51 protein-coding genes, 1 tRNA gene, 1 pseudogene and 1 riboswitch (2 of these 54 only partly in view) are annotated in these 56,963 nt (G+C 59.2%); of the genes and pseudogenes, 26 read left to right on the forward strand and 27 right to left on the reverse strand.

Going from position 1 to position 56,963, the window contains the following annotated elements:
• The 4 genes in view from GOW09_RS15115 to cbiE are tightly spaced (each overlapping or abutting the next) and all read right to left on the reverse strand, a layout consistent with a single transcriptional unit that may run on beyond the window.
• Window positions 1-266, reverse strand: the start of a protein-coding gene (locus GOW09_RS15115) for a cobyrinate a,c-diamide synthase (protein ID WP_171119448.1). The gene continues 1,057 nt to the left of window position 1, outside the view; 266 of the gene's 1,323 nt are visible here — the first part of the coding sequence; the start codon lies at window positions 264-266; its stop codon lies off the left edge, out of view.
• Complete coding sequence (gene cobM, locus GOW09_RS15120) at window positions 253-1,047, reverse strand: precorrin-4 C(11)-methyltransferase (RefSeq protein ID WP_171119449.1); 795 nt, start codon at window positions 1,045-1,047, stop codon at window positions 253-255. The genes GOW09_RS15115 and cobM overlap by 14 nt, the downstream gene beginning before the upstream one ends.
• Window positions 1,044-1,424 carry a cobalamin biosynthesis protein gene (locus GOW09_RS15125; RefSeq protein ID WP_171119615.1) on the reverse strand — a complete coding sequence of 127 codons (381 nt, stop codon included), beginning with the start codon at window positions 1,422-1,424 and terminating at the stop codon, window positions 1,044-1,046. Before GOW09_RS15125 ends, cobM begins: the two co-directional genes overlap by 4 nt.
• The gene (gene cbiE, locus GOW09_RS15130) at window positions 1,421-2,620 is read right to left on the reverse strand and encodes a precorrin-6y C5,15-methyltransferase (decarboxylating) subunit CbiE (RefSeq protein WP_171119450.1); all 1,200 of its coding nucleotides are present in this window, start codon (window positions 2,618-2,620) and stop codon (window positions 1,421-1,423) included. The genes GOW09_RS15125 and cbiE overlap by 4 nt, the downstream gene beginning before the upstream one ends.
• On the opposite strand from cbiE, the gene GOW09_RS15135 reads away from it, so the two are divergent.
• Window positions 2,619-3,350, forward strand: a complete 732-nt coding sequence (locus GOW09_RS15135) for a cobalt-precorrin-6A reductase (RefSeq protein WP_171119451.1) — start codon at window positions 2,619-2,621, stop codon at window positions 3,348-3,350. The genes cbiE and GOW09_RS15135 overlap by 2 nt on opposite strands.
• Here the strand turns inward: GOW09_RS15135 and cobJ are convergent.
• The 9 genes from cobJ to GOW09_RS15180 all read right to left on the reverse strand — a co-directional run bounded on the left by cobJ (window position 3,341) and on the right by GOW09_RS15180 (window position 14,392).
• Complete coding sequence (gene cobJ, locus GOW09_RS15140) at window positions 3,341-4,105, reverse strand: precorrin-3B C(17)-methyltransferase (protein ID WP_171119452.1); 765 nt, start codon at window positions 4,103-4,105, stop codon at window positions 3,341-3,343. The two genes, GOW09_RS15135 and cobJ, sit on opposite strands and share 10 nt — an antisense overlap.
• Window positions 4,102-4,830, reverse strand: a complete 729-nt coding sequence (locus GOW09_RS15145; protein ID WP_171119453.1) for a precorrin-2 C(20)-methyltransferase — start codon at window positions 4,828-4,830, stop codon at window positions 4,102-4,104. The genes cobJ and GOW09_RS15145 overlap by 4 nt, the downstream gene beginning before the upstream one ends.
• Window positions 4,827-5,456 (reverse strand): precorrin-8X methylmutase, encoded by a 630-nt coding sequence (locus GOW09_RS15150; protein WP_152457460.1) that lies wholly within the window; start codon window positions 5,454-5,456, stop codon window positions 4,827-4,829. Before GOW09_RS15150 ends, GOW09_RS15145 begins: the two co-directional genes overlap by 4 nt.
• Window positions 5,456-6,577: a cobalamin biosynthesis protein CobG gene (locus GOW09_RS15155; protein WP_171119454.1), complete on the reverse strand. Its 1,122-nt coding sequence runs from the start codon at window positions 6,575-6,577 to the stop codon at window positions 5,456-5,458. The genes GOW09_RS15150 and GOW09_RS15155 overlap by 1 nt, the downstream gene beginning before the upstream one ends.
• Entirely contained in the window at window positions 6,574-9,867 is a 3,294-nt protein-coding gene (cobN, locus tag GOW09_RS15160) for a cobaltochelatase subunit CobN (RefSeq protein WP_171119455.1), read from the reverse strand. Before cobN ends, GOW09_RS15155 begins: the two co-directional genes overlap by 4 nt.
• Before the next feature lie 5 nt (window positions 9,868-9,872).
• The gene (gene cobW / locus GOW09_RS15165) at window positions 9,873-10,928 is read right to left on the reverse strand and encodes a cobalamin biosynthesis protein CobW (protein ID WP_171119456.1); all 1,056 of its coding nucleotides are present in this window, start codon (window positions 10,926-10,928) and stop codon (window positions 9,873-9,875) included.
• Window position 10,929: 1 nt separating this feature from the next.
• Window positions 10,930-11,301 carry a DUF1636 domain-containing protein gene (locus GOW09_RS15170; RefSeq protein ID WP_171119457.1) on the reverse strand — a complete coding sequence of 124 codons (372 nt, stop codon included), beginning with the start codon at window positions 11,299-11,301 and terminating at the stop codon, window positions 10,930-10,932.
• 91 nt (window positions 11,302-11,392) lie between these two features.
• Window positions 11,393-11,600: riboswitch (cobalamin riboswitch) on the reverse strand.
• Between the two features lie 233 nt (window positions 11,601-11,833).
• The gene (locus GOW09_RS15175) at window positions 11,834-13,690 is read right to left on the reverse strand and encodes an SLC13 family permease (protein ID WP_171119616.1); all 1,857 of its coding nucleotides are present in this window, start codon (window positions 13,688-13,690) and stop codon (window positions 11,834-11,836) included.
• Window positions 13,691-14,318: 628 nt separating this feature from the next.
• Window positions 14,319-14,392, reverse strand: a tRNA-Cys gene (locus GOW09_RS15180).
• Window positions 14,393-14,617: 225 nt separating this feature from the next.
• Here GOW09_RS15180 and GOW09_RS15185 point away from each other — a divergent pair.
• From GOW09_RS15185 to GOW09_RS15195, 3 genes are all read left to right on the forward strand, one after another.
• Window positions 14,618-15,271 carry a protein-L-isoaspartate O-methyltransferase gene (locus tag GOW09_RS15185; RefSeq protein ID WP_171119458.1) on the forward strand — a complete coding sequence of 218 codons (654 nt, stop codon included), beginning with the start codon at window positions 14,618-14,620 and terminating at the stop codon, window positions 15,269-15,271.
• Between the two features lie 94 nt (window positions 15,272-15,365).
• Window positions 15,366-16,784 (forward strand): TolC family outer membrane protein, encoded by a 1,419-nt coding sequence (locus GOW09_RS15190; RefSeq protein WP_152457466.1) that lies wholly within the window; start codon window positions 15,366-15,368, stop codon window positions 16,782-16,784.
• A 73-nt stretch (window positions 16,785-16,857) separates the two neighbouring features.
• Window positions 16,858-17,631: a hypothetical protein gene (locus GOW09_RS15195; RefSeq protein WP_171119459.1), complete on the forward strand. Its 774-nt coding sequence runs from the start codon at window positions 16,858-16,860 to the stop codon at window positions 17,629-17,631.
• A gap of 3 nt (window positions 17,632-17,634) precedes the next feature.
• Here the strand turns inward: GOW09_RS15195 and GOW09_RS15200 are convergent, their stop codons facing one another.
• Complete coding sequence (locus GOW09_RS15200) at window positions 17,635-19,092, reverse strand: cobyric acid synthase (protein WP_171119460.1); 1,458 nt, start codon at window positions 19,090-19,092, stop codon at window positions 17,635-17,637.
• Window positions 19,093-19,154: 62 nt separating this feature from the next.
• Here GOW09_RS15200 and GOW09_RS15205 point away from each other — a divergent pair, with 62 nt between their 5' ends.
• Window positions 19,155-19,724: a cobalamin biosynthesis protein CobQ gene (locus tag GOW09_RS15205; protein WP_171119461.1), complete on the forward strand. Its 570-nt coding sequence runs from the start codon at window positions 19,155-19,157 to the stop codon at window positions 19,722-19,724.
• Between the two features lie 87 nt (window positions 19,725-19,811).
• On the opposite strand, the gene GOW09_RS15210 is transcribed toward GOW09_RS15205, so the two are convergent.
• Window positions 19,812-20,132 carry a DUF6280 family protein gene (locus tag GOW09_RS15210; protein WP_037310273.1) on the reverse strand — a complete coding sequence of 107 codons (321 nt, stop codon included), beginning with the start codon at window positions 20,130-20,132 and terminating at the stop codon, window positions 19,812-19,814.
• Window positions 20,133-20,350: 218 nt separating this feature from the next.
• Between GOW09_RS15210 and efp the strand changes: the two genes are divergently transcribed.
• Entirely contained in the window at window positions 20,351-20,914 is a 564-nt protein-coding gene (efp, locus tag GOW09_RS15215) for an elongation factor P (protein ID WP_152457470.1), read from the forward strand.
• 54 nt (window positions 20,915-20,968) lie between these two features.
• Here efp and GOW09_RS15220 read toward each other — a convergent pair whose 3' ends face one another.
• Both GOW09_RS15220 and GOW09_RS15225 read right to left on the reverse strand, forming a co-directional pair.
• Window positions 20,969-21,910 carry an ABC transporter transmembrane domain-containing protein gene (locus tag GOW09_RS15220; RefSeq protein ID WP_171119462.1) on the reverse strand — a complete coding sequence of 314 codons (942 nt, stop codon included), beginning with the start codon at window positions 21,908-21,910 and terminating at the stop codon, window positions 20,969-20,971.
• A 113-nt stretch (window positions 21,911-22,023) separates the two neighbouring features.
• On the reverse strand, window positions 22,024-22,761 hold the full coding sequence (locus tag GOW09_RS15225; RefSeq protein WP_171119463.1) for a folate-binding protein YgfZ: 738 nt from the start codon (window positions 22,759-22,761) through the stop codon (window positions 22,024-22,026).
• A 73-nt stretch (window positions 22,762-22,834) separates the two neighbouring features.
• Between GOW09_RS15225 and GOW09_RS15230 the strand changes: the two genes are divergently transcribed.
• Window positions 22,835-23,509: a TIGR04283 family arsenosugar biosynthesis glycosyltransferase gene (locus tag GOW09_RS15230; protein WP_171119464.1), complete on the forward strand. Its 675-nt coding sequence runs from the start codon at window positions 22,835-22,837 to the stop codon at window positions 23,507-23,509.
• A gap of 7 nt (window positions 23,510-23,516) precedes the next feature.
• On the opposite strand, the pseudogene GOW09_RS15235 reads toward GOW09_RS15230, so the two are convergent.
• A pseudogene (locus GOW09_RS15235) lies at window positions 23,517-24,272 on the reverse strand (hypothetical protein); the annotation flags it as partial.
• 103 nt (window positions 24,273-24,375) lie between these two features.
• Between GOW09_RS15235 and GOW09_RS15240 the strand changes: the two are divergent.
• Window positions 24,376-25,146: an alpha/beta hydrolase gene (locus GOW09_RS15240; protein ID WP_171119465.1), complete on the forward strand. Its 771-nt coding sequence runs from the start codon at window positions 24,376-24,378 to the stop codon at window positions 25,144-25,146.
• A gap of 98 nt (window positions 25,147-25,244) precedes the next feature.
• Window positions 25,245-26,084 carry a DMT family transporter gene (locus tag GOW09_RS15245; RefSeq protein ID WP_171119466.1) on the forward strand — a complete coding sequence of 280 codons (840 nt, stop codon included), beginning with the start codon at window positions 25,245-25,247 and terminating at the stop codon, window positions 26,082-26,084.
• A 39-nt stretch (window positions 26,085-26,123) separates the two neighbouring features.
• Here GOW09_RS15245 and GOW09_RS15250 read toward each other — a convergent pair whose 3' ends face one another.
• Window positions 26,124-26,471: a hypothetical protein gene (locus tag GOW09_RS15250; RefSeq protein WP_171363114.1), complete on the reverse strand. Its 348-nt coding sequence runs from the start codon at window positions 26,469-26,471 to the stop codon at window positions 26,124-26,126.
• Window positions 26,472-26,615: 144 nt separating this feature from the next.
• On the opposite strand from GOW09_RS15250, the gene GOW09_RS15255 reads away from it, so the two are divergent.
• Entirely contained in the window at window positions 26,616-27,227 is a 612-nt protein-coding gene (locus GOW09_RS15255; RefSeq protein ID WP_171119467.1) for a hypothetical protein, read from the forward strand.
• A gap of 83 nt (window positions 27,228-27,310) precedes the next feature.
• Here the strand turns inward: GOW09_RS15255 and GOW09_RS15260 are convergent, their stop codons facing one another.
• The 3 genes from GOW09_RS15260 to parE all read right to left on the reverse strand — a co-directional run bounded on the left by GOW09_RS15260 (window position 27,311) and on the right by parE (window position 31,380).
• Window positions 27,311-28,279, reverse strand: coding sequence for a UDP-glucuronic acid decarboxylase family protein (locus tag GOW09_RS15260; protein ID WP_171119468.1), 969 nt, complete (start codon window positions 28,277-28,279; stop codon window positions 27,311-27,313).
• A gap of 325 nt (window positions 28,280-28,604) precedes the next feature.
• A complete protein-coding gene (locus tag GOW09_RS15265; protein ID WP_171119469.1) occupies window positions 28,605-29,429 on the reverse strand; it encodes a hypothetical protein in 825 nt (274 codons plus the stop codon).
• Window positions 29,422-31,380 (reverse strand): DNA topoisomerase IV subunit B, encoded by a 1,959-nt coding sequence (parE, locus tag GOW09_RS15270; protein WP_171119470.1) that lies wholly within the window; start codon window positions 31,378-31,380, stop codon window positions 29,422-29,424. The genes GOW09_RS15265 and parE overlap by 8 nt, the downstream gene beginning before the upstream one ends.
• Window positions 31,381-31,733: 353 nt before the next feature.
• Here parE and GOW09_RS15275 point away from each other — a divergent pair, with 353 nt between their 5' ends.
• Window positions 31,734-32,477, forward strand: a complete 744-nt coding sequence (locus tag GOW09_RS15275) for a hypothetical protein (protein WP_217360282.1) — start codon at window positions 31,734-31,736, stop codon at window positions 32,475-32,477.
• A gap of 48 nt (window positions 32,478-32,525) precedes the next feature.
• On the forward strand, window positions 32,526-36,755 hold the full coding sequence (locus GOW09_RS15280; RefSeq protein WP_171119472.1) for a PKD domain-containing protein: 4,230 nt from the start codon (window positions 32,526-32,528) through the stop codon (window positions 36,753-36,755).
• 25 nt (window positions 36,756-36,780) lie between these two features.
• On the opposite strand, the gene GOW09_RS15285 is transcribed toward GOW09_RS15280, so the two are convergent.
• Window positions 36,781-37,233, reverse strand: coding sequence for a hypothetical protein (locus tag GOW09_RS15285; protein ID WP_171119473.1), 453 nt, complete (start codon window positions 37,231-37,233; stop codon window positions 36,781-36,783).
• Between GOW09_RS15285 and GOW09_RS15290 the strand changes: the two genes are divergently transcribed.
• Genes GOW09_RS15290 through GOW09_RS15305 form a run of 4 tightly spaced genes read left to right on the forward strand, consistent with a single transcriptional unit; the run spans window position 37,225 to window position 41,846 of the window.
• Window positions 37,225-38,169: a S8 family serine peptidase gene (locus GOW09_RS15290; protein ID WP_171119474.1), complete on the forward strand. Its 945-nt coding sequence runs from the start codon at window positions 37,225-37,227 to the stop codon at window positions 38,167-38,169. The genes GOW09_RS15285 and GOW09_RS15290 overlap by 9 nt on opposite strands.
• Before the next feature lie 30 nt (window positions 38,170-38,199).
• Window positions 38,200-38,655, forward strand: coding sequence for a hypothetical protein (locus tag GOW09_RS15295; protein WP_152457484.1), 456 nt, complete (start codon window positions 38,200-38,202; stop codon window positions 38,653-38,655).
• Window positions 38,648-39,622, forward strand: a complete 975-nt coding sequence (locus tag GOW09_RS15300) for a polyprenyl synthetase family protein (protein ID WP_171119475.1) — start codon at window positions 38,648-38,650, stop codon at window positions 39,620-39,622. The genes GOW09_RS15295 and GOW09_RS15300 overlap by 8 nt, the downstream gene beginning before the upstream one ends.
• Window position 39,623: 1 nt before the next feature.
• On the forward strand, window positions 39,624-41,846 hold the full coding sequence (locus tag GOW09_RS15305; RefSeq protein WP_171119476.1) for a geranylgeranyl reductase family protein: 2,223 nt from the start codon (window positions 39,624-39,626) through the stop codon (window positions 41,844-41,846).
• Between the two features lie 168 nt (window positions 41,847-42,014).
• On the opposite strand, the gene GOW09_RS15310 is transcribed toward GOW09_RS15305, so the two are convergent.
• From GOW09_RS15310 to GOW09_RS15320, 3 genes are all read right to left on the reverse strand, one after another.
• The gene (locus GOW09_RS15310) at window positions 42,015-46,304 is read right to left on the reverse strand and encodes a thiopeptide-type bacteriocin biosynthesis protein (protein ID WP_171119477.1); all 4,290 of its coding nucleotides are present in this window, start codon (window positions 46,302-46,304) and stop codon (window positions 42,015-42,017) included.
• Between the two features lie 39 nt (window positions 46,305-46,343).
• Entirely contained in the window at window positions 46,344-46,736 is a 393-nt protein-coding gene (locus tag GOW09_RS15315; protein ID WP_171119478.1) for a hypothetical protein, read from the reverse strand.
• Window positions 46,737-46,990: 254 nt separating this feature from the next.
• The gene (locus GOW09_RS15320) at window positions 46,991-47,662 is read right to left on the reverse strand and encodes a GntR family transcriptional regulator (protein WP_152457489.1); all 672 of its coding nucleotides are present in this window, start codon (window positions 47,660-47,662) and stop codon (window positions 46,991-46,993) included.
• A gap of 128 nt (window positions 47,663-47,790) precedes the next feature.
• Here GOW09_RS15320 and GOW09_RS15325 point away from each other — a divergent pair, with 128 nt between their 5' ends.
• The 5 genes from GOW09_RS15325 (at window position 47,791) to GOW09_RS15345 (ending at window position 51,984) form a co-directional block, all read left to right on the forward strand.
• Window positions 47,791-48,735: a glutamine amidotransferase gene (locus tag GOW09_RS15325; RefSeq protein ID WP_171119479.1), complete on the forward strand. Its 945-nt coding sequence runs from the start codon at window positions 47,791-47,793 to the stop codon at window positions 48,733-48,735.
• Window positions 48,732-49,445, forward strand: a complete 714-nt coding sequence (locus GOW09_RS15330) for a glutamate synthase (protein ID WP_171119480.1) — start codon at window positions 48,732-48,734, stop codon at window positions 49,443-49,445. The genes GOW09_RS15325 and GOW09_RS15330 overlap by 4 nt, the downstream gene beginning before the upstream one ends.
• Complete coding sequence (locus GOW09_RS15335) at window positions 49,430-50,854, forward strand: FMN-binding glutamate synthase family protein (RefSeq protein WP_171119481.1); 1,425 nt, start codon at window positions 49,430-49,432, stop codon at window positions 50,852-50,854. Before GOW09_RS15330 ends, GOW09_RS15335 begins: the two co-directional genes overlap by 16 nt.
• Window positions 50,851-51,546 (forward strand): type 1 glutamine amidotransferase, encoded by a 696-nt coding sequence (locus GOW09_RS15340; protein ID WP_171119482.1) that lies wholly within the window; start codon window positions 50,851-50,853, stop codon window positions 51,544-51,546. The genes GOW09_RS15335 and GOW09_RS15340 overlap by 4 nt, the downstream gene beginning before the upstream one ends.
• A gap of 87 nt (window positions 51,547-51,633) precedes the next feature.
• Window positions 51,634-51,984 carry a DUF1127 domain-containing protein gene (locus tag GOW09_RS15345; RefSeq protein WP_171119483.1) on the forward strand — a complete coding sequence of 117 codons (351 nt, stop codon included), beginning with the start codon at window positions 51,634-51,636 and terminating at the stop codon, window positions 51,982-51,984.
• Here the strand turns inward: GOW09_RS15345 and GOW09_RS15350 are convergent.
• Entirely contained in the window at window positions 51,981-53,120 is a 1,140-nt protein-coding gene (locus tag GOW09_RS15350) for an FAD-dependent oxidoreductase (protein WP_171119484.1), read from the reverse strand. The genes GOW09_RS15345 and GOW09_RS15350 overlap by 4 nt on opposite strands.
• Before the next feature lie 91 nt (window positions 53,121-53,211).
• Here GOW09_RS15350 and GOW09_RS15355 point away from each other — a divergent pair, with 91 nt between their 5' ends.
• The 5 genes in view from GOW09_RS15355 to GOW09_RS15375 are tightly spaced (at most 40 nt apart) and all read left to right on the forward strand, a layout consistent with a single transcriptional unit that may run on beyond the window.
• Window positions 53,212-54,504, forward strand: a complete 1,293-nt coding sequence (locus GOW09_RS15355; RefSeq protein WP_171119485.1) for a glutamine synthetase family protein — start codon at window positions 53,212-53,214, stop codon at window positions 54,502-54,504.
• Window positions 54,504-54,770 (forward strand): EutN/CcmL family microcompartment protein, encoded by a 267-nt coding sequence (locus GOW09_RS15360; RefSeq protein WP_171119486.1) that lies wholly within the window; start codon window positions 54,504-54,506, stop codon window positions 54,768-54,770. Before GOW09_RS15355 ends, GOW09_RS15360 begins: the two co-directional genes overlap by 1 nt.
• 40 nt (window positions 54,771-54,810) lie before the next feature.
• Window positions 54,811-55,119 carry a BMC domain-containing protein gene (locus GOW09_RS15365; protein ID WP_117869464.1) on the forward strand — a complete coding sequence of 103 codons (309 nt, stop codon included), beginning with the start codon at window positions 54,811-54,813 and terminating at the stop codon, window positions 55,117-55,119.
• Window positions 55,120-55,141: 22 nt separating this feature from the next.
• The gene (locus tag GOW09_RS15370) at window positions 55,142-56,326 is read left to right on the forward strand and encodes a hypothetical protein (RefSeq protein WP_171119487.1); all 1,185 of its coding nucleotides are present in this window, start codon (window positions 55,142-55,144) and stop codon (window positions 56,324-56,326) included.
• Window positions 56,326-56,963, forward strand: partial view of an aldehyde dehydrogenase family protein gene (locus GOW09_RS15375; protein WP_171119488.1) — the 5' end (the start) only. It continues 742 nt past the right edge of the window; 638 of the gene's 1,380 nt are visible here — the first part of the coding sequence; its start codon is at window positions 56,326-56,328; the stop codon falls past the right edge of the window. Before GOW09_RS15370 ends, GOW09_RS15375 begins: the two co-directional genes overlap by 1 nt.

Raw genomic sequence — 56,963 nt, forward strand, 5'->3', positions numbered from 1 at the left:
GCTACCACGATGTTAGCGCCTTCGGCCTGAGCTGAGATCGCGTTCAACAAAGGATCGCCCATTGCCCAACTGTCAAGATTGAACGAAGCCCGCCCAGCCGCGGCTCGGTGGAAGGCAGGGTCAATATAATCCGGTCCGCTCTTGAACGGTTGAACGGTCAGGCCATCCTCGGCCAACGCGCGCAACAGGCCCAGCATGACCGTTGTCTTGCCCGTGCCCGAAGACGGGGCGGAAATCAGAAGGCCCGGAGGGTTAATCATCACCATGGCTCCAGCTTGACCAGGGGCTCTCGGCGCTTTGCGGGCGATAGCGGCGGTCGTAATCTTTCGAATACAGGCAGCTTTCGTCGAAACCTTCGCCCGCCAGTGCCGGACCGACCATGATCAACGCAGTCCGCGAGATGCTGTCATCCAGCGCCTCTTTGAGCGTTCCCAGCGTCGCGCGGATGATCCGTTCATCCGGCCAGCTTGCGCGATAGACCACGGCGACCGGACAATCGGACCCATAGGCCGGGGTCAGATCGGCAATGACATTGTCCAGATTGCCGATGGACAGATGAATGGCAAGTGTCGCCCCTGTGCGTGCGAAATTCTCCAACGTCTCGCCTTCGGGCATGGAAGATGCACGGCCCGGCGTCCGGGTCAGAACCACGGATTGCGCCAGCCCGGGCAGAGTAAGCTCGGTTCCCAAAGCCGCCGCAGCCGCCGCAAAGGACGGAACGCCTGGGGTTACGCTGACCGGGATGCCCATTTCCTTGAGGCGGCGGATCTGTTCCCCCATCGCCGACCAGACCGACAGGTCGCCCGAATGCAGACGGGCCACATCCTGGCCGGCCTGATGTGCGGCCTCGATCTCGGCCATGATCTGATCCAGATCCATTGGCGCGGTGTTCACGATCCTTGCGCCTTCGGGGCAGTGGCCAAGAATTTCTTCCGGAACCAGGGAACCCGCATAAAGGCAAACGGGGCAGGATGCGATGATGTCGCGCCCGCGCAGCGTCAGCAGGTCGGCGGCGCCCGGTCCGGCGCCGATGAAATGAACGGTCATGTCTGTCCTCCGATGGCTATGGCGCAGGTCGCCAGCCGGTCGTCTGAAATCTGTCTGGGTGAAAGCAGCCGCGCACCCGGGCCAAAATGCTTTCCGGCGGCCGCCAATGCGGATGCTTCGGCCACGCTTCCGGTGCCATAGGTTGCGCGGCTGCGGTTCGAGCAGGTGAGTGTACGTTGACCGGCCAGATCGGCGGCGGCAACGAAATGCAGGGGAAGCGACAGTTCTTCGGCAAAGGTCGTCAGGGCCGAATGACCTTCCTTGTCAGCAACGGTTGCCAGGGCGGCGACATCGTGGTTTGCGGCCGCCGTGTCAAATGCGGCGCGCAAGCTGGCAACCGTGGCAGCGGACGAGAATCCCAAACCGGCAACGATCATAGCGTCACGCTCCATTGCACGACCGGATAGGCGGATTTCCAGCCGCGGCGCGGTCCAAGCGGCGCCGACTGAGCGAGTTCGATCCGCAGAAGCTCTCCGCCCAGTCTCTCATGCCACTGGGCCAATGTGGCCTCGCTTTCCAAAGTCACGGCATTGGCAACCAGGCGGGTTCCGGAAGACAGGTTCTGGTGCAGCCAGTGCAGCAGGTCTGGATCAAGCCCCCCTCCGATGAACACCACGTCGGGCAGTTCCAACCCACCCAGTGCAGCGGGCGCGGTGCCATGGATGACATTCAACCGATCCTGACCCAATGCATCGGCATTCCGACGAATGCGCTCAGCCCTGTCAGCACGGGGTTCAATACTGGTTGCGGTCAGGGTCGGATCGCACATCAGCCATTCGATGCTGATCGAACCGGTGCCCCCTCCGATATCCCACAAGTGTTCGCCCCGTTGCGGAGCAAGCGCCGAGAGTGTCAGCGCGCGGATCGGACGTTTGGTGATCTGACCGTCCGTCTCGAAGATGTGGTCCGGTTTGCCAGACGCCTTGGAAAGGGCAGGTCCTGCACCGGAAACCTCCAGACCGACGCAGACCGGATGGTCGAACGTGCCCAACAGCGCCTCGGTCAGCGTGACTGTTCTGGTGTTTTCGCGCGGGCCACCTAGGGCCTGCATCACATGCAGGGCCGAGTCGGCAAAGCCTGTCTCGGTCAGATACCGTGCCAGTTCCGCCACGGACTTTCCGTCACGCAGCAACAGGATCGCGTGCGCTCCCGGCGCCAGATGAGGACGCAAACGGGTCAGCGGCGCGGCGTGCAGGCCGAAGGTCAATGTGCTTTCCAAAGGCCAGCCGAGCCGGGCAGCGGCCAGCGAGAAGGTGGATTGGCCGGGCAGGGCGGTCCATTCACCGGCATCGAAATTGCGCGCAATGACCGAACCCGCGCCAAACCAGAACGGATCGCCCGAGGCCAGAACAACCGTCTGCCGGCCACGCAATCCCTTCAGGATCGGCAGCCCTTCCGAGAACGGCACGGGCCATTCGACACGTTCCGCCCCTGTTTCGGGCAGCAACGACAGGTGGCGCGGCGGCCCCATGATCACTTCGGCCCGGTCCAGCACTTGACGGCTGGTTGACGACAGGCCATCAAACCCATCTTCGCCCAGTCCCAGAACGGTCAGCCACGGAGATTCAGACATGACAACCCTCCTGATCCTTGGCGGCACGACCGAGGCCAACGCGCTGGCCAAAGCTGTTTCGCAACAAGGGATTGCTGCTGTGTATTCCTACGCCGGACGGGTGGAAAACCCGCGTCCGCGCCCCTTGCCGGTAAGGGTTGGCGGTTTCGGCGGTCCGGAAGGTTTGGCCGCCTATATCCATGAGAACGCCATCACCCATGTCGTGGACGCGACCCATCCATTTGCGGCCCGGATGAGCCGGAACGCGATCGAGGCATGCACCGCGACGCGGACGCCATTGGCCGCGTTGACCCGCGCGGCCTGGGTGTCGCAGCCCGGCGATGTCTGGCGTCACGTGCCCGACATCGCTGCCGCCGTCGACGCATTGTCCGGTGATGCTCAGCGTGTTTTCCTTGCCGTAGGCCGCATGCATCTTGAAGATTTTTCGACCCGACCTCAACACAGTTATCTGCTGCGCCTTGTGGATGAGCCCGACACTTTGCCCTTGCCGAATGCAGAGGTGGTCGTCTCCCGAGGGCCGTTTACCGAAGCCGACGACCGGGCGTTGATGCAGCGCCATGGTACGCAGCTGGTCGTGTCCAAGAACGCCGGCGGCACGGGCGCGCGCGCCAAGCTGGACGCGGCGCGGGCGCTGGGCCTTCCCGTGCTGATGATCGACCGCCCGGTTCTGCCGAAGCGGACCGAGTTTTCGCAGGTCGCACAGGTTCTGGACTGGCTGTCTCATCCCTGATCCTCATCAGGGGTGAAGCGAGGGGTGTAAACGATGGGTGCGCCATCGCGCTCGATGACGCGCGTTCGGGATGACCCCACGATCACCACGGTCTGCATATCCGCCATGTCGGGCGTGGCTTCGGCCAGTGTCGAAATACGCATCTCTTCATCGGCCCGCGATACGGCGCGGGCGAACAGGATCAGACGTTCAGGCTCACATTCTTCACGCAGGATTTTCAGCGTTTTTACAAAGCCTTCCGGGCGGGACTTCGAGCGCGGATTGTAAAAGGCCATCGAGAAATCCGCCTGTGCGGCAAGGCGCAAGCGTTTTTCGATCAATGACCATGGTTTGAGGTTGTCGCTGAGGTTGATGGCGCAGAAATCATGCCCCATCGGCGCGCCTGCTCGCGCAGATGCGGCCAGCATCGCGGTGATACCCGGCAGTACATCGATCTGAAGATCGCGCCATTCAGAAGGGCCGTTTTCCAGTGCTTCGAAAACGGCCGCCGCCATGGCAAACACGCCGGGATCGCCCGAGGATACAACGACCACCCGTTTGCCATCGGCAGCCATTTGCAGCGCATGTTGCGAGCGGTCGATTTCGACCCGGTTGTCACTGGCATGCAGTGTAAGGCCGGGGCGTTCGGCAATACGCGCCACATATGGGATGTAGCCCACAACATCGGTGGCTTCGGCCAGCGCGGCTGTTACTTCTGGTGTAACAAGCGCCTCGTCACCCGGCCCCAGACCGGCAATCTTGACCCAGCCGCTCATGGTCGCCGTCCCTGACCGTGCACGACGATGATCGAGAAATACGGGGTGATCTTCTCGCAGGCTTCGGACAGCTTTGTCACGGTCTGGTTCGGCATCTGCGCATATTCCACGATCCACGCCCGGTCATACAGGCCAGCGGTCTTCAGAGCGCGCTTCACCTTGTCGATGTTGCGTCCGATTTTCATCACGACCAACGCATCGGTCAGAGCCATGCGTTCCGCCAGCGTGTCTTCGGGCAGGGTGCCAACCAGCACGGTCAGCACATCATCACCCCAGGTGATCGGGTCTCCGGTCGCGGTCCAGGCTCCGGACATGCCGGTAATGGCGGGTACAACTTCAACCGGCGCGTCTTGGCGCAGTCGGCTGTAAAGGTGCATGAACGAGCCATAGAAGAAGGGATCGCCCTCGCACAGAACAACCACGTCCTCACCCCGTTCTGACAGGGCCTTGAGATGCCTTGTGCAGTCTTCGTAGAATGCTGCCAGCAATTCGTTGTAACGCGGGTCTGTCACCGGGATCTCGGTGGTTACGGGATATTCCATGGGAAACTCGACCGCGCCATCGGGAATCATCCCGTTGACGATCTTGCGGGCCTGACCACTGCGACCGGGTTTGCGGAAATACGCCACATGCTTTGCATTGCGCAGGAGGCGATCAGCCCGGACGCTCATCAAATCCGGATCGCCGGGGCCAAGGCCCACACCGTATATGGTGCCCATCTTCATTCTGCCCGGCTTGCGATGGCGTTGATGGCCGCCACCGTGATGGCGCTGCCGCCCAGACGACCTTTGACGATGCAGGACGGCACCGGTTGCGCCTGCCACAGCGCATCCTTGGATTCCACCGCGCCGACGAAGCCAACCGGGCAGCCGATGATCGCGGCAGGGCGCGGGCAATCCGGGTCTTCCAGCATGTTCAGCAAATGGAACAGTGCGGTGGGCGCATTGCCTATGGCGACCAGCGCGCCCTCCAGATGCGGCCGCCACAGCTCCAGCGCAGCGGCGGAACGGGTGTTGCTCATCTCGGCAGCCAGCGGGCGTACGCGTTCATCGTGCAGGGTACAGATCACCTGGTTGTCGGCGGGCAGGCGGAAACGGGTGACACCTTCGCTGACCATGCGCGCATCACACAGGATCGGTGCGCCATTTTCCAAAGCAGTGCGGGCCGTCTGCACGAAGCCTGGCGAGAAATGCACGAACTCTTCCAGCCCGACCATGCCCGCGGCGTGGATCATGCGAACGGCAACCTGCTCTTCATCGGCATCAAAACGGGCCAGATCAGCCTCGGACCGGATGGTGGCAAAGCTTTCCTTGTAGATCGCCGCGCCATCGGTTTCGTATGTATAGGGCATCAGGTGAAGTCCATAGTCATGAGTGTTTCCGGGTCGAGCCCGCGTTGGCTGGGCTCATCCCCTGCGCGGCCCTGTTTGACAAGATCAAATCGTCCGTTTGCGCCCACCAATGTGATGTCGGCAGGACCCATGCGAGCGCATCCCTTGCTGCAGCCTGAAACATGCAGGCGTCCGGACACCCGCGAAGCCAACGCCCGGGCGATGTCGCGCGTCTCGGCCTGCGCCTGCGGGCAGAACGGCGCGCCGGGGCAGGCGTCGGTGGTCATCAACGGATCGGTTCCATCTTCGACAAAGGCCGGGGCAGGTATCGCCGCCCCGCCTTCCAGCAGGATCAGCCGCCACGGGGTGACGCGCAGGGCGCAAGCGCCGCTGTCCTCGATCAGGTCATACAGCTTGCGCGCAGGCAGCGACCCAAAAGCCGCGCCGTACAGGGCACCCAGTTCACAGCGGCCCGGTTGAAGCTTTGCGCCAACAGAACCGGGCGCACATCCCTTCCATTCCTGCGGCAGGGCGTCGATGACATGCGCCATGCGGCGTGTCTCGGGTGTGTAGGTTTCGGCAAACCACATTGCCAGCGCGATCACGTGGTCAATGGCGTCGGTCTCGGTCACGCTCCGCCCGGTTTCGCAGCCATCGGCGCGCAGGATCAGGCCGCCTGCACCGGTTTCCAGACGAATATCAGCCGAATCCGACGCCAGCAGACGTTCGCGGCCCGTGTCGATTGCAAAGCCGAACTTTGCCGGCAGGGCCGGCAGCTCCACAAGCCGATCAATCAGTTCATGGGTCAGTCGAGCAGTCAAATCGCCCGCCTGATAGAGCGGCGTAACCAGAATATTGCGGCGTATTTCGATACCGGGTTCCGCATCCAGCAGGTTCAGCGCGGCAAGCTCTTTGAGCAGAGGCTGATGGTCTTCCTCTTCCACGCCCCGCAATTGCAGATTGGCGCGATTGGTCAAATCGATCGAGCCGTTGCCAAAGCGGTCCGCCAGATCGCACAGTCCCAGTGCCTGATCGGCCTCCAGACGCGCCAGCCGGGGCCTGACCCTGACGACCAGACCGTCACCGGACATCATCGGACGATGGGCGCCCGGGCACCAGCCCTGAACAATTGGTGCACTCATCTCAATCCCTCCAGATCAGCCCGGATAGAGTTCCGGCGCGTGTTCCAAAGCCCGGCCTCAAGCAGCGCGCGGAACCGGTCCTGCATGGCCTGGCGCGCCTTGGGATTGGCCTCTTGCAGGAACGCGTCGACCTCTTCGTTGCCCAGAGTGGCATCGTGGTAGAGGTCAAAAAGATGTGGTGCGACCGTGCCAGACAGATGCGCGAAAGAAGCCATATGATCCAGCGTTGCCGCGATTTCAGCCGCCCCCCGGAAACCATGGCGTTGCATCCCGGCGATCCAGCCGGGGTTGGCGGCACGGGCGTGGACGACTCGGCTGATTTCTTCGCGCAAAGTACGGGCACGCGGATTTTCGGGGTTGGTATTGTCCAGATGGTAAAGCTGCGCGGTTCCGCCGGCGATCTTCTTGGCGGCGGCAAAACCCGCCTCGTGTGTGGCATAATCGTTGGCCAGAAGAAGATCGGTTTCGGTCAGGTCCTGCAAGTGGACAAAGCTGTCCGCATTTGCAACGCGTTGGGTGATGCCGTCCTTGTCCTGCGAGATGTGTTCGCCTTCCAATGCAAAAGAGCTGGCCTCAAGCCACGCTTCACCGGCCTGCGCACGGGCCTCGTCGGTATACACTTCGGAAAGTTCGGTCATATTGACGCCATAGCTTCCGGGCGCAGGTCCATAGACCCGCGCTGCCGGCTCCTGCCCGGCATAGGGGTTCCAATCCCTTGCCTCATCGCGCGCGGCCAATGCGCGAACCGCTTGGCCAAACAAAGCGGACAGCGTCGGGAAAACATCCCGGAACAGGCCCGAAACCCGCAAGGTCACGTCCAGACGCGGGCGGCTCAGGTCGGTGATCGGCAGAACCTCGATGCCGGAAACCCTCTCGGACCCTTTGTCCCACACGGGTTTGACGCCCAGCAGGTGCAGGGCCATGGCGAATTCCTCGCCCGCCGTGCGCATGGTGGCTGACCCCCACAGATCGACGATCAGCCCCTTCGGGTAATCGCCTTCTTCCTGAAGATGGCGCCGCACCAGTTCTTCGGCCAGTTTCACACCCTGAGCATAGGCCGCACGGGTCGGAACCGACCGCGGATCGGTGGTGTAAAGGTTCCGCCCGGTGGGCAGAACATCTGACCGGCCACGATAGGGGGACCCTGAAGGCCCGGCATCAATCCGCTTGCCTTCGAGCGCTTTGATCAGCGCGTCGCGTTCGGCGTGGGCCGAAGGAGCCGGATCGAAACTGCCCGTCACTTCGGGCACACGCCCGAAGATGTGCAGCCCGTCGCCAAACTGGCTTTCCTTGATGTCACAGACAAAGCGGTCGATGCGGGTGATGGCCTCGGCGGTGCAGGTTGCCTGATCGAGGCCAAGATCGCTTTCCAGCCCTATCGCCTGCGCCTCATCACGGATATCTTCCTGCAAGCGGTCGCGGCGTTTGGGGTCAAGCCCGTCGGCGTTGGAAAACTCATCCAGCAGCGATTCAAGCCGCACCATCCGATCCGGCGTGCCGCTTTCCTTCATCGGGGGCGGGATGTGGCCCAGCGTGACGGCTCCGATCCGGCGCTTGGCTTGCGCGGCCTCGCCCGGGTCGTTCACGATAAACGGGTAGATCACCGGCAGATCGCCGATCAGCGCCTCGGGCCAACAATCGGCAGACAAGGCGACCGATTTTCCGGGCAACCATTCCAGCGTTCCATGCGCGCCGATATGGATCAGCGCATCGGCACCCAACCCTTTGCGCAGCCACAGATAGAAGGCGACATAACCGTGGCGCGGGGTGCGCGAGAGGTCATGATAGTCGTCATCTCGCAGCTCGGGCGTGCCGCGTTCGGGTTGCAGCGCGACCAGCGCCTTGCCGCGCCGAAGCGCGGTGAAATGGAAGGCACCATCGGCACAGGCCGGATCATCTTCGGGCGCGCCCCAAACGGCGTGCAGATCAGCGCGCAGGGTCTCGGGCAATTCCGCAAGCGCATCCTGATAATCCCCAAGCGACCACGAAATCCGTGCGTCCAGAAGAGTGTCGGCAATCGGCTCGCCTGTCGCGATGTCATAGCCTTCTTTGTCAAGATCGGACAGCATCGCCTCGGCCGAGGCCAGCGCGTCGAGGCCAACCGCATGGGCCATCTGCCAGTCTTTGCCGGGATAGGTGGACAGGACCAACGCAGGAATCTGATCTGCCTTGGGTTTGTCGTTCAGTGCAAGCCAGCCCGATACACGGTCGATGATTGCTTCGATCCGGTCCGGTTCGGGCCGATGTGCAAAGCGCGCGTATTCCAGATGCGGATCGCGTTTGCCGGGTTCCTTGAAAGACGCGATTCCTGCTGAGATCCGTCCATCCACCTCGGGCAGTACCACATGCATGGCAAGATCGGCGGGGGACAAACCGCGTTCCGCCTCGGCCCAGGCTTTGCGGCGCGAGGTGGCGAGAGCGACCTGAAACACCGGCACGCCTGCCGCGTCCAGAGGCGACGTTCCCGACGCACCTTTTCCCGAAAACGAGGTGGCGTTGACAATGGCCGATGGGTTCAGCGCAACAACCTGGTCCCGCAACCAGTCGGCGGCCACGGGCGCCTTGAGAGACGGGGCAAACATGCCCACCGCCGCGTATCCACGGGCGCGCAGGCTGCGGATCAGGGCGGCGATCGGGGCGGTGTCTGCCGAGGTCAGGTAAGCGCGGTAAAAGGTGACGAGGATTCGTTTGGCCTTGCTTTCGAACGCGGTTTCCACCGGGATTACGCCGCGATCCGGACACCACACGCCACATTCGGGCAAGGTCTTGGCGCCCATCACCGGACCGGCATAAAGCCCCGCCGCCAAAGCCATCTGCGCCAGCGCCGCCTGTGCCGCGACCTCGCCGCCGGTATCGCACAGATGCGCCAGACGCCGCAGGGTCGAGACCGGCAGGGTGGAATAGTCATCCAGCCGCGTGTCCTCGCGCCCGTCGGCGGGCAGCACCGCCAGTGCGATGCCCTTGGCCTGCGCCAGGGCCAAAACCTGCTGCAACCCATAAGGCCAGTAGGGGACGCCGCCGATCAGACGGATCAGAATGCCCTTGGCGCCCTCCATCGTCTGCTCGACATAGGTATCGACCGATAACGGGTGTTTCAACGCCGTCAAATTCGCCAGCCGCAGGGTCGGCATTCGCCCTTCCGGTCCGCCGCCGCGATGCCAGCCCGCCGCGAAAGCCCCCAGATCGCTGTCCGAAAACGACAGCACCACCAGATCCGCCGGGCTCTGGCCCAGATCGGTTGGGGTCTCGGTTTCCTCGAGCCCGTGGCTTTCGCGGAAGACGACGTGCATGGGTCTTACTCGGCAGCCTCACGCACACCCACGAGGATTTCGCGGATTTCCGCCTCTTTGATATCGTCATGCTCGGCGATGACGACCAGACGCGAACGACGGTCTTCACCGGGTTCCCACGGGCGGTCATACTGGTGACGCACGCGGGCACCCACTGCCTGGACCAGCAGGCGCATGGGTTTGCCCTGAACGGCGGCATACCCTTTGACGCGCAGGATGTTCAGTTCATTGGCGAGGCGTTCGATATTGGCGACCAGTTGGGCCGGATCGGTCTGCTCGGGCAGCTCGACGATGATGCTTTCGAAATCGTCATGCTCGTGATCGTGATGGCCGTCGTGATGCGAGGGTCGGGCGTCCATGTCATCCTCGGCGGCGGCTTCCAGACCCAGCACAACGCGCACGTCCACGGCACCTTCGGCCACTTCGACGACGGGCAGGGGGCGCGGCGCCTCGGCGGCGATGATCTCGCGCGCTTTGGCCACGCCTTCGGGGCCGGCGAGGTCGGGCTTGGTCAGCAGGATGATGTCGGCGCACGAGATCTGATCCTCGAACACCTCGGACAGGGGCGTTTCGTGGTCGATCGAGTCATCGGCCATGCGCTGGGCGTCCACCGCTTCGACATTGGGCGCGAAACGGCCTGCGGCCACAGCCTCGGCATCGGCTAAGGCGATCACGCCGTCGACGGTGATCTTCGAGCGGATGTCAGGCCAGTCGAATGCCTTGAGCAGCGGTTTCGGCAGGGCCAGACCGCTGGTTTCGATCAGGATATGATCCGGGCGCGGCTCCAACGCCATCAGGGCCTCGATGGTGGGAATGAAATCATCTGCCACGGTGCAGCAGATGCAGCCATTGGCCAGTTCCATGATGTTTTCCGCCGGGCAATCTGGAATGGCACAGGATTTCAGGATGTCGCCATCGACGCCTACATCGCCGAACTCGTTGACTACGACGGCAAGGCGCTTGCCCTGCGGGTTCTGCATCAGGTGACGCACCAAAGTGGTCTTGCCCGAGCCCAGAAAGCCGGTGATCACTGTGACGGGGAGTTTTTCGAGGTTCGACATGTCAGGCTCCAATGGGGGGAATGCGCGAGGCACAGTTCTTGCGAAAATGTTCGGGGCGTTCGCGCCATTTCACCAAACCATCTTCCGTGGCCAGATACTTGGTCGCGCCGTCGACGATGACGTCGACATGATCTGTTTCGTTCAGGTTTTCATACACGAAGGTCCAGCGGCCCGGCCCGCGCAACACGATCGAACAGCCTTGATCGCAGTTTGACAGGCATTCAACGGCTTGCAGGGTGACACCGTCGGGCAGGTCTGCCTGTTCCAGGGCCTTGTGCAACAAAGCGCCCGGGCGTTGCGCATCATCTTCGACAGGCAGGCCGCGACGGCAGGTAGTACAGACCAGCAACTCGACTGGTGCGGTCTCGGTCATGTCTCTCATCCCCCCAAATCCTCTTCGCGGGGGACGGGGTTTCATGCGGGCCACGAGTGGTCATGGACCCGACACCGGAACACCCCGCCCGGTTTCAACTTCGGTTGTTGGCAGGTCTCCCGGCTTGCGGATGCCAGAGGCGGGCCTCTGTCGGATGTCCCGCCTTCCCGGCTTTCGGGCCAGTGGCATTGGGCATCCTCTCCGTTCACGGTCGCGGGGGCGGCTGCGTTTGGCGGCAAGACCGTTGACGCATTCCCTTTTCATCGGCTCTCACCGACACCAACGAAAGGGACATGCGGCACCGCTGGCCTGCTTGTCAAGCGAGTCGCGCGCAACAATGATGCAGAGGCATGGAAAGCGACCTGTGGGCGTCGATGGGCGGCATGGTGTGCCGGGACCCAGCCTGAGGTGGGCCCGGCGACGAACGGTATCTTAGCAAGGGGCGTAGACTATGGTGAACGGGTGCCTTGACTGAACCTGTCCAGATGATGAGAAAAGACCACCGAACCCCCCGGATCCTCTTGCGCTAATACTAATAGATGACGTTTATCATGAGCAGCGAGACGACCAGAAACAGCGCCGTCATTATTCCGCCGGAGCGGACGAAATCCATCACCTTGTATCCGGCCGGACCCATGATCAACGCGTTTACCTGATGGGTTGGGATGATGAAGCTGTTCGATGTCGATATAGCGACCGTCAGGGCAAAGACGGCCGGGTTTCCACCCGCCGCCACCGCAATTGATACCGCCAGAGGCACCAGCAGAACCGTGGCCCCCACATTGGACATGACCAAAGAAAAGGCCGTCGCCAGAACGGCGATGCCGGTTTGCAGCGACCAGAGCGGCCAGCCGTCCAGAATTATCATGATCTGCTGCGCGATCCACGCGGCCGTACCTGTGTTCTGCACGGCTTGTCCCAAAGGTATGAGGCAGGCGAGCAGGAATACGGTGTTCCATCCGACCGCGCGGTATGCCTCGTCCACGCTGAGCACACGGGTCAGCATCATGCCCACCGCGCCGGTAAGAAGACAGAGTGAAAGCCGGACATCCGTGAACAGGATCAACGACAGCGAAATGGCGAAGAATGCCAGGGCCCAGCCGACTTTTTGCGGCCGCAGCTCGTCCTGAGGAAAGTCCGTCGTCACAACGACGAAATCCGGATCTCGTTTGATCCGCATCAGGTTGTCCCATCTGGTATGTGCCACAAGCATGTCGCCCGCCTGAAACTTTTCGAGCCCGATCTGAGTGGATTCGTGATCCTCGGTCTCGACATGGCTCAGCGTCTCTTCGCCGCGGTGAATGGCCAGCAGCGACATCCCGTAGGTCTTGCGAAACAAAAGCTCGCGGGGGCATTTGCCGATCAGCTTGCTGTCGGGCGTGATGACCACCTCGGCCACGCCTGCATTGGTTGGGGCGAACTCTTCGACGAAAATGTCCAAATCCGGAAGAACGGTCAGCCCGTATTTCTCGGCGAACGTCTCGACCTCCCAACGGCGGCCGACGATGGCCAGCCGACACGGCGCTGCAATTTCCGCTGTCAAAACCTGAACCATCGAGGTTTTGCCGCGATAGAAGGTGGAAATGATGTACAGGTGGTTTTCGTGGTTGATGTCGGCCAGAATCTCGCCGACCAAAGGGCTGTCCTCGGGCACCACGACTTCGAACACATCGGCTTTGAGGCCATAGACCCTTTGCAGGTATTCCTGTGTCCCTTGTCCGGTACCCGTATTGTCAGGCCCTTCAGCCTCGGGCAAAACCCAACGTCCCAACAGCAGAAAGTAACCAATTCCCGTCAGGATCAGAACCGCACCGATCGGCGTGACCGAGAACAGGCCGAAGGGCTCCATTTTCTGAGAGGCCGGCAGACTGTCATTTGCCGTCAGGATCAGATCGTTCAGCAGGATAAGAGGAGACGACCCCACCATCGTCATGGTGCCGCCCAAAATGGCGCAGAATCCCATCGGCATGAGCAGGCGCGACAGCGGTATGCCCGACCGTGTGGAAATTCGGCTGACAACCGGCAGAAACAGAGCAGCGGCGCCGACATTCTGCATGAACGAGGATATGACGCCAACGGTGCCGGAAATGATTGGTACAACCCTGCCTTCGGATTTGCCGCCGTATTTGAGGATGACGGCAGCCACCTTGTTCATGATCCCCGTCTTGTCCAGACCGGCCCCGACGATCATGACCGCAATGATCGAGATGACGGCATTGGATGCGAAGCCGTCGAACAGAAGGGTGACATCCGCCAGATTTCCCAGCCCGGGCGCGTAGCTGAGCAAGCCTATGAGAACCAGAACCAATATGGCGGAAAGGTCGATCCTTATGATCTCGGAAACGAACAGAAAAACGGTGAAAGCCAGCAGGGTGCAAACGACCCCCATCTCGAAGGTAAAGGCAATGTGTTCCACAATACGTCCAGAACTTTTTCTTTGTTAGAGTCCTAGTTCATCCTTCCCGAGTTGTCATGAAGTTTCGTTTTTCGGCGATGGTGAGACATAATATTGCTCAAGGGCTGTTGTTGGAGCAATGCCTTCGGAGGCCCGTTTTGACGAACACGTCAGAAAGAAGGATAGGCCAAATTGCATAAGGCAGTCTGCACGCTTCGCGCAGGCGCGATGCCGTCCCAACCAGGTCGAAGCAGCACAGGTAATGGCAGGTCAATTCCAGCCATGGACGACAGACAATCCGACAGCTTTGTTTGCAGCACCATTCTGCCGCTGCCTGAACCGCACAAAGGGCCAGCTTGGCCGTCCTTGATCGCAAACTGCCCACAAGAATGGTATACATCTGAAAGGGCCGGACCAATGGTTCAGGTCACCAATTCTGAACATTTCGAGATGAAGATGCCCAGGAAGTACGGCGGGTGTTGCCTGAACGCAAGCTGGCGGCATATGCCAAGAATGCTCGCAGTCGGATGGAACAGAACCAGATCGAAACACGAAAAATCCAATAGTTGGTTGGATATTGGACCTCGAGGAGGGAAAAAGTACCGCAAGTCATTGGAGGTATTGGAGGCGAGTACCGGAATCGAACCGGTGTACACGGATTTGCAATCCGCTGCGTCACCACTCCGCCAACTCGCCTTTACAAGTAAAATCAAATACTTGCTGTGGTGTGCGTGGGGTTTTAGCAGCTTTCCCAAGGGGCGTCCAGAGGATTGCGCGCAATTTTGTCGACGAGATTGAAATTTGCCGAAGCCCGCAACCGCAAACGCACAGGCGCAGGGGGGTTGCGTCAACAGGGCCGTTGCTGGGCGTTTCAGGATGTGGCAAAAGCCGGGTAACTTTGGGAATGACTCGAGAGATCCTATGACAGATTTCGCTGCCCGGCGCCGCACTATGGTTGATACGCAAATCCGGCCTTCGGATGTTACAAAGTTCCCGATAATTGAGGCGATGTTGAACGTCCCGCGCGAAAACTTCGTGCCTGACGCACAGCGTGAGGCCGCCTATGCCGACAGTGTGATCGATCTGGGCAACGGGCGCTGTATGCTCGAGCCGAGAACGCTTTCTAAAATGCTGGATGCGCTCAACATTTCGAACGACGAGATGATTCTCGATATCGCTCCGGCGACGGGGTATTCCACTGCGGTTGCCGCGCGTATGGCCCAGTTGGTTGTTGGTGTGGAAAGCGACGACTCGCTGGCGTCCGAGGCGCAAAGCCTGTTGGCTGAGGCCGATGTGGACAATGCCATTATCCACGTCGGTCCTTTGGATCAGGGTGCGGCTGAGCACGGTCCTTACGATGCGATCATGGTGCAGGGCGGTGTTGAACGGATTCCCGACGCGCTGTTGGATCAGCTCAAGGAACATGGCCGGATTGCATGCCTGTTTGTTGAAGGCAATCTTGGAACTGTGCGGATCGGTCGAAAGACCGGAGGCCGGGTCAGCTGGCGGGATGCGTTCAACGCCAGTGCACCGATACTAGAGAGCTTTTCGGCGGAGTGTGCATTTTCGCTATAGTTCGCCGATAGATTCTGCTGGCGCCTTGATTAGTTGAAAAGAAGACCGCAAACTGCTTTCAGGGCAGTGTAATTTCGTTTGAGAGGATTTCGGTATGCGTGGTTCAGCGACAGGCAAGCTGGTCAGGGCATTCGCAGTGACCGCAGGACTTGCCATCAGCGTTATGCCAGGGCGTCCGGCGTGGGCTGACAACATAACAGACGCCTTCATCGGCGCGTATAATACAAGCGGCTTGCTGGAGCAGAACCGGGCGCTGCTGCGCGCGGCAGATGAAGACGTGGCAATCGCGCTTTCTGCATTACGGCCAATCATCAACTGGACTGTACAGGTCAGCCAGGATTATACCCGGTCTCGGACCAACAATGTGGTCACAACGACCGAGCCGTCCCGGTTTTTCACCGGTCTGGGGCTAACTCAGCTTCTGTATGATGGTGGCGCTTCGGTTCTGGGCAAGCAATCGGCGCAGGAAACGGTTCTGTCGACCAGACAAACCCTGATCGACATTGAGCAACAGGTGCTTATCCGCGCTGCAAATGCTTACCTGGGCGTGCTGCTACAGGAAGAAACAGTCGCAATTCGCCAGAACAACGTGGATGTTTCGGCGGAAGAGCTTCGCGCATCGAATGATCGCTTCGAGGTTGGCGAAGTGACGCGCACGGACGTGGCGCTTTCCGAAGCGCAGTTGGCAAGTTCTCAAGCTGATCTGGCGGTCGCTCGTGGTGAACTGAGCATCGCGCAGGCTGAGTATGTCAATGCGGTCGGCAAGGCGCCAGGGAGGACGGCCGGTCAACCCAGCCTGCCCAATCTTCCACGGAGCGAGGCAGAAGCGATCAGCCTCGCGCAACGCAACCACCCGGCGATTCTGTCGGCGCAGCATCAGGTCCGCGCTTTTGATCTGATTGTCCAGCAACAGCGGGCCAACCTTGGGCCGAATGTCAGTTTGAACGCGGATGCGGGTGTGCGTGAAAGCTATGACAACAACGACTATGTGAATGACGCGACCGTGTCGCTGGACTTTACACAGCCGATTTACGCCGGTGGCCGGTTGGCCGCGAATGTGCGGCGCGCTATGGCAAATCGGGATGCGTCTCGTGCGAATCTTCTGAACGTACAAAAGAATATCACACAGGGCGTTACGGACCGGTATGCAGCGTTCCAGGCAGCCAGTGCCAGCCTCAGGGCATCGACGGAACGGGTTCGCGCATCGCAGGTGGCATTTGATGGCATCAGGGAAGAAGCGACCTTGGGTGCCCGGACCACTTTGGACGTTCTGAATGCTCAGCAGGATTTGCTGGACGCGCAGCTGGCCGAAGTGGCGTCGCGAACGGAACGATCCCGCGCAGCGTATCAGCTGTTGCAGGCGCAGGGCCTTTTGACGGCAGAACGTCTTGGCCTGGCGGTTCAGATCTATGACCCGACTTTGTACTATAATCTGGTCAAGAAAGCCCCCGCGCGTGTCAGCAAACAGAGCAAGGATCTGGATCGAGTCCTCAAAGCGTTGCGTCGGGACTGACCGGCAATACTATTTGTTGTAGGGCTCGGATTGTTTGGCTACACTCGATCCAACGATAGAGCGGTAGAGAACAATGTCTGATAATGTCGTGAAAGCAGGGATCGAAGACGTTCTGTCTTCGGTCAAACGTCTGGTCAGTGAAGACAGTCGCGGTAAATCCTCCTCGGATCAACAGGGTGCAACGCGCAAGCCGGGGCGTTTGGTGCTGACGGACGCGCTGCGCATCAGCAAACCCGCTCAGCCCGAGATCATGCCCGCCAAGCCGTCTCCTGATGTTGCCGACTCGGCCAAGCCGATGCTGCTGCGTGCCTGCGACATCGTCAGGGCAGGTGATCCTGCCAACACTGCGGATGACGCGACCGAGGGGCATTCCGCGGAAACTGGCTCAACCGATGATCCCGCGATCAGCCTGAGTGCCAAGATCGAAGCGCTGGAAGCGGCGATTGCGCAAACCGAGGATCAATGGGAGCCGGATGGCGACAGCGCAGACGCCTATTCCGGCACACCGACGCATTCCCTGCCGTGGAACGTCGAAGAGGAGTTTGCGGCCGCAAGGACCGTCGTTCTGACTGATCAGGAAGATACGGACGATCCTCAACCCGAGTCCGCTTCGATACAAAACGCAGAGTTCATCCGGGCGGGACGACCGGCTGAATCCGATCGTGCCACTGAAGTCGTTGAAGACGTTTCGACAACGGATTTGGATGAAGAAACATTGCGTGAGTTGATCGCGGAAGTTGTCCGCCAGGAGTTGCAAGGCGCGATGGGCGAGCGGATCACGCGAAACGTGCGCAAAATGGTGCGGCGGGAAATCGCGCGTGCGCTCGCCGCGAAAGATCTGGGATAAGACTCAGCCGCGCTGTGGTGGCTGTGCCAGGCTCAGCATCAGGTCAAGATTCATGTGGCGCTCTAGATGATCGGCCAGATCATCCAGCGCCTGCTCTACCCCGTCTTCGTAGGCAATGTCCGACGTCACGCCCAGCGTTGACAAATAGCGGGCACGAAATGCGTCTGACGAGAAAATTCCGTGCAGATAGCTGCCCTTGACCCGGCCGTTGCTGCTGGCGGCGCCTTCTGGTCTGCCTTCGACCTCAAGCCATGCGCGGGCGCGGTCCGGGCCGTCGGTATGGCCCATGTGGATTTCGTATCCGCTGACCGGTTCTCGGTCTGGTAGGGCATGGGCGGAACGCAGGATGACCTGTTTCTGCCCGCCCATTACGGTATCGACGTTCAGCAACCCCAATCCATCAACTTTGCCCGGCCGGCCGTCCACGCCATCAGGATCGGAAATGGTCTTGCCCAGCATCTGATAGCCGCCGCACAACCCCAGGACATGTCCACCGCGGCGAACATGTGCATACAGGTCGATATCCCAGCCCTGTGCACGAAAATAGCTCAGATCTCCGATCGTGGACTTGCTGCCGGGAAGCAGAACCAGATCCGCATCGCCGGGCAGGGGACGCCCGCCGGGGATGACCTCGACGCTCACGCCGGGCTCGGCAGACAACGGATCGAGATCGTCGAAATTGGCCATACGCTCCAGTTGGGGCACAACGACCTTGCACGCGCCGCCGGTATGGGAACGGATGTCCATCATGTCTTCGGCCGGCAGTTTCCAGGCGTCGTGAAACCAGGGCACAACCCCAAGGCAGGGCCAGCCTGTTCGGGCCGAGATGTCATCACGGCCTTCGTCAAACAGGGACACATCACCCTTGAAGCGGTTGATGGCAAAACCCCTGATCTGCGCTACGTCGCCTTCGCCCAGAACGGCCTGAGTCCCAACGATCTGCGCAATCACCCCGCCACGATGAATGTCCCCGACCAGAACGACAGGGATGTCCGCTGCACGGGCAAATCCCATATTGGCGATGTCACCTTTGCGCAGGTTGGTCTCAGCCGGGCTGCCAGCGCCCTCGATCAGAACCAGATCAGCGTCGGCGCAGAGCCTGTCAAAGCTTTCTAGCGCTGCGCCCAGTAGCTTGGATTTGTCCTTGCGATAGTCACCGGCCTTCATCGTGCCAGCGCGCTGCCCCTGAACGATAATCTGCGCGCCGGTATCCGTCTCGGGTTTGAGCAGAATAGGGTTCATGTCCGTGTGCGTTTCCCGCTTTGCCGCACGGGCCTGAAGGGCTTGTGCGCGGCCAATTTCGCCACCGTTTTCGGTGACGGCTGCATTGTTCGACATGTTTTGTGGTTTGAACGGCGCGACCCGAAGGCCCCGGCGCGTGTAGGCGCGCGCCAGCCCCGCCACCAGAACCGATTTTCCGACATTGCTGCCGGTCCCTTGAATCATGATGGCGCGAACCATGCCTTGTCTCCTATAAGTCTGGGCGCAGATGATCTGATTTGAGCCGAAAGGGAAAGCCCCGGATGAATACGCCTGCGCATCTTTTGATCGGGGCTGCCGTGTTCGCCCGGCCGCCGCAAGGGCCTGTCCTCTGGGCTGCGCTGCTGGGAGCGTTATTGCCGGATCTGTCCCTATACGTGATGGCGGGCGTATCCCTGTTTGTTCTGGGCATCCCCGAGCAGGTGGTCTTCGGGCAGCTTTACTTTTCCCCGGCGTGGCAGACCGTATTCGCCATAGACAATTCCTTTATCCTATGGGGGCTGGCATTCCTGCTGGCAGTCTGGAGAGGTTGGCATGTTCTGGCTGTCGGTGCAGCGGCGGGTCTGTTGCATCTTGCGACAGATTTCCTGCTTCATGCGGGCGACGGACGGCCACAGTTCTGGCCCATCAGCGACTGGGTGTTCCAAAGCCCTGTCAGCTATTGGGACAGCGACCATCATGCTTTGTGGGTGGCACCGGTGTCAGCCTTTGTCTGTCTGGCTGCATATGTTCTGCTGTGGCAGCGTGGATTGCCGGTTTGGGGCAAAGCCCTGTTTGCAACCATGCTGGCGGCTGAATTCTGGGTGGTGCGTCAATGGTTGTTGTTCTTTTGAGCCATTGGCTTCATACCTGACGATCAGGTATAGAAAAACGCGCTCTGACAGGCAGAGCGCGTTTGTTCAATCCAAATCTACCTTGGTTCAGGCAGCTTCGGCCTGCTGTGCAGCGTTGCGGCGTTCGCTTTCTTCCCGCGACAGGGCGACCGAGGTACGGACGCCGCGTCCAACGAATTCCATCAATCCGCTTACAACCCGTTCGTTCGGGTCAATTCCTGCGCAGGACAGAACTTCGCGCCCATCGCGCGAACGCGCCCAGCGGGCGATTTGTTCGGGGCCATTGCCGTATTTCTTGTCATCGGCGATAGCATCATCAAGCGCAGCCAGGACAACGGCCGCGAAAAGTTTGCGCGCACGATTGCCTTGCTCATTGTTAAAGGCAGTGCCGTCAACGAAATCTCTCATCTCGTCTTCCTTGTTGTTCTTGCTCTTGCATTTTCGGCGTGAGGGTCCTTATGACCGATTAGGTGCGATTCGGATACAGCTAAAATGCATAGTTGCGTTGCGTCACTTGCATGGCTCGCTGCACCTGCAGCACTAGGTGTCGTTGTCTTGTCAGGTGTGATCCCGCCAGATATAGGGACCGCAACTGATGCATCAACCGTTTGTGAAGGATTTATGTAATGCCCAAGATAAATGGGAACGAAATTCGCCCCGGCAATGTGCTTGAGCATAACGGTGGCCTGTGGGCAGCGGTCAAGGTCGACCATGTTAAGCCGGGCAAAGGCGGGGCTTTTGCACAGGTAGAACTGCGCAACCTGCGCAATGGCTCGAAATTGAACGAACGCTTCCGCTCGGCGGACAAGGTCGAACGCGTGCGTCTGGAGCAAAAGGATCAGCAATTCCTGTATGAATCCGACGGAATGCTGGTGTTCATGGATTCAGAAACCTACGAACAGATTGAATTACCAGCAGAATTACTGGGTGACCGCCGTCCGTTTCTGCAAGATGGCATGACCATTGTTGTCGAATTCTACGAAAGCGAGGCGCTGAACGCGACGTTGCCGCAGAAAGTGACCTGCAAGATCGTCGAGACCGAACCGGTGGTAAAAGGTCAAACGGCGGCGAACTCTTTCAAGCCCGCGGTGCTGGACAATGGCGTGAAAGTCATGGTTCCCCCCTTCATCGGCCAGGACGAAATGATCGTCGTGAACACGGAAACGATGGAATATTCCGAACGCGCGTGACGTTTCGTCACGTTACGCATCAGACCGCGCGGGCGCCCGCCGCGCGGTCTTTTCTTATGCGTTGGGTCGATAGCGATAGCGGGTTGGATCCGGGCCGAACAATTCCAGCATCAATTCGTATTTGATACGATTGGCGCTGACCTGACGATAGAATGCGATCAGAAAGGCAGTGGGTCCCTGAATGCGGCTGAGCCCACTGGTGGCGGCCACCACGGTGCCCACATCCGTTTTGCCGTGCAAGACCAGATATCCCCCCAGCATCAGGATGCCGACGGTGCCGGCCCCGTTGATCACGCTCAGCAGGAACTTTGCCGAAAGTTTCCACAGGAACATCCGCCGCCGCGTGTCGTAAATGTCATCGAACATGATGTTGATATCCCGCTCAACGGCTTCGATATCCTCGGTCGTCAGTCGGTCGGTGGCACCGCGCAGAATGCGAACCCGTTCCGCCACGAAAGTGTTCACTTTGCGCTGCGAGACCAGAACGATGATGATTTGCGGCACGATCATTGACAACGCAATCAGCCCCAGACCTGGTTGCGTGGACGAGATATAACCGATGACGCTGATCAGCGTTCCAATCTGAACGACCGGATCCGAAAAGGCTCCACCGGCAAACTTGCCCAACTCTTCGGCTTCGGCCGAAATGGCGGTGGTCATGGTGCCTTTGCGCAGGCCTTCGTCTGAATCCTTCAGGTCGGTCGAACGCCAAAGCAGGCGTTGGCGGATCAGCCGGATCATGTCTTCGCCCAAGGTTCCGGCGCGATAGCCCAGTACCCATTTCAGGGCGAGGCTCAGCAGGATGACGGCCATCATGCCGATGCCCAGTTGGATCAGTTTTTCAGTCCCGACATCGTCGGATGTCAGGTGATTGACGATGTCGCGCTGAAACTCAAGCGGCACGGCGGCAAGGCCCGCAATTGCGACGGACAGCATGATGAGGATGATCTGCCGCCCCGCACTGGCGCGCCAGATCGCGGAATAAAGTCGAAACATGCGGGTATCCGGTTCGTCCTGTTTGCCTGCACTTTGGCAGTGCAGGACAACGGGTTCAAACTTTTCGATACAAGCTGATGCGCGGGTCGTGCCGATTTGGCAACAAGGTGGGCTCAGTCCTCCAGGCGCACTGTGGCGTCTCCGGCCTGCATCTCAGGGCCTGCACGATCAAATCGCAGATACGCGATCCCGTTTCCGCCGGCCTGTGTGTACAATGTTCCGACAGGTTTGCCATTTGCACTGATCTCGGTCCCCACCGGGGCCGAGCCCTGGACAACGACGCGTCGCAGACCTTTGCGCAATTCGGTTTTGTGCTTCATGCGCGCGGTCACTTCCTGCCCGACATAACATCCTTTTTTGAAATCCACGCCATTCAGCGCTTCGAAGCCGGATTCCAGGATGTAACTGTCCGGGGTCAGTTCAATGCCTGACTCGGGAATGCAGTGCCGGACGCGCAGTGCATCCCAGTCGGTTCCATCATCGCCCTCGGGTTCGGGGGAGTAGTTGCGCCAGCCCATGTCCGGGTGGCGGGGATCGGGCAGGGCGGTTTCCGGCGCAGCTTTGGTGCCGCGTTGCAGGTTCAGATCGGTTCCCTCGATCGTCACATCCGCACGCAGCTTGTACATCGTCAGACGTTTGACCAGATCATCCGCAAGGTGTTCGGCCACATCCAGAAGAACTCCGTCGCCATCTCGTTTCAGGAAGAAATCCGCCAGGTACTTTCCCTGCGGAGTAAGCAGAGCGGCGTAGACCAACCCGTTGTCCAACCCCTTAATGTCGTTGGTAATCAGATCCTGCAAAAAGCTTTCGGTATCCGAGCCGGACAGGCGCAGTATGCGGCGGGTGGGCATGGCTTGGTCCTCGTCATTTCCTCAGGCCTCGTGATATAGGAAGTTCCGATGCCAAGACCAGAGGTTATCAGACGTGCCCGCGCCTATTACCGTCGTAATCCCGACCCTCAACGCTGCCGACGCTTTGCCCGAATGTCTTGGGGCTTTGATGGAAGGGGTGCATGCCGGGTTGATCCGGGAATTGATCATCAGCGATGCCTGCTCAACCGATCACACGCCGGGTATTGCGGAAGAGGCCGGTGCGACGGTCGTGACCGGCCCACCATCCCGAGGCGGCCAGCTGCGCCGAGGGTGCGCGCAGGCCAAAGGGGATTGGCTGCTGATTCTTCATGCGGATACAGTGCTGCAACAGGGGTGGAGCGAGACCGTCAGCGCCCACCTGCCTTCAGCCAAACCTGCCGCGTTTCAGCTGGCGTTCCGCGCGCGCGGGATTGCGCCGGCCTGGGTGGCTGGCTGGGCCAATCTGCGCAGCAGGATGCTGGGATTGCCCTACGGAGATCAGGGATTGCTGGTTCCGCGTCACACCTATCAAGCGGCAGGCGGGTTTCCCGACCAGCCGTTGATGGAAGATGTGGCTTTGGTGCGCGCGTTGCCAAAGGTAACTGTTCTGAGCACACGCGCCTTTACGAGTGCGGAGCGGTATGAGCGGGCGGGCTGGATTCGGCGCGGTGCTCGGAACCTGTGGACTCTTCTGCGTTACTTTCTTGGGGCTGACCCGCAAGCTTTGGCGCAGACGTATCGTCGCTGAGCGTGGTGCGCAGCTCGACCACGGATTTCCCCAGCCGAAACGGTGCCGCAAAACTGACAAGGCATAGGGCCACGATTTGCAGGACAAGAATATGAGCATTGTCCTGTAGGTATTCCCATTCTTCTTTCAACTTCCCGACCTGCGCGATCAGGTCATCGTAGCTCTGCGCAAGTATCAGGTAGTCGCCCGCAATCGCGGGAACCTTGCGGCGCATGTTGTCAATGGCGGTCTGTGTGTTTTCGTCCAGTGATGTGAAGACTAGAAACTGGTCGATGTCAAAGGCATCGGCCTTGGCGGCCATGTCACGTATTTCGTCCTTTTCGTCCTTGGACTGACCGCCAACCAAGAAGTGAAGCCCCTGTAGGGGGGCCACTTCGTTCGTGACCGCGATGAACAGGGGCAGTTCCGAGTTGCTGGCGGTCGAAGCTGAAAGGAACTCAACCTTTTCGCATAATACGGCGGTATCCGGATCATAGGCCGGATCACAGAACCGCAGGCGGAACCGGGCCGCATCCCTGTCAAATGCCAGCGTCGCGGCATAGGCCACGTCGATCTGTCGGTCCAGTCGCGAGCTGTCCGAGGTGTAAAGCCCGGCCAAAACAGCCACCAATGCCCCAATGCCACCCAACACAACCCATACCAGATCAGCCAGTTTCCACGCCCGGTGACCTGCCGGTTTGCGAAACAGAAAGGCAGTGCCGATAGAGCCGATGACAAAGAACAGGATCAGCAGGGGCAATTGATTGTCGGTCACAAAACTCATGCGTCCAATCTTAGGACCTGTGCTTCGACCTGCAACAGGGATCACGGGCAGTTGTAACGTCTTACCATATCCCCATACTGTAGGCAGCGCAGGGGGGACTTCGATGACCAAAGAAATCGTTCTTATCCACGGAGCATTTGCCGGACCTTGGTGCATGCAGGATTACGCGGCCTTCTTTCGGGACCGAGGTTGGACGGTTCACGTTCCTGCCTTGCGTTACCATGACGGTGATCCGAAAGCGGACCCCGACCCGGGTCTGACCGATACCAGTGTCATGGACTACACCAATGACATCGCCGATTTTGTACAGGGACTGGACCACAAACCTGTCATTTTGGGGCATGCCATTGCTGGGGTGGTGGCGCAACAAGTGGCGTCTCGTGGTTTGGCCAGTGCCATCGTTCTGATCAATCCCAATGCGCCTTGGGGCACTTTGCCCGAAACCGATGATGAACGGGCTGTACCGCGCACCTTGATGGAAGGCGGCCCATTCTGGAAGCAGCCGATGCGGGTCGGGTTCGATTTGATGGCCCCATTCGCCTTGAACAAGATGGATGAGGCGCAGCAGCACGCTGTATTCGATCAATTGGGCGCGGAAAGCGGGCGCGTGATGTTTGAAATGTTCTTTTGGATGTTCGATGACCATCACGCGATCAAGGTTGATTTCGACAAGGTTGACTGCCCGGTTCTGGTGGTCTCGGGTGCCGAAGACAGGGCTGTTAACCCCGATACCTGCCGCGCACTGGCAACGCGCTATGGGGATCGCGGAACCTTTTTGCTGGTCAAAGATCATGCGCATTTCCTGTTCATGGAGCCGGGTTGGGAAGGGCCGGCCTCGAAGATCGAGAAATGGCTGACAACCCAGGTGATCTGAAACGGACTTGACAACGATCCACCCTTTGCAGACATGGCGCCAATTAAATGGGGCAGTTGACCCTTTTGGCGCGAAATCTCTGCGGGAAAGGTCCGGACATGACCCTGTTCGTTGTCCTTATTATTCTTTTAGCTGCTTTGCTGCACGCGGTGTGGAATGCAATCGTGAAGACAGCGGCGGATCGAACCACCATGCTGGGTTTGGTCGCTTTGGGTCAAGTGCTGCCTGCGGCGGTCATGGTGATGCTGCTGCCGCTGCCAAACCCTGAGAGCTTTGTTTACATCCTGCTCTCGACCGTTGTGCATTTCGGCTATTACTTCATGCTGGGCAAAGCCTATCAGCATGGTGATCTGAGTGTGGTCTACCCCATCGCCCGTGGAATTGTCCCGGCGCTGGTTTCGCTTTGGGCAATGGCCTTGGTCGGAGAAGTGCTGCCTTTTCAGGCCTGGACCGGTATCGCCCTGATTGCCCTGGGTATCCAGCTGAGCAGTTGGAAAGCTCTGTGCTCGGGCGTTGGGCGCAGCGCACTGATGTTTGCGCTGGGTACCGGGTTCTGCATTTCGGTCTATTCGGTCGTTGACGGGATCGGTGTTCGGCTGTCGGGTAATACGCTCAGCTATTGGGCGTGGGGTGCGTTTCTGCACCTGTTCATTGCCGGATTTGTCGGGGTGCGGAAACGTGCGACCCTGAAAGACCTGCCAGCCAAAGTGTGGATGATCGGCATTCTTGGCGGGCTGGTATCGATGACAGCTTATGGTCTGGTACTGTACGCCAAGAATTTTGCACCGCTGGGCGCGGTTTCGGCGCTGCGGGAAACTTCGGTCATCTTTGCCGCACTGATCGGGTTCGTATTCCTCAAGGAAGGCAACTGGGCGCGACGGTTGGGGGCCGCGGTGCTCATGGCCTTGGGTGTCGCCCTGATCGGAATGGCGGTCTGATCCGGCTAAAAAGCCCCGGGCGACAGTGATATTTCTGGCTTAGCGGCCGACCTGAAACGTGCTTTGTGGCTTCCAGTGCATGGTGCCCTTGTCGCTGCTTACACATCGCAGCAGGCGTTCCTCGCGCGTGTTGATCGTGTCAGTGACCGTATTGTCGCCAAAGATCACGATGAAGGAATCCGGTGAATAAGCCAGCCCCTTGTAATAGCAAAACCGTGTTTCCGCCCCGTCCGGGATCGGAGATGCCAGGCTAAGCGTCTGTTGCGCCGGGGCCTGGGTCGCCAGCATGGCGAAGGCCAGCCCATAGGTCAGTGTTTTCATGTCGTCCTCTCGTCCTGCAAATCGGTTGTCGATCAAAAAGGGTTTGGACGCCCGGACCTCAATCATGGTTTCTTGTTTCAGCAAGTTTGAACGAGATCAACGGGTTAGGCAACGAAAATCCTACACGCGCAGCGACAAGCCAAGGGGGCGATTTTTACGGTTGGTCACTTCTGTGGTAACATGGCCGCATTGTTTAAGGAGAATTGAGAGATGTTCAGACCCTCTGTGGGAGCGATTATGGATGTCATGTCCCAAAAAGGTTTTGTGGTTTTCGACACCCCAACTGTCGATTGGAACCTGAACATAGTGGGCATTCGCGCCCACCCGGTTTCACCCAAGAAATTCGATGATGTCATGACGGTGTTCCACCGGTTTCTTGGCGTTTGGGATATAGCGTATTACCCGATGACGGCCGATCCCAGCGATCATTACCTGAAGAACCCGATAAACCCGGATGGGACGGCCATTCTGGCGCCGGGGCAATATCGGTCCTGCTACAAGATCGATATTCATAAACGAGGCCGGCCCGGAGGCCATAAGGCGCTGTGTCAAAGGCTGGGAACCGTTACCGTGTTTCGGGACAACAACAGGGATGGAAACCTGAACCTTGTTAATCCTCAAAGCGGGATGTTCGGCATAAATCTGCACAAGGGGCCAAACAACGGTGACGATGACACTGCGAATACGATCTATTCCGCCGGGTGTCAGGTATTCGCCGATCAGCGTCACTTTGCCGAGTTTCTGCTGAAATGCGAAGCCGGGCGCGACGCGTTTGGCAACAAGTTCACCTATACGCTGCTGGATCAGGCAGATTTCGAATAAGGCGATGCTTTGCGAAGGTTCTGCAAGCGCCGGGGCAGGACAGGGACTGGGGGCGTGCCCGGATTCTAAACCGGGCCTTGGCCCTAGGTCTCGCCTTCGGCCTGAAGATCGCGGAAATACCGGATGGTTGCGTGCAACCCTTCTTTCAGTTGCACTTTGGGCTCCCAGCCCAGCAGGGTCCGCGCCAGTGTGATATCGGGCTGGCGCTGCTTCGGGTCATCCTCTGGCAACTCCTTGAAACTGACAGGGGTCTCGGCCCCCACAAGGGCCTGCACTTCGCGGGCCAGCTCGTTCATCGAGAATTCGTTGGGGTTGCCCAGATTGACAGGGCCGGTCACGTCCGCGCCGGTCTCCATTAGGCGGATGAACCCTTCGATCAGATCATCCACGTAACAGAAAGACCGGGTCTGCGTACCGTCGCCAAAGATCGTGATCGGATCACCCGTCAGGGCCTGCATGATGAAGTTCGACACGACGCGCCCATCTGCCGGGTGCATTCTGGGCCCGTAGGTGTTGAAGATGCGGGCGACCTTGATCTCCAACCCCATCTGCCGGTGATAGTCGAAGAACAAGGTCTCGGCGCAGCGCTTGCCCTCATCATAGCAGGATCGCGGGCCAACCGGGTTGACGTTGCCCCAATAATCTTCGGTCTGCGGATGGATGGTCGGGTCGCCATAAACCTCGGAGGTTGAGGCCTGAAAGATCTTGCATTTCAGCCGCTTCGCCAGACCCAGCATGTTGATCGCACCGTGAACGCTGGTCTTGGTCGTCTGCACCGGATCGTGCTGATAATGCACGGGTGAGGCCGGGCAGGCGAGGTTATAGATCTCGTCCACTTCCACAAACAGAGGGAAGGTCACATCATGGCGCATGAACTCGAACCGCGGGTTGCTGTGCAGATGGTCGATATTGCGCTTGGTGCCGGTGAACAGGTTGTCGACGCACAGAACCTCATGCCCCTGATCCAGAAGCCGGTCGCACAGATGCGAGCCCAGAAACCCGGCCCCACCGGTTACGAGAACACGTTTTCGACTGTCATAAAGGCGGGCCATTGCAAATCCTTAATCGTTAAATCCAAGCCAGCTTGCCACGGGGACGCCGGTTCTTGGTTTGATTAGTAAACCGAAGAGGTTTGAATTGCAGCAGATTTTGGTTTTTTGAGGGCGCGTGTGGTGTTGGTGTGTCTTCCTGTCCAAACAATGCTTGATGCGCAGCATCAAGCACGAGCCCGAGCCGCCCCCATGGGCGGGCGCGTTCCGCACACACCCTCGGGCCGGGCGCGAGGGTTGTGATTAGCTATTATGGGTGTTCACACCCATGATGATGAAAAAAGTTCAATAGGCGTTAACAAATGCCTGGTGTTCGCTTCGTGTACGTTTAATTCTTAATCTTAGCCTCGCATTCAAAAGTAACGGTTTCACTAGTGTGCAGGTATTCCTCTTTGGAAATGCCAAAAAACCTTCGTAGGTAGGGATCTAACTTTCGTGGAAGAACATCCATAAGGATGGGGATTGACGCAAGGAAAATAAAAATGGGAGTGACCGTTCTAAACACCTTGTAGCCAAGGCTGGCAGTTTCGGAGCCATCGAGTGGAGGAAAATACTGAAATATCAAAATAAAACTTGCTAAAACGAGTACAATGCTCATCAGTCCAAATTGCCAAGTATCAGATGGCCTAAGATACTTCTTGGCTGCAAGACTTGGTAAGTTCTTTAAGTCACCATGCAAGTGCTTTTGGATGGCGCTATCATGTGCAACATAAATAGTCAGAGAGTTTCCCCGGGGAATGTAAACGTCCGATAGAATAATTGCTTCTTGTTGATCCGACAACATCGCGTGAGAACCGTTGTTGCTGTCAATCACTATGCTAGAAAACACAGTGTTTTTGTTCTTCTTGGGAATCGCGATAGGCTTGGCGAAATCTTCATCTGTCAAAACAACATCGGTGTTGTTCAACAACGTGATGACATCAGTCACTAGGCTATGGCCCTTCGCTTCCCCATTCGAAATGGTTATGTCGAACCCCTTAGGTAAGTTGGTCTTTATTCTTTCCTCTCTTACCCATTGAAAGAAGAGTTTCTTCTTTTTCCTTTCTTTGTGACCTCTGAGCCAAAAGAAAGCTCCAAGAATTGAGATCGTACTAGCTACGCCATTGATGTAGTCACCGTTGTTTGCATAGAGAGAGGACAGAAATTCAAACATCCAACTCCTCAACAAACCGCGCGTTCTCCTGAATGTACTGGAACCGCAGTTCGGGTTTTTTGCCCATCAGTCGCTCGACCAGGTCGCCGGTTTCGCCGGGTTCGTCTTCGTCAATGGTGACCCGGATCAATTTCCGGGATTTAGGGTCCATCGTGGTCTCTTTCAGGTCCTTGGCGTCCATCTCGCCCAGACCCTTGAAGCGGGACACGTCGATCTTGCCCTTGCCTCCCAGACCTTTCTCAAGCCACTCGTCGCGCTCGGCCTCGTCCAGGCAGTAAACGCGTTTGGCGCCTTGGGTCAGACGATACAGGGGCGGGCAGGCCAGGTACAGGTGGCCCGCGTCGATCATCGGGCGCATCTGGGTGAAGAAGAATGTCATCAGCAAGGACGCGATATGCGCCCCGTCCACATCCGCGTCGGTCATGATGATGACCTTGTCATAGCGCAGATCGTCGAGGTTGAACTTGCTGCCCAGCCCCACGCCCAGCGCCTGTGTCAGGTCGTTGATCTCGGCATTGGTGCCCAGTTTCGAACTGGCTGCGCCCAGCACGTTGAGGATCTTGCCGCGCAAGGGCAGTAGGGCCTGCGTTTTGCGGTCGCGCCCCATTTTGGCCGAGCCGCCGGCCGAGTCGCCCTCGACGATGAATAGTTCGGTGCCTTCGCGTGTTGAACTGGAACAGTCCACCAGCTTGCCGGGAAGACGAAGTTTTTTAGTGGCGGACTTGCGTTGTGTTTCCTTCTCGGCCCGTCGGCGCAGGCGTTCTTCGGCCCGCAGGATCAGGAAGTCGAGGATCGCGCCGGCGGATTTCGTGTCGGCGGCCAGCCAGTTGTCGAAGTGGTCGCGGACCGCGTTTTCCACCAGCCGCTGCGCCTCGACCGTGGCAAGGCGGTCTTTGGTCTGGCCGACAAATTCCGGCTCGCGGATGAAGCAGGACACCAGTGCGCAGCCCCCTGCAATCAGGTCTTCCCGCGTGATCTGGGCGGCTTTCTTGTTGTTGATCAACTCGCCATAAGCCTTGATCCCCTTGAGGATTGCGGCCCAGAACCCGGCCACATGGGTGCCCCCTTCGGGCGTGGGGACGGTGTTGCAGTAGGATTGGATGAACCCGTCGCGCGAGGGCGTCCAGTTGATCGCCCATTCGACCTTGCCGGGGGTTCCGAATTTCTCCTGAAAATCCACGGTTCCGGCAAAGGGTTGGTCGGCATAGGTCGATGAGCCATTCATCGTCTCTTTCAGGTAGTCCGACAGCCCGCCCGGGAAGTGGAAGGTGGCCTCGGTGGGCGTCTCGCCGTCATCGATGGCGGATTTCCAGCGAATCTCGACGCCCGAAAACAGGTAGGCCTTGGACCGGATGGATTTGAACAGGCGGGCGGGTTTGAACCGGTGGTGGCCAAAGATCTGGTCGTCAGCGTGGAAGGTGACTGTGGTACCGCGCCGGTTGGGGGCGGCGCCGACCTTTTCCACTGGGCCCAAGGGGACACCGCGCGAGAAACGTTGTTCATAAAGTTGCTTGTCGCGGGCCACCTGAACGACCATCGAATCCGAAAGCGCATTCACCACCGAGGCGCCCACGCCGTGCAGACCACCCGAGGTCTGATACGCTTTGCCCGAGAATTTGCCACCCGCGTGCAGGGTGCACAGGATCACCTCGAGTGCGGATTTGTCGGGGAACTTGGGGTGCGGATCGATCGGAATGCCGCGCCCGTTGTCGCGCACGGTCAGGGCGTAATCGGCGTGAAGTTCCACCTCGATCCGGTTGGCATGGCCTGCCACTGCCTCGTCCATCGAGTTGTCGAGGATCTCGGCCACCATATGGTGCAAAGCGCGTTCATCCGTGCCGCCGATATACATACCAGGTCGCTTGCGGACCGGTTCCAAACCTTCGAGCACCTCGATCGAGGAGGCGTCATAAGTTGTGGTCGCTTCTGGCGTCAACAGATCGTCGGGCATGGGTGCTGCTCTTGTTTTTGAGTTTCCCCCATTATGGCAGGTGATGTGGTCCGGGGGAAGAGGGGCGCGAGGTGTTGTGGACGGATTGAAGGCGTGGGGCCGCGGGATGCTTGCACAATGTGGCGGCGTCCCGATTGGCGGTTTTGCTTGAAACCACCACCCCTGGCCGTGGCGCGGGATGGTTCCGCACTGCCGTTGTCGACAGATGGTCAGGGCCTGTATTCCGGGCTGCATTTTTCGCGACAAACCCGTCCGATACAACCAGCGACGCGACAAATAAAGTTACGCGATCGGGTTGAAGTCAGCCTTGCGGCGTCTCCGGCTCATTGACGGAATCGCTTTAAAAATATATCGTGAAGCAAGACTCCCAAAGTATCTATATATCAGTTCCAAGCGTTCAAGAGTTACGTTTATTTCGTAATTGGAAGGCTGCTATGGCTACGTTTCAGGACGTTCAAGCAGCAGTGCATGATATTGCTGCCCGTTTGAATGTCACCCCAGAGCTTGCTCGTGCTGCGCTGATTAACCCCGTGTTGGCGCTTGAGGAGCTTGGGTTCGAATTGGACCTGTCTGGCCGACTTGAGCTGGAGGACAGAGCGCGGTTCTCCAAGAAACAGATCGTTGAACGCAAAAGCTTGCGGAAGAAGATTTTCGCCGCGTCCGGGCATGAATTTGATCCCGGGCAGGAACACGATCTTGCTGTGGTACTTTTCGACGAGTTGAAGCTGGTCGATGAGGCTTCGAAACGCCCTGACCTGTCTCCCTTGTCCTTGCCGATGCGAAAAGTGCGCTATTCCACCTCCAAAGTGAAGGTGGCCAGGGTCAAGGCATCGGAAATCGCGCGTCGATTTCCCGGCAAAGCCAAGGGCAAATCCGTCGCCGGGATCGATCCAAGTTTGACTGAGCCCGTGAAGATTCCCGACCCGCTGGAAGCACTGGGCAAGGCGCACAAAATCATCGCTCCGTTACTTGCCTACCGGCAACTTGATGCATCGACACCGCGTTTTGCGACCGAGGCGCTGTATCGTGCCGTGCGAACCGGGAAACGTAGGCTAGTCAATATCACGCCCCGCGCCGTTGTCACCGGCACTGCTTGAAGACACCCGGGCGCGATTCCCTCGCGCCGTCACACCGAGGACGTCAGGATGGCAAATACAAGAGGATACCAAGTTGTCGTCGAAGCCTCGGAAGAGGTCCTGCGAAAGGTCATTCGGGGGGCGTGGAAGTCCGCGGAATGTGACGATGATCCCGGCGATGAAGGCCGCATTCCCGAATTCATGGATGTTCCCGCAGGTGAAACCTTTGGCGGTTTTGTCGTAGCTGACGGGTCGGTTCAGATTCCCGAAGACCAGTTGGACGCCAGCTTGCGCCCGGACATCACCGGTGCCGAAATTCAACTTGGTGTCCTGATCCAGATCGAAATCGAAAACCCCCCGGTTCCATCGGCGCAAATGCTGACGATGACGGCCGATCTTGCTGCGGCTGCGCCGATTGGTCTAATTCCCGGGCGTCAGGATGTGGGATGGCTGTTGGATGGCCTGCCTCGCAACCAGGTGTCCGCAACGCTGACCAGCGGCGATCCGATTGCGTCCAATATCGAGTTGTTCGCAAGCGAATTCGTGGACAAAGCCTATGAGAACGGCGGCCCCGGCGGACCGATCGATCCGGCCTTTCCCTCCATCCCCCATGTCATCGATGAGACCGAGCTGCAATTTGCCTTGGGAGCGTTGACGACGGATGTCCATGCGGAAATCTTCAACGACGCCTCGGATGCGGCGCACGATATTGAAACCACCGTGTCAGGCGGTGACATAACAATTTCGCTGCCGGTTTATCTGCGGATGTTCAACATTGTCGTTGGGCCGACGGTACAGCTTTTTTTCAATCCGCAGGACCCCATGGGGATCGAAACGCGGATCAACATCACGGCACCTTTCAGTCGGGTCGGTTCGGAATTCCGCACGGATTTGAACGCGGCCACCGTTACCGTGGACGCGATCAACCCCGCCGGTCCGGAATATGGGCCAGAGGGTGACAATTACATCGACAACCGTGATCAACTGGCGGCGATCCCGTTGGTCGCGATTGACCTCGACGCCCAGATATCCAGCGAACTGGTGTCACGGGGGCAGGAATTGGCCAGTGGGCTGGGCGAGATTTCAATTGCGGCCCCGACAGTGGCCGAGATCGAAGAATTCATCGGCGACTTTTTTCATCAGGATCTTGAGGCCCGCGATTTCGTTTACATCTGGGGACCAGAGGCAACGGACGAAGAGTTTGAAGTCGACAGCATCACCGTTGGTGTGACAAACGAGTTTCTGGCGATCGCCTTGAACGATGATGGCGGCGGTGACGTAGGCGGGCTTGCCAATTTCATTCCTGCTGACAGGGATTTTGCAATTGCCATCAGCGCGGCCCAGGTCGAAGCATCGATTGAAACGGCGCGCATCGAAGCCGAATTGTCGGATGATGACCTTCCGAAGACCTTTACACCTGACGGGCGCGAAGTCCGGCTGACCGATCTGGACGTGAGCCTCAGGACTGGGGCGATCAGAATATCGGGCAAGGTGACGGTCGTAGACGCGATCCTGGGCAGTATTGATGTGGATGCCGACTTTTTCAATGATGTCGGATTGCGCTGGCAGCCGAACGGTTCGTTGGGCCCAACCGGTGGACAGCAAATGGATCACTTTGAAATCGACAGCGATGTCGATCCCGAAGAATCCGTGCTGCTTTGGGTGCTGACGGCAATCGCCGCGATATTGTCATTCGGCGCTTTCGGAATTCTGGGCGCATTGGTCGTTGTGATCGTGGCCCTTGTCGTCCGGGGAATTGCCGAAAGCATGGGCAGTGAAATCCTGTCAGATGAAGTTACGAATACGGTCACGGGTATCACCGGCTGGCCGGAGAACCTTGCCAGAATCGGGCGGGTCGAAGCGGTATTCTCGGACCCGATCGTAATTGATACCGACGGTCTTGAAATTGCCGGAGATTTCACTGTCATAAGCAGTTGCGAAGCCACGGATGTCGTCCCGGCGGATTCGGGCGGGGCACGGTCGGGTGCGGCCGCATCGGCCATGTCGCTTGCGGCTGCGAATGAACATCCTGACGCGGGGTACGAGTGGTTGCCGGGTGACGGAACACCGGCCGCGGTCTTGCCCTCGATTCAGCATGTCTATGCTGCAAGCGGTGTCTACACCGCAAAACATGCGCTGACGATCAACCAGCCGGGTGGCGCGCGCAGTCGCAGTTTCTCGCTTGTTACCGTCGAAAATGTGCCGCCGACAGTGGATGCCGGCCCTGATCTGACGGTGCAGGAGGGCGAAGAGGTCACTCTGGTCGCACGGTTCCGAGATGTCGAATACCCCGACACCCACGAATCCATGTGGTATTTCGGTGATCACCACGCGCCCAAACCCGGCGTGATTTCTGAAACCAATGCTCCTCCTGCGGCGACAGGCACGTCGACCGTGACCCATGCTTGGTGCGACAATGGCGAATACACCGTCACGGTGCGTATTCGCGACGTCAACGGCGGCGAGGCCATCGACACCTTGCGTGTCACCGTCACCAATGTTCCGCCCGAGGTCGAAGCTGGCCCGGACCTTTATGCCTATGTCTGCACACCGATCACGCTTGTCGCCGATTTCCGGGATCCCGGCTGGTGCGACACGCATACGGCCAAGTGGGATTTCGGCGATTGCAGCGAACCCCGCACGGCCCTGATCGAGGAAACGAACGAACCACCGGCAGCCGAAGGCACGGCGACCGCCTCGCATATCTATGAAAACTGTGGTGACTTCCGGGCCGTCTGTACCGTCATGGATGACGATGGCGCCTTTGGTCAGGACGACCTGACCGTCCGGGTCGTGCATTTGCTGAACCCCGGTTTCGAAGATGGTTTCCGTCCGCTTCCAGCGGGCAATGTCGGTCGGTTCTGGACACCCTATGCATGGCTGACCGACTTGGCAGCCTTTCACGCCGGAAAGGGAAATCCCGTTCCGCAATTGGCCCCGATCCCCGCCGATGCCTTTGACTGCGAAGGTTGCATCGTCCGGACCGGGGACAGGTCCCAAAGGGTCATCGCACAGCGCGGCCTTCGTGTCGGCCTGTGGCAATCGCTGGGTTCGAACCCGGGATGGGACTATGAATTCTCGTGTTGGTTCGCGAAGGAGGCCGGCGACGCAGGCGGCTATGCTTTGGGGTTGGATCCGCGCGGTGGTGATGATCCGCGGGCGCCCTGGGTGGAATGGTGGACCGGCAATCTGGACGGTGCCTGGCGGCAATTGCGGGGCCGCGTGACGGCGGAAGCCGAAGCCGTGACGGTATTTCTGGAGTTCAGCGGAGATGATCCGCGCAACGATGCGCTTGGCTACATTGATGATTGCGCTTTCATCGCGATTCAGCCGCATTGTCCGGAGCAGCCGAAGCCCGATCCGGAAATTCCCCCGCGTGAACGTTGCATTGATTTACGCGGCCAGAAACTGCCTTCCCGCCATCCGGTATTGAACGTCGGCGGTGTGCGGTTCCTGCCGACCAAGGGCAGCCTTCTTCAGATCATTGGCGGGTTCCAGCCGCAAGGCACACCCAAATTGTTGCTTTCCATCGCCGGTGTCTTTGCCCATCTGCCGGTCGTTGCTGACTGGGCCCGCCTCAAGCTGAGCTTTGCTGGCGGAAAGCCCATAACGATCATCGCACTTGATGCGGCGGGCAATGTCCTGACGACCCAGACAGGAACGCAGCAGCAGGGGGTACAGATCATCGAGGTTCAGGCGAGCGGTATGGTGACCCTCGCGATGCGTGCGCAGGAAGCGGCGTTGATCGAGCTGTGTTTCCGGCCGGAACACCCGCGCAGTACGCCTTCGGCAGAGCCTGAACCGGGGCCCGGCATTGTCGTGAACCCGCGCTTCGACCGTGCCGTCGCACCGGCCATGTTCAGTGCAGAGACGACCACGGAGGACAGAACCTTGACCGAAACCAACAGCCCCCATCCGTTCGGCCTGTCTGAGGCGGCTTGGGGCAAGCTGGACACGCAGCTGCAATCGGAATTGGCGAAGGCCGTAACAGACGGTGATGATGGGCACTCGGTGCAGGTCATATTGCGCTTGGCGCCAGACACAGAAGGCAATGCGCCCTCTTTCCGGCGCGCCGAAACGAAGGCACGCGAAGACTATTTCCGCCGACGCACACGGCCCCTGGTTGGCACCCTGGAAAACCTGGGCGGTGTCGGGATTACCGAACTGTGGCTGATCGACAGTGTTGCCGTTGAACTTTCGCCCGGGGCCATCGCGACAATGGCCAACGATCCTTCCGTGGTGATGATCACCCATTCCACCAAACGTCAGGCCATTCCTGAAAACCCCATAAGACCATGATCTAAAGGAGCACGAAATGTCCGAGTTAAGCCGGGAACACGTTGATCGCTTCGAAAGAGCGGAACGTCGTGAAATCGAGAAGCTTCGTGCCGAGTTTGGCAGCGAGTCCATTTCGAAGATGGACAGCATTATCTTGCGCGACCTCTTGGCCAACCGAAAAGAGGCGCGCCTGAACGCCCTGCTTGGCCAAACGGAAACCGCCCAGCTTCCCCGGCATCGCGTGCTGGTCTCGCTGCGCAGCGGCAGGGCATCGCCGGATCGCCCGCCCCGTGCGTTCGACCGGCGCCAGCGCCGCCGTTCGATCTTGCAACACCGACGCCATGGTGAAGACGTGGTGGGCAAAATCGCCAAAAGCTTTGAAGAGCGGGGGATTGAAGTCGAGCGGTCGTTTTGGCTGACTCACAGTCTGGTTGTCCTTGCCGATGATCAGCGCCTTACGGATATCGCGGGGCGCGCCGATGTCCTGAAGATGGCTCATTGCAAAAACCAGATCCTGGTCGACCTGGACAACAGTCGTCCGCTGATCAATGCCGATGTCGTGGAAGCTAGCGGGATCAACGGTGCAGAAGTGGATGTTGCCGTTCTGGATACGGGCGTGGACCAGACACATCCCGAACTTGCCGGGAATTTCGGAACCCAACAGGATTTTACCGGCGAGGGGTTGGGCGACCTGAACGGGCACGGTACGCATTGCGCGGGCGTTGTCGCCAGCAACGGCGCGACGTTCCGTGGTGTCGCCACGGGGGCGGTCATCCACGACTACAAGCTGCTGGATCAGTTTGGCAGCGGGAACGCTCCAAACTGCGTTGCGGCAATCCAACAGGCCGTGGCGGACGGGATGGATGTTCTTTCCAATTCCTGGGGCTTTTCGCACAGAAACGGCAATTGGGTCGATCCGGACGGAACATGCGTTTTATGTGTCGCCGCTGATGCGGCTTCGACAGCCGGGGTGACCTTTGTGGTGGCCGCGGGCAACGAGGGCAATGACAGTTGCGGCACTTATGACACGCGCATTCGCTGTCCGGGTATTGCGCAGAGCGTGATCACCGTCGGCGCAAGCGATGACAGCGACAACATGGCCGGTTTCTCCAGTCCCGGACCAACGCCGGATGGACGCGACAAACCGGATGTCACCGCCCCCGGCGTGGATATCGTGGCATCGCGATCGGCGACCGGCAATGACATGAATGGCGGCGCGACGGTGATAGATCCGCTTCATCTCGAGGCCAGCGGCACCTCGATGGCCTGCCCCCATGTCGCAGGGGTCGCGGCGCTGATGTTGCAGCGAAACCCGACACTGCTGCCGGCTGACATCAAGGCAGTTCTCATGGCCACCGCCGTCGATATCGGCGCACCGACCACGCAGCAGGGCGCCGGGCGTGTGGATGCTCGGGCGGCGGTCGGCTCGGTCTGATTTGGATATTTTTGAACGGAGGATACGAACGTGGCAGACTATGAACAGCGGATGCAGCCGGAAGAGGGTGCAAAGGCAGTCGAAAAACTGGCCGAAGATGCTTTGGCTGGTTTCAAGGCGGACGCCAAGAAGGAATATGCTGAACTGGTCAAGCAGTACGAGGGCGCCAGTGCAACGGTTGGTGTTTTTGGTATGGGGTCGGTCGAAGTTTCGGTGATGAGCGGTGAAGTTCTCATCAACCCGAGCCAAAAGCGCAAAGGGAAAGGTCGGGGCGTCGGCGCGATTTCACCGGAAGCACTTGTGGCCATATCCGAAGGCAGGATGACCGTAATGGACGCTTTCCACCGTGGTGAGATTGTCGTTCGCGCCGAGTCCGCAGCATTGCACGAGGGCTACGACAGTTTCATCAGGAACTCCGAAGCGGCGCTCAGGTCGAAGCGTTTGCAGAAGACGCTGGCGCAGTTCCGCAAGATTGCGGATGTCTGACTGGTTGCAAGACGAACAGGTCCGGGCCACGATACCCCAGGTTGAAGCATCCATGTTGGATGCCGTCGCCTCGGACCAGCCGGGATTCGAAGAGATAGCCCACTGGCTTATCGGGGCTGGCGGGAAACGGTTGCGGCCAATTCTTCTGCTGCTTACCGCGCGAAGCCTCACCGACACAGAAGGCCGCAAGCGCGCAATTCAGGCGGCGGCGGCTGTCGAAATGATCCATGTGGCGTCGCTCTATCATGACGACGTCATGGACCGGGCCGAACTTCGGCGTGGAGCGGAAAGCGTGAACCGTCGCTGGTCTTCACCCATCGCCAGCTTCGCCGGAACATTCATTCTGGCCCGTGCAATAAACCTGTTGGAGTCCATCAGCCCCAAGGCCTCTGAACTGGCCGGCAAACACTGCGCTGCGCTGTGTCTGGGGCAGTTGCGCGAAGCAGAAAACGCCTACAACGCCGATTGGACCATTGAAGAGCATCTTGAAATGCTCGAGGGCAAGACGGCCGAGCTGTTTGTTCTCGCCGCATCGTTGGGGGCGATGTTGGCAGACGTAAGTGATCAGGATCGAGACGCACTGATCACCTATTCAAAGTGCCTGGGCCTTGCGTTTCAACTGCGCGACGATGTTCTGGACTACATTGCAAGCAGCGCGGAACTTGGAAAGGGGTCCGCCTCTGATCTGCGCGAAGGGGCCTATACGATGCCGGTGCTCCTGTGCCTGGGTCAGAACGGTCAGGCCGCCGATGAATTGCGGGCCAGGTTGAGGCTGGCTGAAATGCAGGATGCGGATATTTCGCGCGCTGTAGAGATCATTCGCAATTCGGGCGCGGTGGAAGCTACGGAACAGTTGGCGCGGGACAAATCCGAAGCGGCCGTACAGGTCATCTCGGGGCTTGACGATCATGTGCTGCGCGCCTCGCTGGCAAACCTCGCCCGGCTTTCTGTCGAAAGGAGGGCCTGACATGGACGGTTACGGCCCTTTTGCCGAGGATCTGCCGCTTGCGACACCTGCGGAAGCCGCGGCCGAGACATGGGACGCCATCATTGTCGGTGCGGGGCCCGGCGGCAGCGCTGCCGCCATCGAGCTGACGCGGAGAGGTCGAAAGGTCATTCTGATCGACCGAGAGGATTTCCCTCGGGACAAAAGCTGTGGAGACGGGATCACCCGGTCCGGTATCTCTCAGCTGAAACGCCTTGGCATTCTGTCCGCGCTTACAGATCAGCAGGAGGTCGAAGGTGTGCGTGTCCATATGCGCAAAAGGGGCCACCGGGATTTTCGATACGAAGGCGAAGACGACTATGGGCTGGTTGTACCCCGTTTGATACTGGATGATTGTCTTTTGCGTCAGGCCCGCGCGGAAGGAGCGGCTTTCTTGCCGAAATGCCGCGCCGACGATCTGGTAACGGATGAAAGCGGGACTGTCACAGGTGTCACCGCTCGGATTCAGGATGGCACGACGGTGGTTCTGACCGGGTACATGGTCATCGCCGCAGACGGGGCCGCGTCTCGATTGGCGAAAGCGGCGGGATTGCGGGAAACACCGGAACAAGGTTATGGCACCGCGCTTCGCGGTTATGTCGATGGCTGCGGAGATAATCCGCGACTGCTCGAAATAATGCTGCCTTTGACTGATGTTACGGACCGGTACTTGTTGCCGTCCTATGGCTGGGCATTCCCAACGGGGAAGGGAACTGCAAATGTCGGTGTCGGGCTGTTCTGCAGGGCGTTTGACACCAATGTCAGGACATTGTTCGATCAATTTCTGGACGTGCTCCGCAAGGATTATCCGGAATATTCGGGCATTCAGTTGTCCGGCACAACCTTGGGTGCACCGCTGAGATTCGATTTCGCACCGGAACGCGCCGCCCATTCGGGTCTGTTGCTGGTTGGGGACGCCGCCGGTCTTATCAGCCCGTTTACAGGCGAAGGAATTAGCTTTGCGCTGGAATCCGGTGCGCTTGCGGCTCAAACCACTGATCGATGTCTCCGCACAGGGGCAGGCCCTTGGGTGGCGGCGGAAGACTATGCGCTTTTGTTGGGGGATCGCTTTGCCGGGTACTTCACGCTCGGGAACCGCGCAAGCCGCCGATACGAGTTCATCTGGCGCGTGTTGGACGATACGTTCGAAAGCGAAAAGCCCGTTCACAACATGCTGCGCCGCGCCGTTTTGGTGCCTGAAGGCACTGGCGGTGATGTGGAAAGCGCCATGTTGGATGACGTATCGCCCCTTGTGCGAGTGCCCGAGATGCCGCTTGGGGACGACCTGCGCGATGTGGGCGCACGCCTCAATTACATCGTGCGCACCGATTGGCCGTTTCTGACGCGCATGTCCTTCGCGGGCAAGCGGGCTGACATGGTTGCGTTTCGACCTTCGCTGTTGCTTTTGCTGACGTCCTATCTGGGTGATGTTGAGGCGAAAAGGCGTCGTGCCGCGGCAACCGCGCTGGAGCTTGCGTATCTGGGGTTTCTTGCCCAAAGCGGCATTCGAGGGATCGAGGCTGCGGCCGCAACAGCCGACGCCACGGCCAACTGGGGCGACAAGCTTGGGATACTCACAGGTGATTACCTTTTGGCGAAGGCGCACGAAGTCGGCGCACGGGACTGCCCGGATCTGATGCCATCAATCCTGAGTGCCATGGCCTCGGCCTGTGAAGGCCGAGTGTCCGAGCTTCGGACTGCATGGCAACCGGATATGGCTGTCGAAAAGCGCATCGCGCAGATGCGGCAATGCATGGCTGCATTCTTCCGACTGCCTTGCGAACTCGGCGCGATGCTTGCCGAACAAAACGATCTGTCAGGTGCCCTTCGCGACTATGGCGAGAATCTTGGCCTGGCTTACCTGCTGACCGAGGATGAACTTGCCCTGGACCGCCCCCCGGGCAGCACCCCATTTGCGTCAGACCTCTCGAGCGGCCTGTTCAGCGTGCCTGTTCTCGAGGCAGCCCAGCGGCAAACTGGGGGCGCGGCAGTCCGTGCTTTCCTCAGTCACCGCGACCCAGCGCGGTTTTTGGCAGAGCTTTCTCCGGCCACGCGCCATATCAAGAGGCAGCAATTGCCCGAAGAATACCGCGATCAAGCAATAGCGGCGCTAAGCCCCGTGCCACGGGGCGGCGTGGCAAAATCGCTTTCGGCGCTTGCAGGTTACGCGGTAAGTCGACAGGTCCCAAAACGCCGCGTGCTGTAAAAGTGTGATCCAGGTTCCGAGGTGTCCCGCTGTCGGTCAAAAGCGCAGTGATCCACGTTTCCTTACCTCATGCGCCGGATGCTTCACTCAGGGGCAGGGGGTATGTGTGGACAGCCCATGTTTCGGACGGAGGGTTCAGGTTCCAACCGACTGCCATGAGCATGCCGCCTAGGGCGATTTCCACCCGTGGTTCAATGTGGTTCGATAATGTCGACACAGCGCCTCGTGGATGACCGCCTCTTCCGCGGCGGTTCCCCAGTGGAGGATCCGGTTGATGGACATATGAGCGAGGCTTCCCAGAACGTCGGCCAAGCTGTTTCCCAACCTGCCATCCTGTTCTTCTCGCTGAAGGCGTCCAATATCCGGATAAAGCCTGGCGGCACGTGCGTTCCAGCGCGATGGCCGCGATTGAATGCCTTTGCCCACACCGAGTTCACTCAGAACAACGCATGCACTTTTCCATTCCTTTCCAGTAGCGCGACGCGCAATCCGGCGCGACGCCGGGCCGCCGCCGTAGTTTTGCGAACAGCGCTCGGAGATCGCCAGCCGAACACCTGTGGGCAGTTCCAAATCTTCGAACAGGGCATCGATACTGGCGGCTGACGCCATCCACCGTCTGGACCGGCTGATCTTCGGATCGTTGAGTACGTCAAGCGCAGTGATCGAGTCGGCGCCGAATATCCTCTCGCATGCGCCGAGCCCCAGTTCTCCGCCGTAGCGCGCCGTTTCAGGCAGGTATTCGTCAACAAGAAACCTGTCCACCAATCCACCGGCCGTTTTCTGCAAGTGAACAAGCACCCGGTTCCTCAGAACTCTGTCATGATCGTTTGAAAATTTGATGCGGAGGCGCAGTTCAAGTTCCGGGTCTGCATATCTTACGAAGAACCAGTTCTCGATCAGGTTGCGTTTCTGCCAAAGCGTCAACCTGTTCGATTGCAGTTTCAGGAACTGTTCCAGCTTTATGGCATCCCCGAAAAGCCGCAGATACAACCATGATCCGGCCTCATCAGTGCCGTGCCCCAGCGGTTGCCATGCGGTCGGGTTGGCATCGTATTCGACAAAGGACGTATCAACGGGCTTTGCTGGGGCATAAACCAGTTCAGAGGCCAATCGACCATGCGGCGAGTCGATCCACCAATCCTCGGGCGCCGGAAGGTACTCGCAGATCGAAAGCGGCCCTTTTTTCAACGTCTTGATCAGGTTGGCAGTGGAAAAAGGGTTGTCCAGATCCCATGGCGTGGCCATGTCGCTGGCCTCATCCGTGGGGGCCACATATCGCGGCAACTCCAGTTTTTGTCGGTTGGCTTCCATCCAGAATTCCGCTTTGCCTGACCTGACCATCTCTGTCGGGATACAAAGCCGCCACCGTTGCGGTGCAAGGACCACATTTCCAGCACGGACCCTGGGCAGCCGGTTCCGATTGCTTTGCGATTGCCACGACCAGATCACCGACGGTTGCCGCATGTGCATGGCGATGTCGATGAGCAGAAGATAGACAGCGGGCGCCCCGGGAGGGCTTTGGTGCGCAGCATGCAACTGTGGAATGACCTCGACGCCTTGGCTGCCCCAGAACAGCCGGAACCGACTGCCATCGTGACGAATCCACAGATCGTGCAGCGGAATCCTCTGTTCGGACGGTAACCCGCTGTCGCCGAGGATCTCGATGACACACCGGGAAAGGCTGGCGCGCCTCAGGATGTTTGATGACCGGGGGTCCGTGGCGCACAGGATGTCTGCTTCGACAATTGTTGAATCCTCTTCACGCGTGGGGCTGTGTTGCATCAACGCGTCTGCGATCAACTGATTTCGCCTTGAGAAACGGCCGAAAATCGCCTTGGGGCCGCCCGGAAAAATTCCTTCGGGATAGGCCGTCCAGACGGGGTTGTGCCCGGAGCTGCGTCCTACTTTGCTCAGAAGAACGCCATCTTGGATGGCGAAAGGGGCCTGATCCGTGTTGCGGGCATGCAGGATCTCGATATCCTGCGCGCAAAGCACCCACTTGCGCGCGTCCCAATCGGGTTCCAGCGGAAATTCCTGAAGGTTTTGCCTGGGGGCATCACTTGACGACCCCGTACCTGTAACGAAATCCATTCGCAGCGGCATGCCGAGATATGCTAGCCCGCTTTCGGCATCCACAGCCTGACCCAGCAACACGGCGCGGTCACCGTATCGGTCAAGGAAACGCCGTTCAAATTCCAGAAAACGGTTTGGTTTTGGCACGCGAAAGCCGATCTTTTCCAAAATGTTCCATGCGTCGGTCAGTGCCTGCACCGCGCGCAGTGGAGTTTCCAACGTGCCGACGCAATGCGCATCGACATGCAGAAAATCACCTCTCCAACCCGGGGCGAAAGAGTCAGCTGTTCGCCCCAGTTGCTTTAACGCGATCATCGAAGGGGTTTCACGCGCGGCATCAAGAGCATGCCCGAGCGCCGCCAAGCCTCTCTTTTGACGGGCGGTCATATCTCTTTCCAGCCGCTTCAGGGTTCTGGCGGTTGCGTCATGCCCCAGAAGTATTGGGTCTTTCTGTGGAATCAGAGCCTCGGACCGACAGAGATCCGAGATTGTCACGGCAGATTTGAAAGGGCGGTCTTTGAGGGCCGTTTCCAGATCGGAAATCGGGACGGAATCGACATCAAAGATGAACTCTGCCAGATCGGAATCCGCCGCTGCAATGATCTGTTCGTGGTTCCAGGGCCCGTCGAGATTACCGTTGGTTATCCAGTGCAGAACGTCCTGTTCCCACCAGGCCGATGGATTGCATCGCACCCTCGTTCTTTGCGTCTCTGCGAGTCCGGCGGCAATATGGGACAAAAACCCACAGTCCAGATCCATATCCAGATGGTGGTCTGCCACGGTGACGATGTCCTTGCCTGCAACAGGTGCTGCCGTGCCCACTGCCGCGAATGCGCCGAACGGCGTCGGGCGGAAACACATTCTGTAAACAAACCGAAACAATGTGCCGAGGACTGCGGGGGAGAGGCCTTCGCCTTTCTCGATTTCCCGCATGACCTTCGAGAAAAACCCGGGTCGTGCAATGAACAACGACAAGGCAAAGGACGGATCGCGAATTAAATCTGAAGCACGCTTTTCCAGATCCTTTTTTCGGGTGCTTTTTGTGACTCCGCCAAGATCGTGCTGCGGTGAACGCGTACATACACGAATTCCGAGGAACGGACGAGAGCTGTGCGGTTCCGGATGGGACGGGCAGTGGACATTCTGTTCAACATCCAGCCCCATGAACTTCAGATATCCGAGGTAACCCACGTCCCTTAGGGCAAGCAGTGCCAACAAAACGCCGCTCGACCCGGTCAAAAGATCCGTCGATTGAAACGTCTTCCAGCCTGCGCCGATCGCGGGAAGCCCGTCCGGGCTCAATTCCCGTTCAACGAGGGACAAAAGCCGTTTGGCGTGCTTTTCAATCAGAGGATCGACGTCTGCTTTGGAATAAAGCGATCGAATGGCAAGGGCCATCACCACAATTCCGGCATCGCCATGGCACAGCCCGCCGTCATTGATACCCGTCTCATGAAAAGGTCTGTCGACGCAGGATATCAGAACCCGCGATGCGACATCGCGTATTTCGTCCTCCATACCCACCAGCCTCGCCGCCGCGAGCGCGGTGTATACGATACCAAGGTCGCCATAACACCACGCAAGACGTGACGGTACCTCCCAGGCATGACTGAGCGCTGACATGCAGGGAAAGCAGGATGACAGGCCGCTGTCTGAAAACGCGCCCCGGTGCGAAAGCAGAAACAGGACCGCGTCTTTGAGGTCTTCGATGTGTCGCGGCGTGAACGCGTGCCGCCGACCCAGGCGGGCCAGAGCCAGAACGGCGCCGGGAGAACCATGCGCCAGCCCCATGTTGACGAGGTACCGCGTTGTTTTCAGGGGGCCGGTCTCGTCTTCCGGTGAGGAAAAAGGTTCTGTCCACGCAAGCCCCCGTTCTGTGCGTGCCGAGTGCCTCCAAAGCTCCTCTGCCAAACGCAGGCACAGCGACTTTCCCCCAAGACGGGCTGCCCGGGATTTCGGTTCGCACAGAAATACGGATATACCCGCAAGACCGGACACGTGATCGAAGTGCCCCATCCAGGGGGCTTCGAGAAGGCGTTGCGCAACCGAACGCAGGGCACGGTCAAGCGCCAGTTGCGCTTCGGGATCGTGTGGATTGGCGTCCAGAGCATAACAGGCCAGCAACCCAAGGCCGGCGCGGCCATCGAACAGAGAAACAGGGGCTCCGCGCAGGTCTCGGTCGCAAGCCCAAATGGTCGCAAGGCGACGTGACGCGGCGGATCGCACGCGATCATCTTTCAGAAACTTGTCTGCCGCCAGCAATGCCAGCGCCTCTCCGGCGACGGCGCTTCCAAGTCCGATCGCATCAGTTCTGATCGGGGCCGCAACAATCGACCCTGCAATGGACTGTATTGCCGCATCAATCCGCGTTGTCGAAATAGACATGGAACAAAACAATCTTCCCCGCCAAACGGGATTTGTCATTCAGCAGGCGTTTGGATGGCACCCTTTGCTGCTGGCACGGATGCTGCACCAGTTCTTGCAGCAATTTTTGGCCCAGCTGAACGTGCGGCGCGTCGGAGCGCCAACGCTGCCGGCGTCAACGAAGCCGAAGGCAGGACCGGTGGACGTGGGGTTGAAATCAGAAGAATGATTACCCAGCTCGCCCAGGGATTCGATGGATGTCAAAAGCGCGTCCACGCGATGTTCGACGGTTTCCAGCCTGTCTTCCGGGCCTGGTTCAATGACGCGCATCAACTGGTCGAGGCGCTGCTCGATCGCGGTCAGCCTGTCATCGACAGACCGGCATTCCGGATCTGTCTTTTCGCTTTCGGTGTATTCGTGTTCTTTGCGATTGTCGTTTTCGTCAGCACTCATTTCTCTCTCCGGAATCTGAGGTGGTCGAATAGTCGACTTGGGACCGCCTGTGGAAAAACGTGTCGTTCAAATATCAACTCCGATGGAATCGGAGCGTCTTTGTAATGAGAGATTTCAATAATATACGAAAATGACCGTTTTGTCATGACGCCGTCAGAACAGCGCGCGGATACCTTGATGGCATTGCACACGATGCATGAGCCGGTTTCAGTCAGGCGAACCGGCGCGGTCCGCTTTGCCTATGGTTCTGTGCGTCAGCCGTTGTCCGCTTCTTTCAGCCCCTCGATCTGCAAATCGAACCCGGCCTGAATATGGGCGGTAAAGGTTTCCAGTGCTTCTGTCACGTCTCCGGTTTCAATCGCGTCGACAAGCGCCTGATGATCACCCAGAGACTGTGAGATATCGACATTTTCGATTGCGGAAAACAGGTGAAAGGCCATGGCCTTGCCCCAGATCATGTCGAACATGTCCAGCAGGAACTTGTTTCCCGCTTCAACCATGAAGGCGCGGTGAATGCGCCGGTTGGCAATGAAATAGTCGCGCGTCGTAGGGTTGGTCAGGTTTTCCTCACGACGAATCAGCTCGCGCAAACCCTCCAGAACCGCGGGGTCTGCGTGGGCCGCAAGAATCCGGGCAGCCTGACCTTCGATTGCGGCGCGGGCCTGATACAGTTGCCGGACTTCGGCTTGATCCATGCGTGCCAGCCGGAAACCACCGCTTGCGGCGACTTCCAGAACCCCTTCGGTTTCCAGCCGCATCAGGGCTTCGCGAACCGGGGTGCGGCTGATGTTCAGTTCCGCTGCCAGCTTTTCCTGAACCAATCGATCTTCGGCAGAGATTTCGCGGCTCATTATGGCTTCGACCAACTGATCATAAACCTCGTCCGCCAGTCTTCTGCGCTGTGTTTTTATCTGTTTCAGAGCCACTCAGAGCCTCTCTTTCCGTGTTTTGTGAATTCTGTATTCAAAAAAGCATCTGGTGCCAAGGCGAATGGGCTTGCTATTGTCCGTGTACTGTATACAGTATACAGACACAGTTGAACAGGGAGCTCTTCATGTGTGGAATCGCTGGAAGGATTCTTACCGCACCCGGGCAGGTCGGGGCGGACTTGGTAGACCTGATGGATGCGCAGGAACACCGTGGCGCAGACAGCACCGGGTTTGCAGTTTATGGGCCGCCACGAGACACCGGATATGTTTTACGAGGGATGGGATTTGACAAATCCCGGCAGGATGCTGACCTGAATGCGTTTGAGGCGGTGTTGAAGGATCACAGCTCTGGCTTTCTGTCCGATCCGAAGATCGTAACCGATGAGAACCGGCATTATTGCTTTCGTGCGGAAATCTCGGACCCGATTGATTTGCAGGCCTGGGTGCGGGATGCAGATGAGCTGACGGACCGGTTCGAAGTGCAGTCCTGCGGCCGTAGTCTTGAGATCATCAAGGATATCGGCGGGGCCGAAGCGGTTGCCGAAAAGCATGGCGTGCGCGACATCATCGGCACCCATGGTCTTGGCCACGCGCGGCTTGCGACGGAAAGCTCGGTTCTGCCCAACGCTTCACACCCGTTTTGGGCGCGGCCGTTTTCGGATGTGGCGATCGTGCATAACGGCCAGATCACCGACTATTTCACTTGGCGCGACAAGTTGAGCCGAAAGGGCTATCGCTTTCTGACCGAGAATGACAGCGAGTTGATTGCGGTCTGGGTCAGTGACCAGATGAAAGCGGGCCTGACGATGGAACAGGCGCTGAAAAAGTCGATTACCTCTATCGACGGGGTATTCACCTACATGATCGCAACGCCGGACGGGATCGGATTTGCCAAGGATCGGTTCGCGATGAAGCCGCTGGTGGTGGTCAATCGCAATGGGGATCTGGCCGCCGCGACCGAAGAACAGGCTGTTCGTCGCGTGATGGCCGAGGAATGCGACGTTATCAACTATGATGGCCCATCGCTGACCGGCATCTGGGGTGTCGGCAACCGGAGCCTGGCAGCATGAGCGAGGTAGCAAGACAGATGGATGAAATCGTCATCGAAGTCGGCAAGCGGCACATTCGTGAGGTGAACCGGGATATCATGGCAGCCTGCGCATCAGGACGGCCGATCCGGGTTGTCGATACGCTGTCGCGACACAATCTGGGCGTGGGCCTGCCGGATAATGTGGACATCACTTTCGAAGGTTCGGTGGGATACTATTGCGGTGGACTGAACACTGGCGCCAACATCTCCATCGAACGCAATTGCGGGTGGGCCGTGGGCGAAGGGATGGCCAAGGGTCACATCACTGTCGGTGGCTATGCGGGCATGTCCTGCGGGGCTGCGATGATTGGCGGCACCATTCATGTCAAAGGTGATGCCGGGCCGCGTGTCGGTGTTGCCATGAAGGGCGGCAACATCGTGGTCGAGGGCAAGATCGGATACCAATCCGGTTTCATGGCGCATGCGGGCCGCATCATTGCGCTGGGCGGTGCGGGTGAATCCTGTGCGGACGCGTTGTGGGAAGGCGAGGTTTGGGTCGCAGGCGAAGTCGACAGTCTGGGTGTGGACGTCTCGGTGATCGAACCCACTGCCGAAGAGGTGGCCGAGGTCGATGCGATCCTAGACCCTCTGGGGCTTGTCGACAGCTCTCGTAACTGGCGCAAAATGGTCTCTGGCCAGCGCCTTTGGTATTTTGAAAGCAGGGACGCAAGCGCATGGCTCATGATCTGAGTAAACCTTATGACTACCCGTTCGAAGTCGCGTCAGAGGAAGAAATACGGTTCCGCGACGCAGGCGCGGTCGATGGACGACCGGCCGGTGTGCCTTCGTCTTATGATGAGGGGGGATCAACCCGTTGGACGCCCGAAGCGATATCGGAAGTTCACGCATTGGCGCAGCTTGGGCGGTATCAGGTGCGTGGCTACAACACGTTCAACAAGCAGTTGCCGACATTCGACGATCTGACATTTGTCCCAGCGACGATGACACGCCTGCCGCTGGAAGGATACCGCGAGAGCTGCGATACGACGACGATTCTGGGCGGCGGGCGCGGATTGGTGGAACGGCCACTGGAACTGAAAATCCCGATCTATATCGCATCGATGTCTTTCGGCGCGCTCTCGGCCTCGGCCAAGGCGTCGCTTGGTTATGGTGCCTCGAAGGTGGGCACCATGACCTGCACCGGCGAAGGCGGCATGCTGGAAGAGGAGCGCGAAGCCTCCCAACGCCTGCTCTACCAGATGTCGCCCGCCCGCTATGGGGTCGATCTGGATCACCTGCGCCGCGCCGATGCACTTGAACTGGTGGTCGGGCAGGGGGCCAAACCGGGCACCGGCGGTCTGTTGCTGGGAATGAAGGTCAGCCCGCGGGTCAGCGAAATGCGCACTTTACCCGAAGGGGTCGATCAGCGATCCACTATCCGGCATCCCGATTTCCTTGGGGCCGACGATCTGGCCGTCAAAATCGAGGAATTGCGGATCGCCACGAACTATCAGGTGCCGATCTTCATCAAGATGGGGGCCACGCGACCACGGTTCGACGTGGCCGTGGCTGCAAAGGCGGGCGCGGATGTGGTTGTGGTGGATGGGGCCGAGGGCGGCACCGGTGCGTCACCCGAGTTGCTGCTGAATCACACGGGCATACCGACCATGAGTGCCATACGAGCGGCACGCGAAGCGTTGGATGAGTGCGGGATGAGCGGCAAGGTCTCGCTTGTCGCCGCGGGGGGTATTCGATCAGGGGTGGACGCGGCCAAATGTCTGGCGCTTGGGGCGGATGCGGTCATGATCGGGAATGCCGCGATGGTCGCGCTGGGATGCAATACTCCCAGATATCTGGACGATTACCAGGCGCTGGGAACATCGCCTGGGGCGTGCCATCACTGCCATACGGGCCGTTGCCCGGTTGGGATCGCAACGCAGGATCCTGACCTTGAGGCGCGAATGAACCCGCATGCAGGTGCAGAGCGCGTCGCGCGGTATCTGACCGCGATGACAATGGAGATCACGGCGCTTGCCAAGGCCTGCGGCAAATCTTCGGTGCACAATCTGGAAACCGAAGATCTGCGCGCGCTCAGCTTTCAGGCCTCGGCCTTTACCGGCGTCAAGATGGCGGGCATCGACCGGGCCTTCGACTGGTGAGGATAGCACTTCTTGAGTTGACCCTTCATCCATTGCCGCTGCTTGAGGGGCTGCCGCGTACGGCCCAGCAGATCCGCGCATGGCTTGAACCACATCTGCCCGAAGCCCGATTTTCCACGGTGGATGTGGTCGACGGCGAGGCATTGCCTCAGCTCGGGGATTTTGATGGGGTTGTTGTCGGAGGGTCCGAATTCGGCGTCTACGATGACACGGAGTGGATGCGGCCCCTTCGCGATTTCCTGGAGTTGTGCCGGGATCATGCCAAGCCGGTCTTTGGCATCTGCTTTGGTCATCAGATCATGGCGGATGTCTATGGCGGCAAAGCCGAGAAGGCCGAGATCGGCAATGTCGTCGGCGCGCGAGGCTTTGACTATGGCGGGAGCAGCGTTGATGCCTTTGTCTGGCATCAGGATCAGGTCACGCATGTTCCGCCTTCGGCGCGCGTGACAGGGTCGGCGGATCACTGCCCGGTAGGGGCCTTGGATTATAATTTCCCGGCCCGTTCCGTGCAATTCCATCCCGAATACCGGGCAAGCCATCTGCGTGAATTGTTCGTGCGCGGGCGCGACGTGTTTCTTGCACCGCAAGAGGCGGATGAGGGGCTGGCCTCGATTAAAGCCGCACATGTGTCGAAGGATCTGGCCGCCGCGCAGGCGGTTGACTTGTTTCGCAAGGCCTGCGGTCGGCCGTAAGACCTGAAAACCCGCTTGATCCTGATCAATTCCGGCTTTGAAACACTGTGTATACTGTATCCATAACGTGGTGGAGGAGGCCGCGAGATGTCGGGATACACAGATTTCTTTCATAAAATAGCGCGCATTGTCAGCTCGCCTCGGGATGAAAACCTGAGTGACCGAGAGCTTTCGGACCTTGGCTTGTCCCGCGCGGATCTGGCCATGTTGCGATCGGGCGCACCGCAGGCACGAGAGCGTATACTCGCCATGGCCGGACAATTCGGACTGACCGAGGCAGACCTGAACGCGCACCCGGAGCTGGGGTTGGAACTGGCGGAAAAATGCGGGCACTGCCTTCAGGCCGAAACCTGCCGTGACGCAATTCGGGCGGGCGCGCGTCTTCCCCAGGGCAAATGCCCGAATGCTGGAATTTATCGCGCCCTCTTGGATGGTTAGCGTCCGCTGGGGCTTTCCTTCGGGCTCAGCTTTCTGCGGCCGCTGATCTTGAACCGGTCCGCGGTCCCAAAATCCTTCAGCCCAACGCCTGCGGCAAATTCTGCAAACACCGGGGCGTGCTTGAACAAATGGCCAGAGCATCCGCCGGCGAACAGCACGTTTTCATGCTCGGGGTGCCAGTCGACAATGAAATGTGTATCCGGGGTCAGAATTATCTGGTTGAACTTGGAATCCACGACACGTTGCCCCTCTAAACCCGGAATCCGGTGGCGGATATAGCTGCGTGTGCGGCCAAGCGTTTCCTGGCGGATCAGCCGTTCATCATTGTCCAGATCGATCTTGTCCGGGATGACAACCGCCGCCTTCACGCCGGATCCTTCGGACGAGGGCAGACCAAATGACCCTTGCCCGTGATCGATCCAGCAGGGCATCCGGCTCATGTCGAAATCCTCCGACCCGTCGGGTGTCGAAGTGTAGAGGACATTGACGCCGACCACGGTCGAGATCGGCTTGATCGTTCTGGGAAACATGTCGGCCATCCATGGGCCGGTCGCCATGATGATCAGATCGGCCTCGAGCGGTTTGCCGTCAAGCATCGGACGTTCCGATCCATCCGTGGTGACGCGACTACGTTGTACTTTGCCTCCTGCCTTTCGGAACAGATCCAAACCGGTCAGAACGCATCGATGCGCCATCAGCATTCCGGCCTCGGGTTCGAACAGCGCATATTCGATGTCGGTGACCTTGAACTGAGGGAACCGCGATTCGATATCCTGCCGACCGAATTTGGAATAGGGCACCCCGACCCGGTCGAAAGTTTGTGCGGTTGCGTCTTCCCAGTCGCAATGCCCCGCTGTCGCCAGAATCAAGGCGCCGCATTCATACATCAGGTTCTGGCCGCTTTCGGCTTGCAGCTCCAGCCAGCGCAGGCGGCTTTCGCGCGCCCAGCGTGTATAGAACTCGTCCCGTCCGGATATGGCGCGAATCACTCGGTTGTAATCTGTTGAAGATGCACGGGAATGTCCCGGCTCCCACCTGTCGATCAATGTCACGGCCTCGCCGCGCCGTTGCAGTGTAAGCGCTGTCATGACGCCGACTATGCCGCCTCCGACAACGATGACCGAGCTTTTGGACATGGCGCAGATTTTCCTTGTTTCCTGACTGGCTTTGTGAATACTGTATACAGAATACAGCAATTATAAAGCTAAAAACAGGGAGCACGCGCAAATGAGTTCGGGGTTTGATCTGCCCGAGGGCACACATACCGTCATTCTTGGTGTCGGGGATCTCAACGGCATCATGCGTGGCAAGCGCATTCCGGCCAGCCATTGGGATCATGTCTGCAAAAGCGGCAATGCCTTGTCGATTGCGCTGCTGGCGATCGATATGACCTGCGACGTCTGGGATACGCCATACGTCAATTTCGACAACGGCTATCCCGACATGCATGTCTTTCCGATGACAAAGCCTGTCGCTGTCCCGTGGGAACCGGGCGTGGCCGTCTGTTTTGGCCGTGCTGAGGGCATGGATCACAAACCGGTGCCGATCGATCCGCGTCAGGCTTTGGTGCGGCAGGTGGACCGGGCCCGCGACATGGGGTTCGAGGTGAATGTCGGCACGGAACTGGAATTCTATCTGCTGGACCCGGAAACCGGCCAGCCGCGCGACACGGGCATCCAGGTCTATGGTCTGGGCCGCGCCGCCCGGATGGAACACATCGTAGGCCCGATCCGTCAGCAGATCAACGAATGTGGCATTCCGATCGAACAGTCGAACCCGGAATATGCGGCCGGCCAGATCGAGGTCAACATTCGTTATGGTGAAGCTTTGGCAGCTGCGGATCGTGTCGTTCTGTTCAAATCCCTGATCCGGCAATTGGGGATCGCGCACGACTATCTGGCGACTTTCATGCCCAAGCCGTTTTTTGATCAATCGGGCAACGGGTTTCATACGCATTACTCGCTGTGGAAAGACGGCAAAAACGCCTTTGCCGACAACGGAAAGATCAACGACACCGGAAAATCCTTCATCGCAGGCCTGCAAAAGCGCATGTGCGAGACGGCGATTTGCGGCAGCGGCACGGTCAACGGATATCGCCGTCGCCAGCCCTATACGTTCTGCCCGATCAACGCGAGCTGGGGCTATGACAACCGGACGGTTGGTATCCGTGTCATCGAAGGCTCGGACAGTGCCGTGCGGGTGGAAAAGCGCGATGCCGGTGCAGACGCCAACCCGTATCTGTTGCTTGCGGCCGAGATTGCCGCCGGGCTTGACGGGATCGAACAGGGGCTGTCCCCTTCGGAACCGACGACAGGCAACGGGTACGAGGAAGGGATCGGAGATCCAATTCCAACCGATTTGCCAACCGCCATCGATCTGGCGCGCGGATCGGAATGGCTGCGCGATGTCATGGGCGAAATGCAGTGGGAACTGGTCCTGCAACAGGCCGAGCGAGAGCTGGAATTCTTCAATCAACAGGTCACACAGGTCGAACTTGACCGCTACCTGAGGGCGTTCTGATGCACTTGGGCAAGGTCGCTGGAACTGTCACGGCAACTGCCAAGGATGCCAGGCTGGTCGGAGTAAAGCTGCTGGTGACGGATCTGGTCGACAGCAAGGGCAGCCTGATCGATCCCGCGCGGGTTGCGGTCGATACCTGCGGCGCTGGGGTCGGGGATACGGTGCTGGTTGTCAGCGGGTCTGCCGCCCGCATGGCCGCCGGGTTGTCCACGGCCCCCGTGGACATGGCCATCATCGCGGTGATCGACCGCGTCTCGACGACCTGAATCACACTACGCGAAACATCTATTTTTGGAGGAACAGAAAATGGCGAAACCAGTGGCGGGGCAGATGGCCCTGGGCATGATCGAAACACGCGGCCTGGTCGGCGCGATTGAAGCCGCGGATGCGATGGTCAAGGCAGCCAGCGTTGCCATCGTGGGTCAGACCAAAGCTGGCGGCGGGCTGGTGACGACCCTTGTGCGCGGCGAGGTCGGCGCGGTCAAAGCCGCCACCGATGCAGGCGCGACAGCGGCCAACAAGGTGGGCGAGGTGGTCTCGGTTCACGTGATCGCACGGCCGCATGACGAGCTTGAGGCAATCATCGACGGGCTGGGTGCCGGGTCGTCGGCCTGATCAACCCCTTTGAGGAGGTACCATGTCAGCCGGATTCGAGGATTTCACGCGCGCGGTGACACGTGGCGCGACACGGGATGCACCCGTTGCCCAAAGGTTTGAGCGCATTGCTGTATTGGGTGGCGGCCCGGATGCCCGTCTTCTGGCAGCGCTGTGTCTGGCGGAAGGGGCTGAGGTTACGCTGTTTTCGGCCTATGGGGCGGAACTGTCATTGCTTGCGCAATCCTCGGGCATCGGCATTCGCGGCGAAGGGCCTGTGGGCACGTATCAGGTGGATCGCGACGGGCCTTCAATCCGCACCACGGCAGAGTTGGATGCAGCAGTGCGGGACGCACAGGCGATCTTTCTGACCGGGCCGATCCACAAACAGCGCACCTATGCGATGGTGCTGGCCGATCATCTGCACGATGGGCAGGTGCTAGTTCTGGCGCCCGGTCGCTCTTTGGGCGCGGTCGAAGCGGTCTGGATGCTGCGAATAGGCGGCTGCACTGCCGACGTTACTCTGGTCGAGGCGCAGGGCCTGCCATACTGGTATCAGGCCGAAGGTGCGGGCCTGACCCTGACGCAGGCGGCACCGATGGCTGCTGCGACATTGCCCCGAGGCCGCGCGGACGTTCTTGAAGCGCTGCAACCCTATCTTTCGAACATCCAGCCGCTGGATTCGGTTCTGGCCTCAGGCTTTACCGATCTTTCCGCAGCGGTCGAGATTCCGGCGTTGATCCTTGGTGGCGCGGGGCTGGGGTCCGGTGGACCGGAGGTGCCGATGGGCGGGGTGCCGCTGGAAGGCAACCGGACATTCTCTGCGCTCATAGGGCCGGAACAGCATGAGGTGATCCACGGGTTGGCTGGCGAAAGGCGGCAGGTCGCAAAGGCCTTTGGCGTTCGAAACCTGCCCGAGACCGATGACTGGATCGCGACCTATGCCGGCGCCGAGCGGGGGGCGGGCGCGCGTCCGGTCTCGGATCGGCAGGCCGCGCGCCAATTGATGCGCGACGGCGTCTTGGGGTCATTGGTGCCCCTTGTTTCCGCCGCACAGCTTGCAGGTTTGACTGCGCCTCTGACGGAAAGCCTGATCTGCATGACAGATCGCATCCTGGGTGCTGACGTGGCCGCATCCGGGCGCAGGCTGGAAACCATCGGCATTTCCGCAGGCGATGTCGATCAGGCCCGCCGTATCTTTGACACCATTGCCACCGGAGCCTCGTGATGGACGCTGATCTGAAATCCATCGCCGCCGCACGGCGCGCTGCTGAAACGGCTTTCGAAGCCTATCGCGCCTTTCTCGGCACCGACCCGGCACAGGTGGATGCCATCGTCGATGCCATGGCTCGGGCGATCGAACCTGAAGCCGAACGGTTGGGGCAATTGGCGGTCGAGGAAACCGGGTACGGCAACGTAGCAGACAAGCGGGTCAAGAATCTGTTCAACGCCTTGTCGGTCGCCGATTACCTGCGGGATGTCACGACGCTGGGTCTGTTGTGGCGGGACGATGCGACAAAGATCGCGGCCTTCGGAGAGCCGATGGGTGTGGTCGCGGCGCTTATCCCGGTGACAAATCCGACCTCCACGATCATCTACAAGGTTCTGTCTGCGGTAAAGGCGGGAAATGCCGTTGTCTGTGCCCCGCATCCGCGCGGCGTGGAATGCGGGAAGGAAACCGTCCGCATCATGGCGCGCGTTGCCGAACAGATGGGCGCACCCAAAGGGTTGATACAATGCCTGGACGCCGTGACCATTCAGGGCACCGCCGAGTTGATGAAGCATCGCCGCACGTCGGTTGTCATGGCGACAGGTGGCCCTGCCATGGTCAAGGCCGCCTATTCCAGTGGCAAACCGACGCTTGC

Source organism: Ruegeria sp. HKCCA5463, assembly GCF_013034175.1.
Taxonomy (GTDB): domain Bacteria; phylum Pseudomonadota; class Alphaproteobacteria; order Rhodobacterales; family Rhodobacteraceae; genus Ruegeria.

Bases quoted from the DNA above. Each gene is read 5' to 3' on its own strand.
- cobM (WP_171119449.1), bottom strand. From the start codon at position 1,047: ATGACCGTTCATTTCATCGGCGCCGGACCGGGCGCCGCCGACCTGCTG.
- GOW09_RS15125 (WP_171119615.1), bottom strand. From the start codon at position 1,424: ATGATCGTTGCCGGTTTGGGATTCTCGTCCGCTGCCACGGTTGCCAGC.
- GOW09_RS15135 (WP_171119451.1), top strand. From the start codon at position 2,619: ATGACAACCCTCCTGATCCTTGGCGGCACGACCGAGGCCAACGCGCTG.
- cbiE (WP_171119450.1), bottom strand. From the start codon at position 2,620: ATGTCTGAATCTCCGTGGCTGACCGTTCTGGGACTGGGCGAAGATGGG.
- cobJ (WP_171119452.1), bottom strand. From the start codon at position 4,105: ATGAGCGGCTGGGTCAAGATTGCCGGTCTGGGGCCGGGTGACGAGGCG.
- GOW09_RS15145 (WP_171119453.1), bottom strand. From the start codon at position 4,830: ATGAAGATGGGCACCATATACGGTGTGGGCCTTGGCCCCGGCGATCCG.
- GOW09_RS15150 (WP_152457460.1), bottom strand. From the start codon at position 5,456: ATGCCCTATACATACGAAACCGATGGCGCGGCGATCTACAAGGAAAGC.
- GOW09_RS15155 (WP_171119454.1), bottom strand. From the start codon at position 6,577: ATGAGTGCACCAATTGTTCAGGGCTGGTGCCCGGGCGCCCATCGTCCG.
- cobN (WP_171119455.1), bottom strand. From the start codon at position 9,867: ATGCACGTCGTCTTCCGCGAAAGCCACGGGCTCGAGGAAACCGAGACC.
- cobW (WP_171119456.1), bottom strand. From the start codon at position 10,928: ATGTCGAACCTCGAAAAACTCCCCGTCACAGTGATCACCGGCTTTCTG.
- GOW09_RS15170 (WP_171119457.1), bottom strand. From the start codon at position 11,301: ATGACCGAGACCGCACCAGTCGAGTTGCTGGTCTGTACTACCTGCCGT.
- GOW09_RS15175 (WP_171119616.1), bottom strand. From the start codon at position 13,690: ATGGGGGTCGTTTGCACCCTGCTGGCTTTCACCGTTTTTCTGTTCGTT.
- GOW09_RS15185 (WP_171119458.1), top strand. From the start codon at position 14,618: ATGACAGATTTCGCTGCCCGGCGCCGCACTATGGTTGATACGCAAATC.
- GOW09_RS15190 (WP_152457466.1), top strand. From the start codon at position 15,366: ATGCGTGGTTCAGCGACAGGCAAGCTGGTCAGGGCATTCGCAGTGACC.
- GOW09_RS15195 (WP_171119459.1), top strand. From the start codon at position 16,858: ATGTCTGATAATGTCGTGAAAGCAGGGATCGAAGACGTTCTGTCTTCG.
- GOW09_RS15200 (WP_171119460.1), bottom strand. From the start codon at position 19,092: ATGGTTCGCGCCATCATGATTCAAGGGACCGGCAGCAATGTCGGAAAA.
- GOW09_RS15205 (WP_171119461.1), top strand. From the start codon at position 19,155: ATGAATACGCCTGCGCATCTTTTGATCGGGGCTGCCGTGTTCGCCCGG.
- GOW09_RS15210 (WP_037310273.1), bottom strand. From the start codon at position 20,132: ATGAGAGATTTCGTTGACGGCACTGCCTTTAACAATGAGCAAGGCAAT.
- efp (WP_152457470.1), top strand. From the start codon at position 20,351: ATGCCCAAGATAAATGGGAACGAAATTCGCCCCGGCAATGTGCTTGAG.
- GOW09_RS15220 (WP_171119462.1), bottom strand. From the start codon at position 21,910: ATGTTTCGACTTTATTCCGCGATCTGGCGCGCCAGTGCGGGGCGGCAG.
- GOW09_RS15225 (WP_171119463.1), bottom strand. From the start codon at position 22,761: ATGCCCACCCGCCGCATACTGCGCCTGTCCGGCTCGGATACCGAAAGC.
- GOW09_RS15240 (WP_171119465.1), top strand. From the start codon at position 24,376: ATGACCAAAGAAATCGTTCTTATCCACGGAGCATTTGCCGGACCTTGG.
- GOW09_RS15245 (WP_171119466.1), top strand. From the start codon at position 25,245: ATGACCCTGTTCGTTGTCCTTATTATTCTTTTAGCTGCTTTGCTGCAC.
- GOW09_RS15250 (WP_171363114.1), bottom strand. From the start codon at position 26,471: ATGATTGAGGTCCGGGCGTCCAAACCCTTTTTGATCGACAACCGATTT.
- GOW09_RS15255 (WP_171119467.1), top strand. From the start codon at position 26,616: ATGTTCAGACCCTCTGTGGGAGCGATTATGGATGTCATGTCCCAAAAA.
- GOW09_RS15260 (WP_171119468.1), bottom strand. From the start codon at position 28,279: ATGGCCCGCCTTTATGACAGTCGAAAACGTGTTCTCGTAACCGGTGGG.
- GOW09_RS15265 (WP_171119469.1), bottom strand. From the start codon at position 29,429: ATGTTTGAATTTCTGTCCTCTCTCTATGCAAACAACGGTGACTACATC.
- parE (WP_171119470.1), bottom strand. From the start codon at position 31,380: ATGCCCGACGATCTGTTGACGCCAGAAGCGACCACAACTTATGACGCC.
- GOW09_RS15280 (WP_171119472.1), top strand. From the start codon at position 32,526: ATGGCAAATACAAGAGGATACCAAGTTGTCGTCGAAGCCTCGGAAGAG.
- GOW09_RS15290 (WP_171119474.1), top strand. From the start codon at position 37,225: ATGGCTCATTGCAAAAACCAGATCCTGGTCGACCTGGACAACAGTCGT.
- GOW09_RS15285 (WP_171119473.1), bottom strand. From the start codon at position 37,233: ATGAGCCATCTTCAGGACATCGGCGCGCCCCGCGATATCCGTAAGGCG.
- GOW09_RS15300 (WP_171119475.1), top strand. From the start codon at position 38,648: ATGTCTGACTGGTTGCAAGACGAACAGGTCCGGGCCACGATACCCCAG.
- GOW09_RS15305 (WP_171119476.1), top strand. From the start codon at position 39,624: ATGGACGGTTACGGCCCTTTTGCCGAGGATCTGCCGCTTGCGACACCT.
- GOW09_RS15310 (WP_171119477.1), bottom strand. From the start codon at position 46,304: ATGTCTATTTCGACAACGCGGATTGATGCGGCAATACAGTCCATTGCA.
- GOW09_RS15315 (WP_171119478.1), bottom strand. From the start codon at position 46,736: ATGAGTGCTGACGAAAACGACAATCGCAAAGAACACGAATACACCGAA.
- GOW09_RS15325 (WP_171119479.1), top strand. From the start codon at position 47,791: ATGTGTGGAATCGCTGGAAGGATTCTTACCGCACCCGGGCAGGTCGGG.
- GOW09_RS15330 (WP_171119480.1), top strand. From the start codon at position 48,732: ATGAGCGAGGTAGCAAGACAGATGGATGAAATCGTCATCGAAGTCGGC.
- GOW09_RS15335 (WP_171119481.1), top strand. From the start codon at position 49,430: ATGGCTCATGATCTGAGTAAACCTTATGACTACCCGTTCGAAGTCGCG.
- GOW09_RS15345 (WP_171119483.1), top strand. From the start codon at position 51,634: ATGTCGGGATACACAGATTTCTTTCATAAAATAGCGCGCATTGTCAGC.
- GOW09_RS15350 (WP_171119484.1), bottom strand. From the start codon at position 53,120: ATGTCCAAAAGCTCGGTCATCGTTGTCGGAGGCGGCATAGTCGGCGTC.
- GOW09_RS15355 (WP_171119485.1), top strand. From the start codon at position 53,212: ATGAGTTCGGGGTTTGATCTGCCCGAGGGCACACATACCGTCATTCTT.
- GOW09_RS15360 (WP_171119486.1), top strand. From the start codon at position 54,504: ATGCACTTGGGCAAGGTCGCTGGAACTGTCACGGCAACTGCCAAGGAT.
- GOW09_RS15365 (WP_117869464.1), top strand. From the start codon at position 54,811: ATGGCGAAACCAGTGGCGGGGCAGATGGCCCTGGGCATGATCGAAACA.
- GOW09_RS15370 (WP_171119487.1), top strand. From the start codon at position 55,142: ATGTCAGCCGGATTCGAGGATTTCACGCGCGCGGTGACACGTGGCGCG.